The following is a 57671-nucleotide window of genomic DNA, read 5'->3' on the forward strand; positions in this document are numbered from 1 at the left end:
GGGACATTAATTTCACGATCGTATCTTTAATGTCCCTTCTCCATTATGGCATCATATTTGATGGTTTCAAATTTTATGGTTACATATTGTCTTTGCATACATAATTTTTAGGCCCCGCCTTCCAAAGTTTGTCTTCAATGAACGATAATATGCTTCATATTTTTATTGCGACCGCAGAATTTTGATGACAGTTTATATGGTGAAGATAATTTCAAAATAGAAAATTCCTCTTGGCGGAGGAATTGCATATCATGATGCGCGTTGGCATCACGCGTTTGTCGGATCGAAGACGGGGATCGTCTTAATGTCGTGGAGATCTTGATCGGTAAAAATGTTCTTTTCCGCAAGTTTATGATCCGTGGAATCGATCCTTTTCTCAAGGCCATGGTCGCGGGCGATGGAACTGCCGGAGTATTGTGCGATGCTCTTATCAATAGAGTCTCTCGTTGTTTGTGATTCTTTCTTTATCTCTACTTTCAGATCGTCTGTTATCTCTTTTTTAAGCTCTTTCAGGTCATCTTTCGTCGCCATCGCTGGGGCAATGTTATCTTCCCAAATGGACCCGAAGTTTTTCGTGAACAGCGTATTAATATTGTCTAAATCATCTTTCGTAAGAGTAGCCATAGGTGGTCAACCTTAAATACTGAAAGCAGTATATCACATGATTTTATCACGTCAAATCGAATAGAATATAAACATTGTGTTCATGCCATGAAAATTCTTAACACCTGAAGCTATTGCTCCTCTTTTTTAAGGATATGATGTTTTTGGAGGTAGGTGAGTATTGGTTTACTGCATTCGCTACATAAAATAATGCGTTGCCATCCGATATAGAAGTCCAGATTCCATTCCCTTTCTTTAAATTGTTTTTGGCATTTATCGCAATAAGTCTTTGTCATATGTGATAGGTAAGTTGATAAGGGTATGGACGCCTAAGTTCCTTTGTGTCATGGCATATGCCGTCTAAGGTCTCTTCCGCCACCCTGCACCCTAACGATTATATCAATCTTTTGGCACAGAAGAAAATAATTTTAGCTTTCCATCCTTTCCGGACGGTTTGAAGTAATACTTACCTTTACGATACGTGAGGCGGCCTTTCTTGGTGTCTTCCTGGATCCATTTCTGTTCCTGTTTAGAGCGGTACTCTGAACGCTTGACGTAACAATATCCTACCATTTTAGTGTGTGTACCGAAATGTTCGAAATGAAGTTCGGCGAGACGATTATTGATGATGGCAAAACACCAGCCCATAGTTAGTGAGAGATTTTTTTGTGAATCTTCCCCCTTTGGTTATGCCAGCGTTCAGTATCGAGAACATCCTTCACAAAACCCGAAAGTAAATCATTAGTCAAATGCGCACGACAGACAACGCATTCCCACTCAAAGTCGGAACATTTTTTACCGAATTCGCGATTGATGAATTTCTGGAACCATTTTTGTGATGCGGTAAGTTTTCGCAATGCATTAGACATAGACGAATTCCTCACACTCTCAGGTCAAGGCGGGAAGAGATGTCAGCTCTCCTCCTTTCAAGACAGCTAAAAAGACGACTTCTCGCCTCTCCGCTTATCAAGTCCGTAAAGAGAACCTTCAGGGTCTTCCAATTGCTGGAGCCTCTGCAGTAGTACGGTTGCCCCACCGTTTCAAAATGAGCGTACTATGGCCCCGAAGCGCGCCTGTTTTGCCTCAACACTTGCCGTTGGCAGCCTACCTCATCGGCAGGTCAGACGCCGCTTTAGTCCTGCGTAGCGACTTATTCAGCCACACCTTGAATTGAGAAAATGAGATTGCATATAAGAAGACGAAGCAAGCAAGAATTTGTTACACTTGATGATATTTGTTTGCGAGCATAGATGAAGTCAGGGTATGGCACGTTTTGATCAGATTACTACAAACTTGGCGGTTTAATAGAAAGCACAAATTTTCGCTCGGGGAAACCTGGACGAAAGCGCAAATGAAAGGGCTCTGATACACTGTGTCAGAGCCCGAGCTTTTTATAAAGCCCAAAAATCTTTTCTCTCATAACCATAACATCAATTCGGTGCGATCGCACCAAAGTGATGTCAATAATAATCGCGGTGGTCTAACTATCATCATATTCCGATGGGACATTAATTTCACGATCGTATCTTTAATGTCCCTTCTCCATTATGGCATCATATTTGATGGTTTCAAATTTTATGGTTACATATTGTCTTTGCATACATAATTTTTAGGCCCCGCCTTCCAAAGCTTGTCTTCAATGAACGATAATATGCTTCATATTTTTATTTACCTTAACGTGTGAACCGTCCCATTGGAAAGGCATATGGCGGGTAGGCATGGTTATAAAATTACGTAGGGGATGTGACAACCGCGAGATACTGTCATCATTTTATTGCGACCGCAGAATTTTGATGACACTTCCCCACTATCTATTTATCCAATAAAAACCTTACCCCCATTAGTCACGATCGTGCTATATGGGGGTAAAGATAATAACTATTCTGGTGATAATTTTCAGCACTTGAAGTTCGCCGCGCAGCAATTCCTTCCAGCGGTAATATCACTCAAAGTCCTCCATCCTGACTTTATGAAGCGATAATTCAGGCTGGCTGCACATCGCCTGACCGGATTGCAACGAATTTAAAGGCCTACTGCGATTACATCAGCGCAGGCCTCAATTATTTGTATTTCATTATTCCTTACTGTCCGTGTTGTTTTTATCATTATTTTCCGATGGGACATTATTTTCACGATCGTGAATTTAATGTCACTCCTATTAGTTATTTAATGACATCAACTTGACGCGATTCAGCCGACGCAGCCACCGGCTACTATGGCGAAGTTGGCTCGTGGTATATAGGCATAGGTATCTTTTAGCATTACTCACTATTATTATCAGCTATTATCAGCTGTCATCATTTTTCAGCGACCGCAGAATTTTGATGACAGTTGGTATAAAGTAGCTGATGATTGAAGTTTATGAGTTATGTGATCCTGAAGTATTCTCTTAGTTCAGATTCGCGCGGACCGAGGTTAGTTGTTTCGATATAGAGATAATCCTTACTGGTGAAACCGAAAAAGTGCTTGAGGAGTTTTAATTCCTCCGTGCACTGATATGCATGTACCCACACACTCTTTTGGATAAGATAAAAACCCAGCTCCTTTAGTTTCCCTCGTAGTACTTCCCGCTTCACCCGTGTTTTTTCAGGAATGTCAAAAATCAACACTCGCCATTTACCATCCCATACCTTCGGCTGAGCAATTTCAAGGTCATTAATTTGAAAAACCCCCGCTCTTTTCCGTCCTTCATCGGTAAGACGAATAAATAGCTGTTGACCCCGCTTTTCGAAAATAATAAATCCTTGGCTGCGTAGTCGAGAGAAGGCATTGGAATATTTTTGGCGGGTGGGACGATCGTCCACCAATGATTTTATTCCCCGGCGTTTAATCTCTCTTAGGATATTACGGGAGAAATAGGGAGATTGGCCAGCAATAACAATGGCTCCAGCAAAGAGGAGTGTCTTTAGAATATACTTCGGGATGGATTTGAGAAGTTGTTTGCGTTTTATTTGTCGCACAGTAGGCATAGGGATGTGGATTACTTTCCTATTATTATTGTATTCTTTTTCCATACAACTGTCATCATTTTATTGCGACCGCAGAATTTTGATGACAGTTTGGATTGAACTTAATTATATTTCAAGATGGTTTTTCAATGAGGATGTTCCTTCCTCATGACATTATCATCGTTCCATGCTAGAATAGTAATGTTATGAAAAATTATTCGCGCAAAACTGCACAGGCGCGCACGCGGTATCGGACCCCCGCGCTGTTCCGCGTGCGGAAGGCGGAAATCGCGAAACGTTTAAAATATACTGCCCCAGTTGTCGGAGGACGGAAATATTGATAGGCTATTCCTGCATGATATTATTCAAAATAATCTTCATTAATATATGGCTATGAAAAAATCGACACGATATATCATCGCCGCCGCAGTGGTGGCATGCGTGGTGATTGCGGTATTTGTGGTGGGGAAAAAGCCTGCCAATGGCCCGAGTCCGGTGCCCACAGATGCGCTCGCGCAGTGTTTGACTGCGAAGGGAGTGAAAATGTACGGCGCGTACTGGTGCAGCCACTGCCAGAACCAGAAAAAAGAGTTCGGCAGCTCGTGGCAATACGCAAGTTATGTGGAATGCTCTCTGCCGGGAAACCAAGGGCAGACGAAAGAGTGCGAGGATGCAGGCATCAAGGGGTATCCCACCTGGGTATTCCCCGGCGGGAAACAACTGCCGGGCGAGCAGTCATTTGAGACTTTGGCCCAGGAGAGCGGATGCCCGTATCAGAGCACTCCGTGATTGCGTTTAATTACCTTATATTTACCTGTGATGTTTCTGCAAAAATACCGCTTCATGCTCATCGCGTTACTGGCGGGGATAGGGGCTGCCCTCTCCGCTCTTCTGATTTATTTGCATTACCAGCCGCAAGAAGGATGGTGCACGGTGGGCAATGGGTTTAGCTGTGATATCGTGAATCGAGGCGTATATGGCGAGATCGCGGGTGTTCCTGTTTCGTTCATAGGCATCATTGGCTATGTGAGCTTGTGCGCGATGGCGCTCTGGATCAATGCATATCAGGAAAAAAGAGTAGGCTTTTTACCGCTGATCCGGATAATGGTCGCGGGTGCGTTTCTCTTTTCGCTGTACCTGACTTACCTGGAGGCGTTTGTGTTGTATACCTTCTGCCTCTTTTGCATAGGGTCATTTATTCTCGTGTTGCTGCTCAATGGTGTGGCGTTTTATCCGGTACGCCAAAATGCGGCAGTTGAGCGTGAACCATAACAGTATGCCCCGCAATACAACATCCAAGAGGGAGGCAGGAGTCTTAAGAGTGTGTAGGTAGTAATAGTATGCGATGTGACGAGAAATAAAGTAGAAAAGATTTATTGCGAGCCTCCCTCACCGATCGCCACATATCTATCCTCAACCTTATTATGCATCATTCCACCTTAGTCGCATTCATTTACCATAAATCACCGACGCACTCCGTGTGTGGCGTTGGATGTTGATATACGGGGTATGTCCTATCTTGTGCTCGATCTCGAAACACAGAAAGAATTTTCGGAAATTGGCGGGAGGAACAAAGTGCATTTATTGGGAGTGTCAGTCGTGGGGACTTATGATTCAGATAACGATACCTATCGCGCGTACCGCGAAGGGGAGCTCGCGTTCCTTGAAGAGCGATTCGCGCAAAGGCCTGTACTTATAGGCTTTAATATCAAAGCATTCGATATTCCCGTACTGCAGCCCCTTCTGAAATTTTCGCTTTCAAGCCTTCCTGTGATTGATATTATGGAAGACCTGGCGCTTGCACTTGGGTACCGGGTGTCGCTGGAGAATGTCTCGCAAGGCACCTTGAACCAAGGGAAAACTGGGCACGGGTTGGAAGCAATACGGCTGTATCGGGAAGGGAAATGGGATGAGCTTATCAAGTACTGCCTGCAGGACGTGCGCCTTACGAAAGAGGTGTATGAGTATGGTCGAGCGAATGGTCACGTGAAGTTTTTTGCGGGATGGGAGACGTATGAAGTGCCGGTAAAGTGGAAGTGACGTTCGGGAAGGTCGTTGGCAGACACGCATCAACCGCGCCAGCGCGCGGTTGTGCTCCACCTCGCCCGAACGATTCTGACTTCATCAGAAACCATGCTCGTTCGGGCTGCGGAGGGTCTACTCAGCTACCTTCCCTCGCTTAAGAGATAGGAGAAGGGATAGGGGTGGTTGAGGTTTTTGCAAGCTCAAGAGTCGCCTGCATGAGATAAGCGACGGTCAATGGGCCGATGCCGCCGGGCACGGCGGAGCGGAATCCTTGCATTGCATCGAGGCTTGAGGGGTCTGCATCGCCGATGGTGCCGCCGTCGGGGAGCACGGTCGTGCCAATGTCAATAATGATCACATTCTGTTTAACATAGTCAGCAGTGAGGTACCGAGCTTTTCCCACCGCGGTTACCACAATATCTGCTGATTTTGTTTTTTGTATGAAGAAAGGGTCATCGGGCTTTACTGTCTCTACTACGCATCCCTCGCGTGAGAGCACGAAGGTTAGGGGAATGGAGAAAATGTCGCTCTTTACCGCGAGCATGGCGCGTTTTTCCCGCAGGGGTTGGCGGGTGGCCTGGAGGAGCGCTAAGGTGGCGCGCGCGACCACGGGAAGATGGCGTGGACGCCCCTCTCGGATGCGTTGGAGGTTCACCGGATGAAATCCGTCTACGTCTTTTTCGGGCGCCATCGCGCGTATCAGCGCATTCGTATCAAGATGGGGAGGAAGGGGGAGTTGGATGAGAATCGCGTGTGCGTCCTCGCGCGCGTTTAGCTCGCCAATGAGATGTATGATTTCATTCTGAGCCGTGCGGGCGGGTAAAAAATGGCGTTCAAACTGGATGCCAACCTCTGCGGCGGCTTCTTGTTTGAGTGCCACATAGGTATGCGACGGCGGGTCGTCTCCTACGAGTATGACAGCAAGGCCGGGCGTGAGTCTTGATTGCGCGATCTCCGCCTTCACTTGCGCGCGGACTGCGGCTGCGAGCGTTTTGCCTTCGAGAATATGCATGTTAAAATGGCAAAAGTTAAAAAATTTGTTCTGTGTGGTTCAGTGTATTTTTTTAGTGTCATTCTGTGTAAAAATCCTCTCTTACGGAAATACCTGAATAGTACGCGGAAATACACTGAATTATTCTGTACTCTTATTTTATTGATGTTGGCTCTTCGCCATGGTGAGCGTGGCGGTGACGAGCGTTTTCAATTGCCCTGACAACTTTTCGTCTTTCAACGTTCCGTCGGGAGCAAACGCTTCTTCCGCAGACCGGATCATCACCTGCGGCTGTGGTAACACTATGACATTCAGACACGCGAGCACCTGGCGCAGGTGCGGCTGCATGCGCACGGTGCCGTATGGTCCAGTCGACGCGCCAAAGATTGCGGCGTATTTTCCCTTCAGGGAATTTCCTCCCCGCGAGAGCCAGTCAATGGCATTCTTCAGTCCGCCGGGAATAGAGTGATTATATTCAGGCGAGGCAACGAGCAGCACGTGCGCCGTTTCGACCGCGGCTTTCAGTTGCAGGACAGTTTCAGGGAAACCTTCAGCTTCAACGTCGCTGTCGTAGAGGGGAAGATCAAGTGCGCGCAAGTCAGTTTCTTCCACCTGCGCGCCCCATTCTTCTGCTATTTTTTTTGCAAGTTGGAGCACTTTGCGGTTATACGAACCGCTCCGCAGGCTGCCGGAGATTGCGAGCACAGAAAGTGGCTGGATATTATGTAACATTATGGCAATGATTAGATGGTTAGATAATCTCAACTATTTTTTTTCGGCTGGTGTGGCCGGAGAGGAGAGTAATGCGCGATTTGGGGATGTTGAAATATTGGGCGAGGAGTCTTATTGCCGCAGTATTTGCTTTGCCATCAGTAGGAGGTGCGTTCACCTTTACGGTGTAGTGATATTCATCTTTTTGTGCCACTGATTCAGTGCGCGCGTTTGGCGTCACGGTAATACAAAATTTCATCAGTATTGTGCTAATAGTTTTATAAGGAGCTTCACGGGTTCTCCGGTGGCGCCTTTGGCGAGGTATTCGCTGTCTGTGGCGGTCATGCGGGGGGCTATGTCAATGTGGATCCACGGATAACTGCGTGTAAAGCGGGAAAGGAATGCGGCTGCGGCGCACGCACCTCCAAATTTCACGCGTCCCGCCGTCAGGTCGGCATGCGCGCTCTTGATATCTTGTTCATATTCTTCCCATAAAGGGAGCGGCCATACATAATCTCCACTCTCTTCTCCCAATTGTTGTACAAGCTGCTGTGATTTCGCATCGCGGGTAAATACGGCAGACGCTTTTTGCCCTAATGCCGCAATTGCCGCGCTGGTTAGCGTTGCGACATCTACCACCAGTTTGGGTTTGTAGCGTTTTGCGAAGGTAAGCGCATCTGCGAGAACAATTCTTCCTTCCGCGTCTGTGTTAGTCACCTCCACCGTGATGCCTGCCATAGTCTTTATAATATCGCCCGGTTTCAGGCTAGAGCCGGAGGGCATATTTTCCATTGCGGGAATAAGTCCCACCACATTCTTCTTGAGTTTCAGCCGCGCGGCAAGCGCGAGGGTGTGGATTACCGCAGCGCCGCCTGCCATATCAAGGTGCATGATTTCTTGGAATGCATCGCCGGTTTTCAGGTTTAGGCCGCCGCTGTCATACGTTACTCCCTTGCCCACTAGCACGATGGGTTTATCCATATCGTTCCCGCCGCGATATTCCATGATGATAAATTTTGGCTCTTCGGTTGATCCCTTTGCTACTTGCAGTACCCCCGCCATAGAAAGATCTGCCATTTCTTTTTTCCCAAGCACGGTTACTTTAACATTCAATCCTTGTACCGCATCTATTGCGGCCTGAGCAAGTCCGGCAGGCGTCAAATCAGCTGCGCGGGTATTGGCAAGCGAACGGCATGCGTTCACTTCGTTGGCAATGAGCTGTCCTTCTCTTGCGCCATTTTTAAATTTGTCCGATGGGGCGCCTACCAGTATCACCTCTTTGATGCCGTGCGCGCCTTCTTTCGTCTTCGTTTTATAGCGCACGAATTCATAATCGGCCATCTTGAGATTGACGGCGAGCATTTCGGCGAGCTCCTCTTCACTCAGGCGCAGATGAGGAAATTGAATATCGGCACTGCGTAGGGCGAGGCGCGGGATGTGATGCGCCTTTGCTAAAATAATCACCTGCCGGATAGTATGCAGAAGTTTGCGATGCGTCATGGGTTCTCTTGCGCTCATCCCCATTTCAATGGTCTTAGCTCCCTTTGGCCGCTGTATGACTTGATCATAAGCACTTTTAACAAAAGAGACCCTTGCGACATCATGTGCGGTTGGCTGGCTGGCACTGAAGGTAAATTTCATACCCAGAATATCAACATCCAACGCCACACACGGATGGCGTTAAATGATTGTAAGGAATAAATACGACTATGGCGGAATGTTGCATATGAAAGTTCAGTGAATATGTGTGGCGATCGGTGAGGGAGGCGACGAAAATATCTCTATAATGCGTTTACCTAGATTCCCTCGTATTAATCTATTCTCCACTCAAAGGTATCTGCCTCCCTCTTGGATGTTGTATTACTGGGTCATACGCTAATATAGTAGCATACCGTCTCCGAAAGAGAAAAAAGCATACCTCTTGCGGATGGCGCGGCGATAGAGCGAAAATAATTTATCCCTGCCCACAAACGCAGCCACGAGCATGAGGAGGCTTGAGTGCGGGACGTGGAAATTTGTGATAATGCCGTCAATGAATCTAAACCGGTATCTTGGACGAATAAAAAGGTTTGTGGCGCCATGCAGCGATACGAGTGTCGTTCTTGCGCGGGTTGAGACCCTCTCTCCGGCTCCCTCCCGTGATAAACACGGGACAGGCTCTTGGTAAGGGGGAGACAGTTGAGGTGTTTTTGTTGCAGATTCTAAGGCCCGGACGACGGTGGTGCCGACGGCAATAATGGGGCGACCTCGGTGCTTTGCGCGGTTAAGGCAATCTGCGGTGCGGCGGTCAATTGAGTACCATTCTTGATGGAGCGCACCTTTCCTCGTTTGTGCTTCGGTGAGCGGCGCAAATGTGCCTAAGGAGACGTGCAAGGTGATATATTTCACCGTATGGCCAAGAGCTTTAAGTTTTTTAATAAGCCGCGGGGTAAAGTGAAGCGAGGCGGTAGGGGCGGCAATGGAGCCGGGCACGCGGGCGAACATGGTCTGGTATTTCTGGCGCAGTGCGGATTCTGTCAGCGGGGTATGGCGGAGGTAAAAAGGAATGGGCGTGACCCCATATCGGTTCAGAAAGGGCGCAAGTTTTTTAAGGGGGAATAGCGGCTTTAAAAAATAGACAGAGCCGCGTTGGCGCTCTACGAGGAATTCGTAGCGCGCAGGCGCCACGAGTTTCGTGCCGACCGACAGCTTTTTTTCTGAAAGGACTTTGATTTCATTTCCGCTCATCTCTACATAGAGCAAATTTGCTTTCCCGCCCGTGGGCTTGGTAACCATGAATCTCGCGGGAATCACCTTGGTTTGATTAAGGACGAGTACGGAGCGCGGGGGAAGATAACGAGTGAGGTGGGTAAACCGGTCATCGTTTATTTCCTTCTTTCCCTTGTTATAGATTAACAATCGTGCAGAATCACGCGGGCTTGCAGGAGCAAGGGCTATACGCTCGCGCGGCAAAGTGTAATTATAATTCCTTAGAAGTTGAATAAATTTAGTGTTCACAAATATCCTCGCTTGATATTACTTCTCATTTTTTCAATTAAAGTATTAAAGAAGAATAGATTGTGGAATGTGAGGAGCTTTAAGCCGGTCATCTCCCTCGCGCGCAGAAGATGGGTGAGGTAATTCCGCCCGTAGCAGCGGCATACGAAGCAGGCGCATTTTTTGTCGAGCGGATTTTTGTCCTTGTACCAAAGTGATTTTGCCATATCGAGCCTGCCTTGCGAGGTGAACGCGATGCCGTGCCGCGCGTAGTGGGTGGGAACCGTGCAGTCGAACGTATCAATGCCTGCTTTGATAATGTAGGGAATATCTTCAAGGTGTCCCACGCCAAGGAGGTGGCGCGGTTTGTGGGCGGGAAGTTCGGCAATCACCGTTTCGAGCGTCTTTTTCATTTGTGATTTATTGTGGCCGAATTCACCGCCGATGCCAATGCCGTCGAAGGGGAGCGCGCTGATGAATTTCGCGCTTTCCCTGCGCAGTGACGTGTCGCTGCCGCCCTGCACGATGCCGTAGAGTATTTGGCGAGGAGGGCGATATTGCAGGCACTCGCGGGCCCAGCGGTGGGTGCGCGCGAGGGATTCCTTGAGGTACTCGCGATCCGCGTGGGGCGGCGGGCACTCATCAAAGGCGAAGATGATGTCAGCGCCCAACGCCTTCTGAATCTGCATGGATTCTTTTGGTCCAATGAACAGCCTCGCGCCGTCGCGGAATGAGGTAAAGTGTACGCCTTTGTCGGTGATCGCGATGAGCTTCGGCTGCTGGCCTGATTTCACGCGGAAGGAAAGTTCTTTATTGAGTATTTTGTTCACACCCAGGTCTTTCCCAAACCCCAGGCTGAACACTTGGAACCCTCCGGAATCTGTCATTAAGGGGCGGTCCCAGTGCATGAATTGGTGCAATCCGCCCGCGCGTTTTATCACCTCTTCTCCGGGCTGTTGGTGGAGGTGATAGGTATTCGCAATAAGCGCCTGACACTTCGCGGCAACCGCTTCCTCGCTTGTCAATGTTTTTACCACTGCCTGCGTCGCCACTGGAATCAAGCATGGTGTTTCAATTTCGCCATGAGGCGTCTTAAGAATACCAAGTCGTGCCTGACTCCAACGTGATTTTTTTACCTGATAAAATTTAACCATAGGCAGTAACATAAAAATATCCCATAGCATCGAATCCTAGGGCATGATCGGATATGATAATTTTCAGTTTATTGCAGATTGATGTCACCTTGCGAGGAAAGGTCGATGAGAGAATTTGCCTTGATTTTAAGATTAGAAATGGTATAGAGAGTATCGCCAATGTAGATACTGCGGCGTACGTTTAGATCTCCTCCGTAGAAGCGATCGCCGCTTTTACGGAAGACGTCATCGGAGTCATAGTGCGTGATTTTGCCGCGTTCTTTGAAGCCTTCCTCAAGACTTACATCAAACACGAATGCCCCTTGGAAGACATATTGTCCATAAGTGTTCGAACGGAAGTTTATATCCTGTTTCTGCGCGTTGTCAATTTCGGCGAGCGTGACGGGGACCACTAAGAGATTTTTCTCTTTTGAAAATAAGAAGGCTTTATGATCGCGCAATGCCTCGGAATCAGTACCGCGGTCGCCAATGATCACGCGATGAAGCTCTCGAGGATTCGCAAAATCAGACACGTCGAAGATTGCCATTTTAATGCCCTGGTACCATGCGAAATTTCCTTCTTCCGCCTCGACAGTTTCTTTCCCCACGCCGATAATGTGATTCTCGTCAAAGGGGTGGAGGTAATCAGAAAATCCCGGGATTTTGAGTTTCCCCACTACCTTGGGTTGACGAGGATCGGCCAGATCAAGAGTAAAGAATGGGTCAACTTTTTTGAACGTTACGAGATAACCGCGTTTCCCCATAAATCGTGCGGAATAGATTTGCTCACCCGGAGCGATTCCTGTTTCAGAACCTATTTCCTTAAGCGCAGAGTCAAGCACATAGACGCGATTATCTGTCAGCGCGCCTTGCTGACTCACGTGTCCAATGGTTGTCGCCAAGCGCAGATTGCCTTCATACTCATCCATGGAAAATTGATTAAGGAGCCTGCCTTCCACCTCCCCGGTTGCTAGATGGCTAATTTTACCCTCAGAAAGGACGAATTTATTGATCTCAGTCTTCTCATTACTGTTTTCGAGAGAACGCTCAAGGAGCGGTAGGATGCGGTAGTCTCCATATGTGGTTTTTGCCACATAGAGATTTTCAAGCGAAGCGTACACATTATCGCCGGCTCCCAACACAATTTCTTTTTCGATTTCGTCATTCGGAGAATCGAGCGGCACTGAGGCGATGATTAAGTACTGGGATTCTAATATAGGTGGAATGTACGAAATATCGGTGCATTTCGCCACAGGCACAGCACTGTCGCCGTAAACGCCTGTGTCTTTATACATAGGCAGGCTTGTTTCTTCTTGTATATTTTCTTGGCTAACCACATCAGCATTTTTGTTCATGACGAGATAAGCATGGTCTGCAATCAGGCGCGAGGTAACGTATTGAGATTCAAATTCCAGGGAGCGAATGCGGCGCGGGTGCGATGGCGAAGAAGTGTCATAGAGATGGACGAAAGTAAGCCGACCATAGTAATGGCGGGGAGGGAGAATAGTGCGTGCTGGAGCAGAAGGCATGCCAGACGGTTGCGTCTTGTATAAGGTTTCTTCCCAATCAGCCGCATTGCCAATCACGAGGAGTCGATTCGGAGCGATGAACATCTCCTTGGGCTGGTCTCCGTCAGTAAACGCGATCGAGCTTGTCAAATTTAAATTTCCATCTGCTTTCACGATCGAAAGCTTATTGTTCGATAAGGAATAAATATAGGAACCGTCGGTTTTTACAATATCAGCTTCATCGACACCTGCAACTTGGACGTTGGTGGTAGAATAATTGGCGCTTGTTTCCGATGCGGTCGCTTGTAGTCCTAAATCGGCACTGATACCGAATGATCCGAATTTATCAGAAGATCTGCTTTTACTGCGTTGTTCCGCGGCAGCCGCCGTCAGTGTCGAATTAAGATCAGCACAAGAGGAAAATTTCGGGAGTTTTGATTCGGGGAGAACAATTGGGCGGTTTATTGGCGGTTGGGAGGAATGCGGTGGTATCTGTGAAGTGATAAGATAGGTAAGCGATATAATGCCGATGGCCGCGAATCCAACGATCAGTCCTGTGGCGAAAAAATTTTTAGGCAATGTCATACGCTAGTTGGTTACATTATCATCTCCTTCATTGTGATATTTTTTTACAAGAAATTGTCCCCAATAAAACAGGGCGATGATAAGTTCCGCCGCCACGACGTAGAGGATCATAGTTGCGAGGGTGGAAAATTCTATGGTAAAGATAGCGGTTTGGCGGGGGAGGGAGACGAAGCGCGAAAATGGCGTGAACAGTGGATTAGTGATTGCGAGCCACCAAGCGACAAATTCACTCTGTCCGGGGAAGAGGGCCACAACAAAACGAACCAAGAGGAATGCTTCCACAAACCCGACATATCCGCGGATGAACTTTGGTACGAGATGTGATGTGCGCATAGGCTTAATAAAAATAAATTAATAATAAACGCATTAAGTATACACTTCACCGTAGATTGTGACCATGGCAGGGGCGCAAGCACTCGTGGGCCAGTTAATCTATATTATTGGTTAAGTCATGTCGCGTGTAGTGGGCAGGAACGGTGCAGTCGAACGTGTTGATGCTCGTCTTAATAAGGTTATGTCTCCCGGGTGGCCGATACCGAGGAGATGCCGGGATTTGTCCTCGAGTAGCTCGTTCGTTACCTATTGTAATATTTGTGTCGGATGGAGATGTAAGGTATTGGCGATAAGCGCTTGGCATTTCGCGGCAATCGCTTCTTCGCTCGTCAGCGTTTTTACCACCGCGCTCGTCGCCACTGGAATCAAGCATGGTGTTTCAATTTCGCCATGGGGAGTTTTCAGGACGCCAATCCGCGCCCTGCTTCGATTTGATTGTTTTAGGACTTTAAATATGGTGGACATATAGCATAGTCGTACGCACTCATTGAGGGGTATCGCCATCCTCGCGGTTTAAGCCCCCCTCTTGATCTCCCCCCTGATAAGGGGAGACAACGCGCCTTGTCCTCCCCCCATAAAGGGGGAGGTGTGGTGGGGGTGTCAATGACCAATGAGCGGATACACATTTATAGTCGTTTGACAGAGAGCGAGAGTAGTGGTACATCTATCAAGTCAAAATAATCCAAAATAGATCGGAGGTGATGAAAATGGGATCGTTATTTGGAAAGGCAGACACCGAGCCCGGACCTCCACCCTCTTATCAGAATATAAAATATAGATCAAGCCATCTCACAGTAAAGGAGGGGCAAAAGGACAATAACCCAACCTTTACTGCTGATGCTACGAAATTACCTAGTGGAGATTGGGTTACTCGTGGTGGTGGAAGGATTCCCAAAGGTAAGATTGTGGAGGAATGAGGAAGATGTGAGGTGTAAAGGGCAAGACTTGTGAGCTTTTATTGGTTCTAGAGTTTTGCCCTTTTAGTGTACCTTTTTTTGTGAGGTGCGGGGAGGGTATAGTATATAATGGATGTTGTATTACACACCCCCTCTCTATCTCCCCCTTTTTATCATCAAGATATGGCGAAGCCATAGGGGGAGAATTAAGGGGACATTTTGAATGGTCGTGGGCGCGGGAGGGGCAGAACTCGCGGCCGTAGGCGATGAGACGATAGGAGAGTAGTACCCATTCTTTTTTCGGAAGCAGGCGTATGAGGTCTTGCTCGATTTTGTCGGGGTCGGTATTGCGAGTGAGCCCCAAGAGGCGAGACAGGCGCCGTACATGAGTGTCTACGGGAATGCCGACCACAATGCCGAATGCGTTTTGCAGGACAATATTGGCGGTCTTGCGCCCGACGCCTGGTAGTGTGAGTAATTCATCCATAGTGTGCGGAACGCGCCCATGGAATTTGGTTTGAATGAGATGTGCCGCGGCAAGGATATGCTTTGTTTTTTGGCGGTAAAAACCAGTAGAGTGGATGTCTTGCGCAAATTGTTTCTGGTCTGCCTTGAGATAGCCATTGAATGTTCTGTATTTCTTAAATAATTTTTTCGTGACTTTGTTTACCATTGCATCAGTGCACTGCGCCGAGAGTATGGTGGCAACCAGCAGCTCCCAAGGATTTCTATGGGAGAGAAATACCTTCGCTTGCGGATAGAGCTTCGCAAGCGCGCGGACAGCTATAAGCGTTTTCTGTTTTTTACGTTGAAACTCCAATGATTGCATTTGATTTATGGGTGTGCAACAGAATGGCATCATTTTTTCGCGATCGCGAAATTTTGATTCCTTTCATGATGATGTGAATGGGAATTTGGCAAGGATTTCGTAATCCGCGCCAGAGGGGAGAAGGTGAGATTCCATGAGGACAAAAGTGGAAGCTGTGTCCTGCCAATCCACGGTTTCATTGAACGTTTTAACCGGTAGTGAATGAAATTGTTCAGGCCGAAATCGTGCCAGAGTGAGATGAAGAAGGAATACTCGTTCCTTCGCGGACATACGCGGACTGGTCGCGGACGTACGCTGACTTTGTGGTAATGCGAGGGTTTGTTCAAGTTGTGCTTTCAGCTTGACTATAAGCGGAGGTGTAGATCCTTCAGCCCAGATGAGGCGCGGTTCCCTTAGGTTTGGTCCAAACGTCACCCGATCGAATATTAATTCAATCCGTCCACCGGCATTATTTAAACAATTTAACAATGTAGTGATTTTATCAGTGTCATCCGTCTCCCACGGCGGAACTAAGGTGATGTGCAGATTTTTCCCCTTCAGCCAGCGCACGGGAAGACCCGGAAACTGCTGCTCCCAGGCAATGATTTCGCTTTGGAGCGCGGGAGAAATGGGGAGCGCAACAAAAACTCGATGGCTCATATTAAAAAAACTTTTTCTCTTTCAACGGTATCAATGATCCTTTTCGCCATTTCAACCGATCTCCCTGGTGTATGCGAGATGCCGGTTTCTTTGGCAAGCATAATGCCGTCCGCGCCATCAAAGACAATGTTCGTGAGATCAAGAATATCTGACCGTTTTGGAATATACCAGTCCATGAGACTGTCAAGGATTTGCGTGGATACAACAACCCGTTTCCCCGCTGCTTTGGCGGCTTTTATTATTTTTTTCTGATTGATCCCCAATTCTTCGATAGGGCACAAGAGCCCGAGGTCGCCGCGGGCCACGAGGATAATATCAGCCTCTTGTGCGATCTCATTGATATTTTCCACTCCCTTAGGTGTTTCGATTTTCGCCACGATCTGCGGCTGCCACAAATCGTGAAGGTACGGCTGTAGCAATTGTTTCGCCCGTTTGAGGTATTGCACACCATTGACGAACGAAAAAGCAATCCAGTCTGGCTTGATCATATTGAGATTATGGAGGTGCGCAAGTGTGGCTTCGGTGAAGTGATCAAGCTCATCAATACCGCGTGTGAGGTTTACTCCTTTGAGCGCAGGAATATGCCATGTATTCTGTGCGCGGGCGCGGAATGAATCGGGACTAATGATTTCTACTACCTCGAACGCAATCTCGCCGTCACCCAAGGTAATCATCTGGTTTATTTCAACGAGTGTTCCTATGTCTGGGAAATTTATGGGAACAAATTCGGCGGGGTTAGGAGATTCGGAAGCCGATTTAAAAATAAAATACTCTCCTTCCTGCACCGGGTGCTCTCTGCGCGGAAAGTCGCCAAGCCTTATTTTGGCGCCAGGCAGATCAGCGAGAAGTTTAACCTTCTTATCTAACCCTAGCTTGCCTATCACCTCACGGGCACCACGAAATCTCTCAACCATGGCGGCCGGATCACCGTGGGAAAAGTTGTAGCGCAAGACATCCGCGCCTGCGAGGAGTATCTCTTCGATTTTCTCCGGTGCGTAGGAATTTTTGGAGATGGTGGCAACGATATACACGTTATTATTTGAGAAGCGAAATGAATTCTTCAACTGCAATATTGAGGTCATCGATAATTCCTTTGAGGATTTTTCGGTTCATATCATTTCCCGTATGGATGGGCACCGTCACGCGCCTTCCATCCGGGTGTTTGAACTGCGCGTGACTGCCGACTTGGTGGTGAAGAAAAAATCCGAGTTTCTGCAGGACTCGGATCAATTCTCTTACCTTGATGATAGGAAGCTTCGGTATATTTAGGCAAGCGCAAGCTCGCGTTCTGAAATCGTCTGAACGGTTTCTAATACTTCCTCTTCCCGCGGCACTGTCTCCCCGTCTTTCACTAATCCCTGTATATGGCAAATAATGGCCTCTTTGAGATTTTGCCGCACGTCCTCGATTGTATCGCCGTGCGTATGCACGCCAGATAAGAGCGGCACAAAACCGTGGTAGCCGCTCGGGTCATCAGGTTCGATAATGGTGCGAAAAGTGTAAGGGTTCATGAGACAATCCTATCTATTTTTTTCACCGTTGTCAAGCTTATGTATTCAGTATGAAAGGCCTCTTTCACTGAAATACCTGAATTTTACACATCGGAAATACACTGAGTTGTTCCGCGATTCATTATTTGATATTATTTGCAATCTTGGGGGCAGGTGGAGGGTGTTTCCGGGCAAGGGCAGCCGATGGCCATGCACACGATCTCTTCGCACGTGCCGTTGCCGCAAAGGTTTTTGCAGGTCCCTGAATCCTCATATCCTTGTGCAGGCTCTTCTGCTGGGATTTCAACTGTGGCAGGTTCGCTCGTGAGAGAATATTTTTGATACGCATACGCCGCGGCCACTATTGCCGCACATACCAGGAGGATTATGAGGGGGAATGGGATAGTTTTTTTGGCGTTTGGTTGAGGTTGAGGCTGGGTTTGTTCAGGCATAGGCTAAAGTGTGAGTTGATAATTTGATAAAGGAAATAAAGTAAATGGCGAAAATAATTATTCAAGCGTGAAACAATGAGGATATTCCATGTTAATTACATACAAACAATTCCTTTATTTTTGTTTAATTTCTTTTTTCGCAAAGAATAAAATAAGTCCAATAAGACTGAATAGGCCCGCAGCGGAGATTATATCCGCTAATGTTTTTTGATGATGTTTTATATCATCCCGCCACTTGCCTTTTCTGTGCATATTGATGCCGGAATGCGGCATCCAAAAAACGTTCTTTTTAAGTCGGTGCATATACCTATTGATCGCCACTTCAAGCTGCCAACCTTTTATCGAACTCTGCAGGATTTCTTGAAGATCTATTTTCTTCAGAATCCTTTCGCCCGTCACAATAACGTCTCCACGTGTGAGTTTGACAAAAAACGGAGCCTTTACTCTGCGAAGAATCAGCATATCTATGTCGTTGGATTGCCGTACCGCATCAATTGCTTTTTCGATTTCTTCGCGTGCGAGGTTACGCAGGTCGGCGTCAAGCAATAACACGTATTCACCTGTCGCATATCTCAAACCTTCGCGAATTGCGCCAGTTTTGCCTAAATTCGTTTCTAGCCGCACGAGAGTGATTTTCGGATAAAGTTGCTTGATCTCCGCAGATTTGTCTGTCGCCGATGCGTCGTCAACGCAAATGATCTCTGACAGGTTCCTGATTTGCGTGACCACGTTAAGAACATTGTTAACACGTTGTCCCTCGTTGTAGAAGGGAATTATACATGAAATTTTTGGATGTATAGGCATAACTTAATATCACTTGTGTTTGATTATTCCTTGGTTTAGTAATAATGTAAAATTTCTGATAAGAGATACGATTATACGACGTTCAAGATTTATTTTACATATAAAGTTTCTTTTTTTGCCCAAACGTAAAGCCAGGGTGGTGCACAGGAAATATAGTGATCCCATGTTCCCGGAGAACTATTATAATGGGTACCCTTATGTTCATCGAATTTTAGAATTTTAAATCCTCTTTGAATTAATCCATTTAATATTGTTGACAAAGTATGTTTGAATTCTTGGGGGCTTTTTATTTTTACTTTTTTTCCTTTATTGTCGAAAAAATTCCAATTTGGATCGCTAGTTTTAACTGCATATCTGTCCTTATATGGCTGCCATAGAGGGTATCCTTTACCCTTCCATAGCTCTTTTTTGTTCCATTTGCCACCCCAACATCCATCCTTCCATAATCCATGTACAAATGGGTTATGAAACATTAAATAATAAATGCCATTCGGTTTTATAATTCTTGCCACTTCATCAAATACTTTATTAATTTCAGAAATATAGTTAATTGAATATGGCTGGTATATAACGTCGAATTCCGCATCTTCAAACATGGAAAGATCACGCATGTCAGCTTTGATGGTTCTTATCGGTAAAGTAAACTTTTTCGATACTATTTTATCTTTTTCTAGTTGTTCACTGCTAAAATCAACCACGGTAACCTTGGCGCCTAATAATGTAAACCCTATACTTTGTTGACCTCCTCCAGAGGCAAGGCATAATACCTTTTTATTCCTCAGGTCCCCGAGAATTCTAGCTTTATTTAAATTATTTTTTGCCATCTTTGGTGTTAATTTTAAATTTGGTCGTGAACATGGGACATCTGAACGAACCAACTCATCCCACTTTTTTTCATTGTTCCTTGTTGTTTTGTCCATATGTTTAAGTAATAAATTCGGATGAAAAAGATAAAATATTTCATCTACTTGGTATAAGAATTTTTAGGAGATACTATGTAATGAATCGTTGATATACAGACTAAATGTATACTGCGCGGTTATCCTTTTGCCATCATGGTGCGGAAGAGGACGACGAGGGGGTCGCCCTTTTTGCGTTGGAGGAGCGAGGGCGTGATCTCAAGCGTGGGAGTGTCGAGGATAAGGCGGGGGTATTCCTTGGTGAGGTTGAGCGCGTTTTCAAACACATAGGCGAGCGGCATAAGGCTTTCCTCATTTTTGTAGAATATATTTTTACCCTCTACTTTTTTAAAATACTTCCGGTAAAAAGCGCGCAAGGTCTCCACCGAGCCGGTGAACGGAGTTTCCGGGGGCACGATGTGATGGGCGCAGATGACTATTTTGGGATCCAATAGCTCAATGTTCTTTTTTGTCTTGTCTAATACGCCCGAGACCTCGGAATCAGACTTTGGCATCGGAAGGAATATGATGTCAGGATGCCCGATTTCCGCGCACTGCTCTTCGGTGAGCTCGTGGGCATTGTCGGCAAAATGCGCGAGGCGTACGCCATCGACCGTATAGTGCCACGCGATATTGATATCGCCTGCCCATTCATAGATCACCGTCCCGCGCAGGTCGAGATTAGGAAAGGGATTGCTGTGGGTTTTGGTAGGAGGCGCATGATAGAGCCAGCTGCCGGGCGCATAGGAGTGGTCTGCGTCCGGCTCGGAAGAGAGCACGATATTGGCTCCCATAGGCTTCCCCTGAAATTCGTCAGGGAATTGGGGGCCGAGAGAATACTGCGGATCATTGCTGAAGGGGTCAATAAGAATGCGGAATCCTTGATTATTTTCTATGAGAAAGCAGGAGAGGCCGATGAAGTGGATGGTCATAGGTCATGGAACATGGAACATATATCATAGAACATATAACATGGATCATGGAATTGGCGGTGAATCGGGGGGCCTTTTTTGCTTTCTTTTACGCGCAATATATAGTAAGAGGGAGAGGAGGGAGAGTGAAGCGTAGTTGAGTATCATAAACCATGACGTAGCCCATGCGATGCCGTTGAATTTCCATTCAGAGAAAGGCCAGAGGAAGGGAGTTGGGTAAAAGGCAAAAGAGTGGGTAGGAATGTCGGAAAGGATATGGAGAAACCAACCGCCTATTTCCCAAGGGATGCGTTTGTAGATTATCCAAATAAATGCCAGACATAGAAAAAATACGAAAAGACTGTGGCTGTAATTATAAAGGAGGGTGGCAAGTTGTACGGTCCAGTGTGTTGCGGCAGGTGATGGTGCATGTGGCGCGGGCGGGCCTATGCGGGGAACTGAATCGCCGAACAAGGGACCGAGAATGAGCCACGCGAAAGGAATGCTGAACGCGAAGAGATCAGGAAAAAATCCCCAGAATGCGGCGAGCCAAGGGCTCACCGCCGCGGATTTACGCAGATCGTCTCGCGAGCCCATAACGCGGATCAACGCGGAATTGTTTGATTGATGTTTTGTGAGATTGTAGGATTTGGCAGCAGCGGCTGCCCAAAGACCGTGGGCGAGGGTGTCCATAAGATCATGGAACACGTATCATGGAACATGGAACATATATCATAGAACACATAACATGGATTATGGAACATGGAGCATGGAGCATGTAGCACATAACATTGTTCATGAGACAGGTTTGGCATGAGAAGTGTTTTTAATTCCCTCAATAGTGGTCCATAACATAGCACCAATTTCATCTGCGAGTTTCATTGACGTTTGAAAATCTCCTTCAGTCATATAGTTCTCTTTCTTAGAAAATTCAAGTAGATATCTCGATTCTTGAAGGGAACCATATGACATTTCTAAGAAGTTTCTATATACGGTATCACGGTTCCGTGCGAATCCTTCGACATAGTTGAGGATTACTGAGAGAGCAGCGCGCCGCAATTGTGAGGTGACGCCGTAAAGCTCCTCATGAGGAAATTTTTTTGTAAGTGCATATACAAAATGAACATATTCGTCCATCTTTTGTCGGAGTTTCTGATGGAACATTTCATTATTGTATGGCATAGTGGTTTTAATTAATCAATGAGCCATGTTCTATGTTTCATGTTACGTGTTACATGCTTTATGTTATATATTCATTCCGGTATAGAGGGGATGCGCGTCGGTGAGGTCAGTAACTTTTTTGCGCACGCGATCCTTCTCTTCTTCGTTATCCCTGTTCTTCAAGGTGCGGACAATCAGTTCCGCGATGGCCTGCATTTCCGGTTCAGTGAATCCCCGCGTGGTGAGCGCGGCAGTACCGATCCGTAAGCCAGACGGATCCATAGGTTTGCGCGGGTCGAAAGGAATCATGTTTTTATTGGTATAGATTCCCACGCTATCGAGCGTTTTTTCCGCTTCTTTTCCTGTAATTCCAAGCGTAGTAAGGTCGAGAAGCAAGAGGTGATTGTCGGTGCCGCCGGAGACGAGCCGTATGCCGTAGGAGGCGAGTGCAGCGCCCAAGGCCTGGCAATTTCTCACGATTTGCGCGGCGTAACTTTTGAATTCCCCGGTCATCGCTTCACGGAAGCAGACCGCTTTTGCGGCGATCACATGCTCCAGCGGCCCTCCTTGCATACCCGGCATAACCGCCTTGTCTATTTTTTCCGCATATTCCTTTTTTGAAAGAATAAATGCGCCGCGCGGGCCGCGCAAGGTCTTATGAGTGGTTGAGCTCACCACATGCGCATAGGGGACCGGAGAAGGATGCACCCCGCCGGCCACGAGCCCAGCAATGTGCGCCATGTCTACCATGAAGAGTGCGCCCACTTCATCCGCAATTGCGCGAAATGCGGTGAAGTCGATAGTGCGCGGATAGGCAGTGTATCCCGCAAGGATCAGTTTCGGCCGTTCGCGCAAGGCAATGGCGCGCACCTCATCCATGTCAAGCGTTTCTGTGTCGCGGCGCACGCCATAGGGGATGAAGCGGTAGAATTTGCCGGAAAAATTTACTGGGCTTCCGTGCGTGAGATGTCCGCCCGATGCGAGGTCCATGGCGAGGACCGTATCGCCCAGCTCAAGCAGCGCAAAGTATGCTTCCATGTTCGCGCTCGAGCCGGAGTGCGGCTGCACGTTTGCGTGTTCCGCGCCGAACAATTGTTTAGCGCGCTCGCGCGCAAGGTTTTCTACCACGTCAATCCATTCATTGCCGCCATAGTAGCGCTTGCCCGGATAACCCTCGGAATATTTATTCGTGAGGCAGGAGCCCATTGCTTCCAGCACGGCGGGCGAGGTGTAATTTTCAGACGCGATCATCTCTAAGCCCTGGCGCTGGCGTTTCAGCTCTCCTTGCATGGCATTGCTTAATTCTTCGTCTTGTTGGGTGAGGGTGGTAAAGGAAGGCATAATCAAATAAGTTCAAAGTTCAAAACTCAAATGTCAAAACTGTATGCGATCGGTGGGTAGTGTCTTGTTGTATCGGAATTTTCCGCCGAAGGCGGATCTGCCTCTGGCACGACAATCTTTTCGCGTACGTCAGCGTAAGGTCGGCGTAAGCCTGCCCGCCATAGCCTTGATGAAAATACGCTGCGTCAACTGAGAACAAACGATACGCTGTGTTACTCTCATTGATTGTTAGCAGGTTTGGCAGGCGGGTCCGCGATTAATGCCGAAGGCTTAATTTAATTACAACATAGTTTAATATATCGTTAAAATCTGCTAGAATTTACTGTATCACGTATTACCTATATTACCATATTTGTTTATGCGTACGCGACTCATATTCAATATCGCTATCATGGGAATAGCAGCATTATTGCCTTTTTTTGTATATGCGAGGGGAGACGCGGTGGTGATCTCTGCGGATGAGAACGTGCGGGGCGATGTCGTGCGCATGGGGAGCACGGTGCGGATCCTCGCGCCCGTGGACGGTGATGTGATAGTCGCGGGCGGCACTGTAGAGATCGCGGGGCCGGTCACCGGTGACGTGATTGCCATAGGGGGCGAAGTGCGCATCACGTCTGATGTCGGCGGGAGCGTGCGTGTGGCAGGCGGCACCGTGGAAATTTCAGGCAGCGTCGGCAGGGGCGTGTCCGTGGTGGGCGGAAGGGTGCAGCTTTCTGATGCATCGGAAGTGGGGTGGAGTATGACCGCGTTCAGCGCAGATGTGGCAATCAATGGGCGCGTGGGGCGCGATGTCCGTGTGTATGGGGGATCGGTGGCGGTTGCCGGAGAGATAGGAAGGGATCTAACGGTCTACGGCAGGAGCGGCGATCGCGTGACGCTTGAGCCGACCGCAATCGTGCATGGAGCAATGGATTATACTTCCCAAGAGCCTGCCGCTATCCGCGACGGCGCCGTCGTGGAAGGGGAGATGCGGTTCCACCAGATTTCAAGAGAGAGCGCCAAGGCCGCATTCGCGGCCCATGCCATTGCCAGCCTTATCCGATTGTTCGGTTTGATTGTGGTGGGACTCGTGCTCATTACGCTTGCCCCGAAGGCCATCGAGGTATTAGGTGAAAGGAAAAATGTGTGGACATTGAAAGGAGCGGGGTGGGGGCTGGTATGGCTCGTGCTCCCTCCTTTAGTCGCCCTCGCACTCCTGTTTACGCTCATCGGCGTGCCGCTCGCGCTTATCCTTGCGGCGCTATGGGCGGTAGGTTTGTATTGCGCGCAGGTCATCGTGGCGTTTACCCTTGGGAAACTACTTTTGGTGGATGTATTGAAATCAGAAGCCTCCCACAGGTTTTTCTGCCTCGCGGCTGGCGCCGCGGTATGGATTGCGCTTGTCTCCATCCCGATGATAGGATTGATGATCGGACTGGTGGGTACTATTCTAGGGCTCGGAAGCATGGTGGGGTATTTTAGAAAAGGTACTGCATAATAAGAGCGTAATGCAATTCAGTGTATTTCCGTGTAGGATTCAGTTTTTTCAGTGAGAAAAGTTTTTCACACTGAATGCACACGGAAGCATGCACTGAAACGACACAAAAATCGAACTACTACTGTTTACTATACTCAATTGCTATTCAAATTCCGATTCCATCGTCATTCCCGCCCCGTATCACGGTACGGGGCAAACCATGGCCTCGCGCAGGCGGGGCTCCGGCGGGAATCCAGACGCCGTCCTCGACCGAGATCGGGGAACACCAAAAGAAAATCGATGTTTTGTTTGTTTTTTATGTCTGGATTCCAGATCTCGGTCTGGAATGACAATCGGAATTAGGTTAGCAAGTTAGTATAATATGATTTCTCGCACATTGCAGGTCGCGCAATTAAGGAAAGAATTTGAAGATGCGGTGGAGAGCGCCACGCCCGAAGAAGTGAAGAGGGGGCGTTTGTTTGATTTGGATCAGGAGGGTGAAATCCGCGTGACACTGACCAAGGACCTGGTTGAGCGACTAGGCTTGAAAGCGTGGCTCGCGAATTACCGCGAGGAAGCATCGCACTCCACCGGCGGCATCCGCGGCCCGCAAAATATCAAATATTGGTGGGATTGGCGCTTCCCGCTCAATGGGCTGGGGGTGGCGCTTGCCACCATAGCAAAAGCGCAGGTTGTGCGGCAGGATGTGGGCGCGCGCAAGATCAGGAAAATCCTCGGGGGAGAGGTGCGCTATAACACCGCCGCCTATATGGATCTGATTGCGCGAATTGAAGCGGCGCTCGACATCGAAGTGCATTGTGTCCCGGGCAGGAAGACCTTGCCCATTTGGCTCGCGTCATTCCTCACGTTTATGCTAGATTATGACGGAGGAGAGTATGTGACTTCCTCGCACGGCATTTCCAGCAAGATTGCGACCAAGGATTTGAACAATGAAGGAGGGCAATTCATGCCCGAGATATCCCTCCGGTTTGTGGATGAAATAGAACGCATCATTCATGAAGCTGAAACTGACCCTAAGGGCCTTACCATTACCTTGGCGCCGCGCAAAGACTCTCGCATTATTGAGGATGTGGAAGGGATTCCCGCGTACCTTGCATATTTGCGCACAAGCGTTGCCACTCCTGAAAATATTGCACTTATTACGCAAGCGACCGGACAAGGATTTACCGCCCTGTTTGATTTTATCGGAGGTTGCATGCAGCGGACCATGGAGCCGCTCCTTGAGCAGCTTGGGGTGGCGGGCGCGTTCCGCTGGCATCATGGGGAGGAGGACCCTTTTTTCCATGGGGTGGGCAAAACACACAGGCTGAATCCGCAGACAGGTAAAGAGGAGTATTATGATTACTCATGCGATACGACCCTCATGGACGTAGTGAAGACCTTGGGGTACGAAGAAACGCTCCGCGGCAAGCCTGTGGGATTTCCCGTATTCATCACTGATCCGGACGGCGATCGGCTGGTGCTTGCAGAAGTGCAGGATGCGCAGAGGGTATCGGAATTGGATGAGCTCGGCATTGATTATATTCCTTTAGATGCGGGGAAAGTCCTCGTCATCTTTATGCCCAACCAGTCTTTTTTCATGACGTTTGATTTCCATGCGCGAAGCTTAAAAGCTTCAGGGTGTTGGGGCGACCACGACCGATTTATGATAAAGACTACGCTTTCCGCGGCGTTCTGGGATGAATGGGCTGCAGTAAGCCGCGTGGCGGTGGTGAACGTCCCGGTGGGTTTCAAGGAAATATCCCATGTCATGAAAAAGGTGGAAGCGCAGTTACACACAAGCGCAGACCGACGCAGACTGAATACGCAGACCGACGCAGACGATATTCTAGTGCGCGATATATATGGGAAAACTATTAATCTTGGCAAAAATCCACGGCTGCTTTTTGGCGGCGAGGAAAGCGGCGGCATGATTATCGGCCCGGAAGAGCTGGTGGCAAGCCGTGCGGGCAGGCGGGCGATCGCCATGCGGGAGAAGAGCGCGGGAGAAGCGTCCATTATTACCGCAGCGCTCGCTACTCATTTGTTTTTAGCGAAGAAGACTTTCTTGGATTATTATGTGAGCATTTTGGAAGAGTATCACATACGTTATCGCTATAATGTCCGCGGCCAAGTCGCTTATTACAATGAGAGCGAACCTGATCCGGTGAAGCTCATGAAGGCAAAACAGGGAGGCGAGCGGGTTCGGGACAAGAATGACACTTACTTTTTAACGCTAGCCGTAGCCAGAAAAGAAGGGCTCATCACCGTGGCGCACGCGCGTGAAATATTGAGTGAAGCCTTTCCGCATCTGCAGTTCCACAATTTGGTTGATGTGCGTTTTGTCGGGGACGGCACCATGATGGTGTTTGAAGACAAATCAATTGAGGTGCGCAAATCAGGCACGGATGCGAAAACGCGCGCCGCGGCATTTGGGGTTCATAGGGAAGAGTGCCAGCGCTACATGGACGCGTTCTTGCATTATCTCGGCGACATCACGCCCGCCTATGCGCGACTGATACCGGACGCGTATCGCGCGCAGGTTCCCCAAAAGGCAAAAGAATTGTATATGCAGTACTTGCGGGAGGATTAACAATATTTTCTGGTGTGTTGTTATGGCATTAAGTGCATATTTGGAGCATATCTTGAAAGACGCGGAGGAACTCCCACCCGCACGGCCTTATATAAATCACGCGGTGGCATTTAAACAGCCAGTGACGCCGCGCGAGAGGGCAGAGGCGCTTGAGAAGGCGGGCCTTAATGTCTTTTTTTATCCCGCAGCATTGATAAACGGCTGCGACCTCCTGTCCGATTCCGGGACCGGTGCCATGACGAATGAGCAGTGGGCGTCGCTCCACTACGGAGATGAAGCGTACGGCTCCAACCAAGGGTATTTTCTTTTGCGGGAACAAGTGCGCCATACGTTTGGAGATTTATTTTTCAATAATCTCACTGGCAGTTTCAACGCGTTCCTCTTCCATCAGGACCGGGCGGCCGAGTGCGCGCTGTTCACCCAAATAGGGAAACTTGGCACGGGGTTGATTATTCCCAGCAACGGCCATTTTGACACGACGCACGCGAACATCGAGGCGAATGGCATGCGCGCGCTTAATTTATTTTCTCCCGCACTGAAGCGCAAAGAGGATTCGTCCGCGTTTAAGGGCGACATGGACACGGAGAGGTTCATACAGTTGCTGGAGGAGTCGCGCGCGAAGGTGCCGCTCGTGTACCTTACCATTACGAACAATACCGGCGGCGGACAGCCGGTATCGCTTGGCAACATTGCGGAAGTGGCCCGCATCGCCCATGCGCAGGGAATTCCCCTCTTTTTGGATGCGTGCCGTTTTGCGGAAAATGCCTGGTTTATACAGCAGCGCGAGCCAGGATACCGCGAGAAAGCCATTCCTGATATTGTCAGAGAAATATTTTCATACGCGGACGGCTTTACCATCAGTTTCAAGAAAGACGGGCTGGCAAACATGGGTGGGGGATTATTTTTAAAAGAAAATGGGCTTTTTGTCCGAAAATATCCCCGTATGTCCGACGCGCTCACCAATCATCAGATTCTCACGGAAGGGAATCCCACATATGGCGGGCTTTCGGGGCGCGATATCATGACGATCGTCGAAGGATTGAAGACGGTGGTGCGGCAAGAGTATCTTGATTACCGGACATCGCAGGTGCAGGCGTTCGGGGAACATATGAAAGAGTTGGGTCTTCCCGTGCTCACCCCCGCCGGCGGGCATGCGGTGTATATGGACATGACGGAATTTTTTTCTGATACCCGGATGCGACACGAGGATTTCGGCGGTATCTCGTGTACCGCGCTGCTGCTTGCCGCCTATGGACACCGCGCGTGCGAGCTTGGCGATTTCGCGTTTGGGTCGTATGATACGGTAGCGGGGAAAGACAATTTCCCGGAAGTAAATTTCGTGCGCTTCGCAGTGCCGCGCTTGCGCTATGAGCGGGAGGATTTGGAAGCGGTTGCGGGCGCGGTGAAGGCGCTCTATGACCGCCGCGACGAGATGCCTCCCGTGCGGGTCACCTATGGCCGCGATCTCCCTTTAAGGCATTTCAAAGCGCGGTTTGAGTTTATTGATTAAGAATATGAACAACTAAGACTAGAATTGTATGGTGACCCGGAGAGAATTTCTAAGTGGATTATTCAGCCCGCATGGTGAAGAAGAGAAATCAGCTCCTTCATTTGAGAAACCTGTGGAACCAGAAATGGCGGAGCAAAGATTATTCGAGCGTGATACGTTTACCATCAATGATAAGAGAGTGGAATTTTACGGCATTGTGCATGATATTAAATTACCAGAAAGGTACTGGAAAGTTTTGGAGGACGCGATACAACGTGCATCTATAGTGGTACTAGAGTATGCGCCTCAAGCGTCAGGGTTATATGACCGTTCGTTCATAGCTAAACACAGAGAGTCTCTCAAGAAGTATTTTCCGGACTTCGCTGAGCTTGAGGATATAAGCGACCAGGAGATTTTTGAAGCCTTGATCCGAGAACCATCTCTTCACTTTTATCGTGAAATGGAAAATCTTGCCGCACGGCACAAGAAGCGCATCGTCACGATCGATCCGCACCTGTTAGCGCATGAGAAGATCCATGAACTGTATAAAACCGATCAGAAGGCGGATCTTATTAAGTCGCTTGGCATGGTTGGCGGTGCTACGGGAGTGCTTCTTTCCGCGATATTGCGAAAAAAATTGATAGGAGAGCACGTACGCGGCGAAAATGGTGAGAATAAAAAAGAAGAGGACTCCTCTTCAACTTACACACGGAGGCGCTTCCTTGACACCACGCTTAAGGCTGGTATTGGTATCTCTGCTACGGTAGGAGCATTGAGCACCCTTTCAAAAGGGGCGCAGATACTTGGCCATCCTGAGTACGGCAAGAAATTGGGATATGACGATCAGTTTGTCGGACGCGAGGAGAATCCATTGGGAGCTTTCTTGTATGATGAAGTTGATTTTAAAGATGTCATGATTGCGAAAGGGATGGATGAAGTGACTCAACATATGCACGCGGAAGACGAAGAGGCGGCCATGATTTATGGTTTCTTTCACAAAACTGGAATCGGCCATTATTTACGTTCGCCTCGCGAGCGAGCGGCACGAGAGCAGTTGTACGCACCCTATAAGGGCGCCGTTGGGCCGCATAAATTGCGGATGTATGAATACGATGGTACAAAAGAGGAATGGAGGAAAATAGAAGAGAGGAATATCACATAAATGAAATGCCCCTCCGGGGGATACCCGAAGGGCGTGATTGAGGGAAGTATAGCATTGGGAGCTGAACGTATGCAAAAACGACTGAACAACTACGCATTCATCGACAGCCAGAATGTAAACCGTGCGGTAGAGGAGATGGGGTGGCAGCTTGACTTTAAGCGATTTCGTGTCTATCTGCGAGAGAAGTATGGCGTAACACGAGCATACTTATTCTTGGGGTATCTTCCTCATCAAGAGAATATGTATCGTTCCTTGCAAGCATACGGTTATGTGTTAGTATTCAAGCCAGTACTCCCGCGCCGCGATGGAGATGTAAAGGGGAGCGTGGATGCGGAGCTCGTGCTCCAGGCGATGATTGACTATCAGGAATATGAACAAGCGGTGATCGCGACGAGCGACGGCGATTTCTATTGTCTCGTGAAATACCTCTATGAACGACACAAGCTCATGCGGCTCCTGGTACCCAATCGGTATAAGTATTCTGCGTTATTGCGGCGTGCGGCGCCCTCGGGGCACGCGATCGCCTTCATGAATGATCTGCGGCATCGCGTTGAATATACAAAACACCTCCGGCAATTACCGGAGGTGAGAATCGGGGGGTCTACATAAAGACGAAACTTCATGCGTGCCCTACCCGTGGTGATTCTCGCTATCAGTATATATTAACATTATCCTTTGTCAAGATGTTAGGTATTCTTTCATCAGGTTTGGGAGGGTTGCTATTTGCCCGCGAGCTCGCACAGCATGCCGCGGATGCCGGCTTTCTCTATTGGGGCGATACGGCGCACGGGCCGTATGGGTCGCGTTCGGTGGAGCAAGTAAGCATATGGGTGCGGGAGGGTTTAAAATTTTTGGAAAAAAAGGGAGCAGAGGTTATTGTGGTGGCTTCGGGAGACGCATCAGTCGCGTCGCGATTTGCAGATCCGCGGAAATCAACGACGCAGATGTATCCGGAGGTGAATGTCCCTGTGATTGACTATTGGGATGCGCAAATCAAGGCGGCGCTTGCTGCCACAAAGAAAAAAAGAGTGGGGTTTTTCGGGTCGCGATTGGTGACGGAGCGCACAGGAATGTTGGGACTGGAACTGCAGGGAGTGGCGGTATTGAAAAAAGCAGTGGCGGCGCTCGCGCCTTTAATTCTTGAAGGCGAGGAAGCGCGCGGAGAAACGCGCCGTTTAGTGCGCGCGCATTTGCAGTGGTTCAAGACCCAGAATATTGATGTGCTGATTCTGGGGTCAATGCATTATGTCCGCGTGTTCGATGATATTCAGGCAAAGATGGGGAAGAGGGTTACGGTCATTAATCCGGTACGGGCGCTCCTCGATTTATTCGTCGCAATGGGGGTTTCTTCCAAGGGGGGAACGCGTCAATTTTTCCTTACTGATATCACGCCGCGGGACCTTGATATTGCCGGTGCGTGGTTTGGCAGAGGGGTGCACTGTGAGAAGGTATAAGAACACTGTCATCATTTTTCTGCGTACGTCCCAGTCATTCGACCACAGTTATGCAACGTGGCAGGCGGGGCAGGCAATATTTGATGACAGTTTGGATTAATATTATTATTGAGATGATATGAAAAAAAGAGATTGTAGTATCGGTTTTATCGGTTTCGGGAGGATGGGGTCGATTTTGGGCAGCGCGTTGGTGGAAAGCGGCTGCGCGCGTCCGGGGGAGATCGTGGTATTTGAAAAAGACCGGAGAAAGAGGCGGATATTGAAGCAGTTTGCGTTGGCGGATTCTGCGCAAGAGGTAGTGGATCGCGCGAAGGTGATATTCGTGTGCGTGCGGCCTTTGGAGGTGCGAGAGGTGGCGAAGAGCATTGTGATAAAGAAAAACACAATTATTATTTCGATCGCGGCGGGCGTCAATCTTGCGATGCTGCAGCGGATGTTTGGCAGGTCTGTAATGAGGGTTATTCCCAGCTATACGCAGAAAGCACTATCTGGAGTATTGCTCTATTGCCATGCGAAAGGCTTGAGCCGGCAGAGTGTGGGGGAAATCCTGAAACTTTTAAAGTGCATTGGAGAACCGATTCAAGTGCCAGAAAAGCTGTTAGAGATAGCCACTGACCTTTCAAGCTGCAGCCCTGCATTCTGGGCTTTTATGGCAGACACGTTCGTGAGAGAAGCAACACGGCTGGGATTATCGAATGTGCTTGCCCAGCGCATAACCACTATGGCCATGCTTGGGACTTCAAAAATACTTGTGCAAGAATCACACTTGGAACGCGTTATTGACCATGTTGCCACGCCCGGCGGCATCACGCGGGAGGGCATCGAGGCGCTCGAGAAAGAGTTTCCGCATACGGTGAAGGAGATTTTTCGTGTTACGGGGAAGAAGTATGCGTTATTGCGGAAGAGGATTGAACGTCTGTAGCGTCGGAGCTCGTCTCCGACCTCATGGGTGGCAGACAAGCTGCCACGCTACAATTATTGTCTTAATTTAGGCGGGTATGAAAATTTCCGTGAACGGAAACATAGTCCTCCAAAAAGACGCGTTCATCACCATCGCCGATAAGGCAGTGTGGTACGATTTCGGCGTGTATGAAAATATCAAGGTGCTGCAAGGGACGCTCATGTGGCCGGAAATGCACATGAAACGGCTGTTCACCTCGGCAGAGGTAATAGGGCTTGAGCTTGGCGAGACGGAAGAGACGCTTCTGCGGTGGGTGTGTGAGTATGCGGAGGCATTGAAGCTGAAAGACCATATAATTAAAGTGTGCGCCTACGGCGATGCCGACAAAAATACCCGCGCGACCGTGTATCTGTTTGCCATAGGATTAACATTTTATCCCGACCAGTTCTATGCCAAGGGCGTTGCGGCCATTACATTTGCAGGGGAGCGCAATTTGCCGAATGCTAAGTCAATGGATACGCTATTGAATTTTCTTGCATTCAGGGAGGCGAAAGCAAGGGAAGCGTTTGAAGCGCTTCTGGTAGACCATGAAGGCGACATACGCGAAGGATCGCGGTCAAACCTCTATATCGTTGAAAAAGGAATAGTCATTACGCCGCCGTTATCAGACGTTTTGGAAGGTGTCACGAGGATTTTGGTACTTAAATTGCTTAAAGAGAATGACATTGCCCTTAAGGAAGAACGAATATCAAAAAGCCGCCTGATGGCGGCAGATGAAGTGTTTGTGACGGCAACAAGCTCCAACGTGATGTCGGTGGTGGAAATTGACGGTAAAAAAATCGGTGCGGGGACGCCGGGAGAAGTCACGAAAAGAATAATAAAGCTCTATCGCGAGATGCAGAAAGAATATCTTAGGAGTAAGAGTTCCTAAACATCCGTGCCATACTTTCATACGTAACGATCTCAATCAATGAGATTTTTTTGTTTTAGGTCATCAAAGAGGAGAAGGCTCGCGGGGGTCGTTTTTGATTTTTGGGCGTAGTTGAAGTAGTCACATTGAGCAACTTCATTACTTGGGGTGGGGATGCCATTAAAGTCCGCAGTATAGCAGGTGAGGCGAACAAAGGTGTCGATAGGTTTGCCGTACGCTTGCGCCTGAAAGGTGCCATAGTAACGGATACTTGAAGGAACGAGGTCGAGATTCAACTCTTCTCTCACCTCACGTATAAGCGTTTGTTCATCTGATTCTCCCGCAAAGCGTTTACCTCCCGGCATGAACCATGCGTCCTTACCTTTACTCAAGGTGACAAGGATTTTTTTGTCCTTGAGATGAATCCAAGCGAGTTTGTCTATTATCATACAATAGGTTTTAAACCCTTCTTTATTTCCATGATTGGTTTACTGTCCGCCGAGGATGAGGGGAAGGCCTTCGTTGCCTGCGCCGATGACGATTACTTTTGCATTCGGCGAGCTGGCGAGTTTTTCCGTCGCCTCAATGCCTTTCCATTTCAAGAGCTCGGCGCTTATTCCTTTCGCCACGATGTTCTGGAAATCAGAAATGCCTTGCGCTTCGATGCGTTTGCGCTCAGCTTCCTGCTTTTCTTTTGTCAACACAAATTCCATCCGCTGACTGTCCTGCTCGGCGCGGAGCTTTTCCTCGATTGATTCAGTAAGGCGGGCGGGTAAGCCCACGCGCCGGAGCGGCGTGGATTCGACGGTGATACCGCGCGGCGCGACAATATCCTGAAGTTGTTGGGTGATATGCACCGCGAGCTCTTCCCGCACAGAGGTGTAGAGCGCTTTAGCATCATACGCGGCGGTCACCCCGCGGCTTACGGAACGGAATTGCGGTTCAAGGATAATGGCAGCATAGTTCGACCCAACGCTTTTATACACTTCCGTCGCTTTCTCGGGATTAAGGTGGTACAAGGCGCTGATCTCCAATTGGACCGTGAGGCCTTCTTTTGACGGTACGTCCAGCAACTCTTTGATTTCTTGGGTCTTTACGGACATTTTTATTATTTTCGCCATGGGATTTACGGGGAAATTAATTCCCGCCTGCAGGATGCGTCCTGATACATTTCCGAAAAAATCAATAACTCCCACGTTTCCCGCAGGGATAAGGGCAAAGCACGACAATACGAGCAAGAGGCCGCCTACTACGAACGCGTTAATCTTCAGCGCGTTGGTAAATTTTATCACAGGAAGAGGATAAGGGGACACCGTGCCTTTTGGCATTTTATTAAGAAATGTAACGAGTATTCCTGCGCCGAGTAATATAAGTGCGATCCAAAACATATATGGTAAGTTAGTAATGAATAAATAAATTCGACGTTAGAAATTATCCGAAATAATCTATTTTCATTTTTTCACGGACAAGCGCCATTGTCATTTTTGCCTCTTGCAGGGCGCGCGCGGTTCCTGTGCGAAGAATATCATCGACAAGCGCGGGATCCTTTTCATACTTCGCGCGCCTTTCTTGGATGGGCGAGAGGAACGCGCTGATCTCCTTAGCCAGTTGTTCCTTGAAGGCGGCGTAGCTCTGAAGGTGCGCGAATTCCTGTTCAATGGTTTTTATGTCCTTGCCCGTGACGAGCTTATAATACGTCATAAGGTTTGCTATTTCCGGTTTTTTCTCGGGGTCATATTTGATTTCCGAACCGCTGTCGGTCTTCGCGGTTTTTATTTTATCTTTCACGATTGTGGCGTCGTCAGAGAGGTATATCGCGTTATTCAGTGATTTGCTCATTTTCCTGCCGTCGAGCCCTGCGAGCCGCCCGAGCAAGGAAATTTTTGCTTCCGGGAGGGGGAAGACATCGCCGTAGATGGCATTGAATTTTTCTGCAATTTCCCGTGTCTGTTCAATCATGGGCAGCTGGTCTTCGCCTACGGGTACGAGATGGGCGCGGCAGAAGAGAATGTCGGCTGCCTGGCTGATGGGGTAGCCCAAAAATCCATAGGTTACCTTGCCTCCCTTGAAGAGGTGCCCTTTCTCTTGGATTTCCGTTTTCACTGTAGGGTTTCTCTGGAGCCTCTGCAGCGTGACAAGATTGGAAAAGAAAACGGTGAGCTCGGCGATTTCCGGTATGAGCGACTGGATGAAGAGCGTCGCGCGCGAGGGATCTATGCCCACGGCAAGATTGTCCATTACCACTTCCCGGACATGCTGGCGCACGTATTCAGGATGGTTGAAGTTGTCGGTGAGGGCCTGCACGTCCGCGACCATGATAAACGTGTCGTAAGCATCCTGGAGACTGACGCGATTGGCAAGCGATCCGGCATAATGTCCAAGATGCAGTTTGCCGGTCGGCCGGTCGCCGGTGAGGATCCTCTTCTTAGGAGTAGGCATAGGTCAATTAAGACGGATAAGTCTGATAGGTCCGATAAGACGGATAAGTTGAATAGGGCGGATAAGTATGATGAGCCTGATAAGTCGGATAGGTCTGATAGGACTTATACTTCGATGATCACGGGGAGGATCATCGGCCGGCGCTCGGTGCGCTGGAAGAGGAACTGTCCGATTTCATTCCGCACCTTGTCTTTCAGGTAGACTTCGTTGGCCGGCTGACGGGGATCGCGGTCTTTGAGGATTTGTTTCACCTTCATCCTCACGTCTTCGATCAGCGCTTTTGATTCTTTTAGGTAGACAAATCCGCGGGAAATAATGTCAGGATTATGGACCAAGTTTCCGGTGCGCGAATCAATGGTCGCGATGAGCACCAGCATGCCGTCCTCCGACATGATTTGCCGGTCTCTAAGCACCACTTCCGACACGTCGCCCACCCCCAAGCCGTCCACAAACACGTAATCAGTAACGACTTTTTCGTTGAGGATGCGTCCGCCGCGCGCGGTGAATTCTACGACGGAGCCGTTATCAGGTATGAAAATGTGGTCTGCGGGGATCCCCACTTGCTGCGCGAGCTTTGCATTCATTTTTAGGAATGAATGGTTTCCGTAAATGGGGATGAAGTTCCGCGGTTTCACCATGGTATAGAATGCTTTCAGGTCTTCCTGCCGGGCGTGCCCTCCCGCATGGATATCCATCATTTGGTAATGGATGACTTCGGCGCCTTCGCGGTAGAGGCCGTCAATCAGGCGTTGTACCGAGCGTTCGTTTCCCGGAATGACCGAGGAAGAGAACACGACGGTATCTCCGGGTTCGATGTGCAGATAGCGGTGTTCGCGGTTTGCGATGCGCATGAGCACGGCGTTATCCTCGCCCTGTGCGCCGGTGCAGAGGATGACGATCTTGTTTGGGGCGTAATTTTTCATCTCTTTGGGAGTGATGAGCGTGCCCCGTTTTATCTTCATATAGCCGAGCTCTTTCGCAATCTCAAGGTTGCTCTTCATGCTGAAGCCTTCCACGATGATATGCTTGCCCGATTTCTCCGCCGCAAAAATGATTTGCTGGATGCGGGAAAGGAGCGAGGCAAAGGTGCCCACGATCATTCTGCCCGGGGCTTTCGCCACGATGTCTTCGATGTTGGATTGGATCTCTCCCTCGGTGAGCTGTTTGCCGGGCTGGGAGGCGTTGGTAGAATCGGCGAGCACGCAGAGGACATTTCTGTGCCCGAGCGCCATAATTTTATCCATATCCGTAGGGGTGAGGCTGTTGGGATCCGGATCAATTTTGAAATCGCCAGTGTGTACGACTGGCCCTAGGCCCATGTCGAGCACCACGCCCAAAGATCCCGGCACATTGTGGGATACCGCGAAGAAGTCTATGTGGAACGCGCCAAGTGTTAAGCGGCTGTCGTGCGTGATCGTTTGCAGCCTTAAAGGGGCGGTATGGAAGTCATCCTGGCGTTTGCGGATTATGCCGAGCGTCAGGTCTGAGCCGAAAATGACAGGGTTGCCCAGCTTATGGATAAGGTGAGGGATGGCGCCGATATGGTCATAGTGGCCGTGGGTGATGATCACGCCGCGTATTTTCTTTTCTTTTCCCTTGAAATAGGAAATGTTGGGGATGATGTAATCAATGCCCGGCATGTCTTCTTCGGGGAATTGGAGGCCCATGTCGACGATGACAATATCGTTTTTCGTTTCAAAAGCGACCATGTTGCGGCCTACTTCTTCGCAGCCCCCTATGGGGATAATGCGCAGGCTTTCAGGGCCTGCGCGGCGTGCAGCGCCCATGGTCATGGGGCGAAGCGGCGCAAGTGCAGGACGCCGCAATGGTTCTCTCACGGGAGCGGTCGGTGGCGGAAGTGCGGTTCTGCGCGCGTTGGCAAAAGCGAGCCTGGGAACAGGACGCCGGCCGCGCACGAAACGCCGCCTTGCGGGAGACGCACTTTTTGATGGCGCATGTGCGGGCGTTCCCCGGCGTGAGCCAAGGGGAGCGCGTGCATCTGATGCAATGCGCGATTGGTTTGTTGTTGGTTGCATGGATTCGTTGGTTATAAGTAAATAAGAAAGATGATTAAATGGATTAAGGTTATAGAAATGAACCATTAGTAATATGGTATTGCTTCGCCGCGGTTGCCGCCTTTCTTGCTGCGGAACTCGTCCCGCTTCGCGGGACTCAAACAGTCCTCACGGCGAAATGCGGCAACCCGCGGCTGGTCTATATTTAAAAGGGTTTATCCCCCTGGCATCCCGGGGTGAACCCAAGATTATTAATTCATGCCCAGAGGGAGAGTCGAACTCCCATGACCTTGCGGTCACATGGCCCTGAACCATGCGTGTCTGCCAGTTTCACCATCTGGGCTTGGATATTTGGAAAAAATATCTGCGTAAATCCGCGTGAAGGCCAAGCGTGACGATCGGCGTTTATCCGCGGTTAGCGCCGACCGAGGGGAGGCCTAACTTATCTCAATTTCCACTGCGTCTCCACATACCATTCGTTGATATGGGAGAAGCGGTCTGAAGGAGTGGTGAGTCCTTGCAGGGAAATTCCCTGCACTTTTCTATCGACGAGATAGGAATAATAGGGAGTGAGGAGGAAGATCGCAGGGCGTTCCTGGATAAGGAGCTGCTGAAATGCCGCGTAGCTCTCGTCCCTCATTTTGAGATCTGTGGTTTTGCGCGCCTCCTCGAGTAGCTTATCGGCATCGCGGTTGGAAAAGTCTGAAAGGTTCAAGCCCCTCTCGCCGATCCCGGAGGAGTGCCAGAAGGGATAAGGATCAGGATCAATGCCGGTGGTCTCTCCGATGAGTAGCGCCTGATAGGCGCGCGGCCGGATAATATCCTGCGTGAGCCGCGCGGGATCGACGATCTCAAGATTAGTGCCTACGCCGATGCCTTGCCACTGCTTTTGGATTATTTCCGCCATGCGATACAACTCCGGTACGTTGAGAGTGGTGAGTCTGATTTGGAGATCTTGTTTTAGGGTCGCATGGTGCCGTATACTCCCTCCTTCTGGCAGGGTCCAGCCATTCGCTTCGAGCGCCGCGATTGCGCGCGGGGCATCAAAGGGCGTGGAGGTTGCATTCGCGCGGTAGCCAATGGCGCCGGGAAGCAGGGGGCCGTTGATTAACTCGCCTTGGCCTTGCAGCGCGTCAGCGAGAAGTTGTGAGCGGTCTATGGCAAGAGAGAGCGCTTCTCGCACCGCGCGAGTCGCGAGGATGTCGTTTTCTTTGGTGTTAAAGAATATAGCGGTATATTGAGGGATTTGCAGGCGATGTTGCGCGAGGCTGCTTCTTACAGTGTGCATGTTCTCAAGCGATTCCCGCGAGATGAGTGCGAGCCCGTCGATGATTTTATTTTTTAATGCATTCACCGCGTCTGTGGTTTCTGAATAAAATTTTATGGTCAAGGAAGTAATATACGGTGTATGCGGCACTCCTTGCGTGCGCGGGAGGAAAGTATATGAGCGTATCGCGCCGCCGGGGTCTTTGCTCAGCGATTGGAACTGGTAAGGGCCCACGCTTATCGGTTTGGTATTGAGCTCGGTGAGGAGCGCATGCTTTGGTTCGATATTTGCCCACAGGTGGGAGGGGAGCAGCCCGAGGGTGAGATTTTCAATGAAAGGGGCGGAAGGGTCTTTGAGCGTGAGACGCGCGGTGTGGCTGCCTATAGTTTCGACCGTGACTTCCTTAAAATTCTGCTGCAGAGGGCTGTGGTACTCGGGATTCTGGATCGCCTCGAGGGTAAATTTAATATCTTCGCTCGTGACCGGCTCCCCGTCTGACCACGTGAGGTGTTCGCGTAGGGTAATGGTGTAGGTCTTCGCGTCCTCGGATACCTCTACTTTTTCTGCGAGATCCGGCTCCGGGATCCCGTGAGCGCCGAAACGGACAATCCCTGCAAAGAGCAGTTTAGTGAGGTCGCGATCCACTTCATTCGACCCTGCATAGAGGGGATTGAGGTACTGGGGCGAACCTACGATCCCTTCGGTGTAGGCGCCGCCCACCGCGGGGATGCGGGTAAATACTCTCTGCCAGAGCTGGACTGACATCCACGCGCCCGAGGCAAGGGCGATGAGGAAGAGCATCGCAAATTGCTTCCGTTCTTGGGCGTTAAGGACGCGAAAAAAATAAGTGAATTGCTTGAGGGAAGGAACACGGCGTCCGGAGAGCTGCTGGATAAGCATGTGATCAATCGTCGCGCTGGTATGCTGGCGCAACGACCCCAAGACTCGGCGCACGCCAGAGGCAAGAGCAGTTCCTACCCGTCGTAGGTAATTGCGTTTCATTCTTAGAGAATTGATTATTGGAGAGAGACTTAGACGTTGGCTTCGATGAGGATCCTGACAATCCCCACTATGAAGAAGAGGACCGCGGTCACCACGGTGGCGATGAAGATGAATTTTTCCGCGCCGCGCCGTACGCCGTACACCTCGCCTGATCCGCCAAACGCCATGCCCATGCCGCTTCCGCGCTGCTGGAGCAATACCTCAATGATAAGGAGGACCGCCAATATGGCCTGCACAATACTGAGCGTATTGTTCATAACAACAAGAGGAGTATAACACGCACACGTTTAGGCGCCGTAAAAAAATAACATATCCAACCTATTGACATTATAGTTCCGGAAAACAAGGCCAAACCTTGTAGTTAAAAGAAATGTTATTTTTTAAGCGCCCTTAAGGAAGTGCGTGAATATCACACTAAATAGAAGATTCTGAATAACGAGAGAATTGTGACATATCTACCCTATCACAAAACACCCCAATGCGTCAAATGCTTGATGAGGATGAACGCCTTGCGGCTGCCGATTAGGGCGCTTAATTCTTCGCGGGAAACGCGCCGCAGGGCTTCCACCGATCCATAGGTGGTAAGGAGCAGTTGTCTGGTTTTGGGGCCGATGCTTGGGAGCGCGTCAAGGCGCGAGAGAGTGAGCTGTTTCGCATGGCGGCTGCGGTAGTGAGTGATAGCGAAACGGTGCGCTTCATCGCGCACGCGGTCAAGGAGGAGGAGCGCGGGGCTGGAGGGAGGTAGTTTAATGATCGTTCGGATTTCTCGTTGCAAAACACGCCAGTCGTTCGGACTGCCCGCAGAAAAAGACGCGGTTGACTTCCCCAGCGAGGAAGTCACCGCTCGGCTCTCGGCTTCGCTCGCCCCGCCCGGCGGGGCGCCATGCCCGCGAAGCCTCCGAGACGCTTTTTCTTTCGGGCGATCCTCACTGAAGGAGTTGAGTGTGGATGGTTTTGTAACGGTAATCCTCTCTCTCGTGAGTGTAAAAATTGTCTCACCCGCGCGCGGTTTTCTTCCTCGCCCCTTTGCAAGGGAGAGGAGAGGGATGTCGAGCGCATATTCGGCAAGCACCGCGTGCGTTGCATTGAGTTGGGGCACGCCGCCGTCAATGACAATAAGGTCGGGCAACGGCCATTGGTCAGTTTGTCGGTTTGTCGGTTTGTCAGTTGCCAGTTTGTGAGTGGATGAGTGTCTGCGTAAATCCGCACTTGATCCGCGTTGACTTGCCTGCGCAGGCGGGTCTGCGACACTATGGGAGAGGCGGCGGCGGAGGACTTCGGCAAGCATCGCAGGATCATTGCTTCCTGTGACTGTTTTGATGACGAACCGCCGGTAGGCGGAAGGGTGGAGGACGCCCTGCGCGAGCACGGTCATGGCGCCGACCGCATACGATCCTTGGATATTGGAAATGTCATAGGCTTCAATGCGCGCGGGGGGGAGAGGAAGATGCAGAAGATTTTGGAGCGTCTCAAGGCTCTCGCGCGCCTGCGCAGACGCGCGCGCTTCGATGCCGCCGCGGCGCATCAGTTCTTGGCGCGCATTTTCCTGACCCATCAAGATAAGCTTTTTCTTTTTGCCGCGTTTGGGGACTGCCACCATAATGCGCCCGGGGAGCGGCGAGAGAAGAGGAAGCGCGGTGTATACTTGCGGCGGAATGTCGCCAGTGCGGGCATAGTAGAGGCTGATAAACGCTTCGAGCGCTTCCTGTTCATTGGCGCCTTCTGCGTGGGCAAGGGGGAATAGGAGCCGTTCAGTGAGCGCGCCGTCACGGATTTTAAAAAGGTTTACCATGAAATGCGCGCCCTCGCGCGCCGCGCTCATGATGTCATAGGATTCCCTTTTTACGCTCACGATGGATTGGCGGGCGGTGATGGCACGCAGCGCGGCGATTTGGTCCCGCAGTTTTGCCGCAGATTCATATCGTCGCTCATCCGACTCCCTCTGCATCTGACTTTTGAGTTGCGCAATAAGCGTGCCGTAATGCCCGCGGAAGAAGGGGAGCATGCGGCGGATGATGCGCGTGTAGTGGGCAGGGCTCACGATGCCGACGCAGGCGCCGGGGCAGCGGCCGAGGTGGTAATTGAAACAAGGGCGAGAAGGGGGATGTGGTGAAGGCAGAGCACGATCGTTCGCGGCCACACGATTTTCTTGCTGCGGAACTCGATAGTCCGCTCGGGCTATTCTTGGTGAAACACGCCAGTCGTTCGGACTGCCCGCAGAAAAAGACGCGGTTGACTTCCCCAGCAAGGAAGTCACCGCTCGGCTCTCGGCTTCGCTCGCCCCGCCCGGCGGGGCGCCATGCCCGCGAAGCCTCCGAGACGCTTTTTCTTTCGGGCGATCCTCACTGAAGGAGTTGAGTGTGGAGGGTTTCATGAGAATATCCCTAGCTGAGGGAAAAGTATTTCGTCCGCCTATGCGAGAAGGGGAAGAGAAGGAAGAGGGTGGTTCGGTGCAGTACGGGAAGATGCGTTTGGCGAGGCGGAGCGCGGTGTAGGCGTGGCGCGCGGAAGTGTAGGGGCCGAAGAGAATGGAGTGCGAGCGCTTGGGGAGCAAGGGGCGGCGCACGGTAGAGACGTCAGCCCACGCGCGGTCGAAATCGAATTTTATATAGACGTAGGATTTATCGTCCGCGAGTATGATGTTATAGGGCGGATGGTGGCGTTTGATGAGTTCTGCTTCAAGAAGCAGCGCTTCGGTTTCATTGGACACGAGTATCGTTTCGAGAGAGGCGATGCTGTTCACCATGAGCTGCTTTTGGGGAGAAAGTTTAAGCGAGGGGGCGACGGTCTTTTTTGTCACGCGGAAATAGGAGCGGACGCGGCTGAGTAACCGTTTCGCCTTGCCGATATAGAGAATATTCCCCTTCCCATCTCGGAAAAGATATACCCCCGGGCGAGGGGGTAGGGTGCGCAATTGGTCAAGGAGGCTCTTTGGTGGCATACTTACCTTATAACGCGTTTCAATCTTCCGCGTGCTTCTGCGTAATAATCAGCGTTCTTCCGCTTCTAATCTTCATAGAAGCAGACCCACCTGCCAGCGCCTTTGATTATGAGCACACTGTAGTATGATTATAGGTTTAGCGTCACGGTCGCATCTCATATCAGGGGATAGGCCATGGCGGGCAGGTATACGCAGAAAGTTAGGCAGATTTACGCAGATATTGAATTACGAATCATAGTGTAACCATTTAACTTTAACGCCTTATGGACATTAAAACAATCATGACCAAAAATGTAATTTCCTGTAATCTCGAAACCACGGTGGCGGAGATTGCGCGCTTGCTTTTTGACCACAACCTCACGGGGATGCCAGTGGTGGATAAGGCCGGGAAAGTGGTCGGTATTGTGACAGAGTATGACCTCATGAGCAAGAATATGGGGGTGCATATCCCCACCTATATGAGGCTTCTTGAATCGTTGGGGCAGAGCGAGGTGGGCACGAGGATTCGGGACGAGCTTGAAGCGATCTTGCGCACGACTGCGCGGGAGATTATGACTGACAAGGCAGTCACGGTGCGTCCTGACAGCACGGTCGAGAGCGCGGCGCTTATTTTCAGTGAACAGCGGATCAATCCATTGCCGGTGGTGGATAAGGCAGGCACGCTCGTGGGTATTGTCTCGCGTGCGGATATCGTAAAATTATTTAAGAAGAAGTGATCGGACTCTAGGGTATTGTAATCTCTAGGCAGGCGGTGTATACTGCCTGCCGTTTGTTATCCCTTCATTTATTCATGGGCCAGGAGTTACTATAGTTGAAACACACAACACATAACCCTCGTAAGTGCTCATGTAAAAATTTTCAATTCTCAATTTCTCCCCCTACGGGGGATCTCCCGAAGGGGGACAATTTTCAATCAATATCTCAATGTCATAATTTTCAAACATTGAAACATTGATGCATTGTAAATTATTTGAAAATTGATGCTTGAAAATTAAAAATTATCAATTTGTTATGGACGCTATTGTCATAAAAGGCGCGCGGGTGCACAATCTCAAAAACATGGACGTGGAGATTCCGCGCGACAAGTTCGTGGTGCTCACCGGCATCTCCGGTTCGGGCAAATCTTCACTTGCGTTCGACACCATTTACGCGGAAGGGCAGCGCCGGTACGTGGAGTCGCTCTCTGCGTACGCGCGCCAGTTCCTTGGACTCATGGACAAACCTGACGTGGACGACATCAGGGGCTTATCACCTGCCATTTCCATTGACCAGAAATCCGTGTCCCATAATCCGCGCTCGACCGTGGGCACGGTCACGGAAATTTATGATTATCTCCGGCTCCTCTGGGCGCGCGTGGGGCACCCGCATTGCCCGCAATGCGGCAGGGAGGTGGTGCGCCAATCCGTGGATCAGATCATCAGCCAGCTCCTGAAAAGCCCGGAAGGCGCGGCGTGCGCCATATTCGGCCCGGTGGTGCGCGACAAAAAAGGCGAGCACAAAAACGTGCTCAGAGAAATCGCGCGGGCGGGATTCGCGCGCGTGCGCATGGACGGCGCCCTTATGACCTCTGAAGAAGCGCTGGACGCGGCGATCGACAAGCAGCGCAAACATACGCTCGAGGCGCTCGTGGATGAGATACCAGTCACGCGGACCCTGCGGGAAGAGCAGGAGCGCGGCGCGCAGACACAAAGCGCGCGTGCGCGCAACGCTGCCGCGTCATTCACCGCGAAGATCAACCTCTACCAGAAGCAGAAAAAGGACATAGCCTCGATGAGCGAGGGGGGAGAGCGCTCGCGCCTTGCCCAGTCTCTGGAAACGGCGCTTGATCTCGGGGACGGTTTCGTGACCGTGGAGGTGCGTCGCGGCGAGACATCGGAATCGCTGGTATTCTCCGAGCATTTTGCCTGCCCTGTCTGCGGCGTGAGCCTGCCTGACCTTGAGCCAAGGCTTTTTTCATTCAATTCTCCGCATGGCGCGTGCCCCGGGTGCACGGGCTTGGGCACCAAGCTTGAGGTTGATGCAGAGCTCGTCATTCCCAATCCAGGGCTTACCATCGCGCAGGGCGCGATCCGCCCATGGTCGCGCACAGGCACCAACGCCCCGTGGTACATGAGGATCGTGGAAGGGGTGGCCCATGTGCACGGTTTTTCCGTCCACACGCCCATTAAAAATCTCACGAAGAATCAATACGACCTCTTGCTCCTCGGCACAGGCGACCGCACGTACAAAATCGATTATGAGAGTGATTCGTTTACCGGAGATTACCAGACTCATTTTGAAGGAGTGATTCCCAACCTTGAGCGCCGCTACCGCGAGACTGAATCCGACTATATCCGCGCCGAGATCGAGCGCTATATGCGGGTGCTGCCCTGCCCCGTCTGCGCGGGCAAGCGGCTGAAATCTGCCGCGCTCGCCGTTACGGTGCGCGGAAAATCAATTTATGATGTCACCTCCCTGACTATCGAACAGGCGCTTGCCTTTTTCTCAAGCCTCAAAGGTGAGGCTGCGCCTGCCGCACACAGTGCGCGCCGCGCGGCCGTCTTAGATTCTCACAACGACATTCCAAATTTTCCGCGCCCATCAGCGTCCGGTCAGCGTGAGTCCGCGACAGACGCCGCGTTAACGGAGCGGGAGCGCACGATCAGCAGCCAGATCCTGAAAGAGATTTTAGAGCGGCTGAAATTCCTCCTCAATGTGGGGCTCACCTATCTCACGCTCGACCGGTCCGCGTCCACGTTATCGGGCGGCGAGTCGCAGCGGATTCGCCTTGCCACGCAGATCGGCTCCCAGCTCTCGGGCGTCATCTACATTTTGGACGAGCCGTCGATAGGCCTCCACCAGCGCGATAACGCAAAGCTCATCAAGACGCTCAAAAGCTTACGCGATTTAGGGAATACGGTTCTCGTGGTGGAGCACGATGAGGAAACCATCAGGTCCGCGGACTATGTGATCGACATCGGGCCTGGCGCAGGCGCCCATGGCGGCCACGTCGTGGCTCAGGGCACCCCTCTTCAGGTCGCGCGCCATTCCACTTCGCTCACCGGCGCTTACCTTTCGGGGAAGAAGATGATTGATCTGCCTCATGAGTACCGCCGCGGCAACGGCAAGTACCTGGTCGTGAAAGGCGCGCGCGCGTTTAATTTAAAAAATATCAATGTCACCGTGCCTTTGGGGAAACTGGTGTGCATTACCGGCGTGTCCGGCTCCGGCAAATCCACGCTCATGACGGAAATCCTGGCGAAATCCCTGCTGCAGCAGTTTTGGGGCGCGCGCGAACAGCCTGCGGCGCATGACGCGGTGCTGGGCACGGAATTTCTGGACAAAGTGATTGTCATCGACCAGTCTCCCATCGGCCGGACGCCGCGTTCGAATCCCGCGACCTACACCGGCGTCTTTACACCCATCCGCGAGCTGTTTACGCAGGTGCCGGAAGCGCGCATGCGCGGCTACCGGCCGGGCAGGTTCAGCTTTAATGTGCGCGGCGGGCGGTGCGAAGCGTGCCAGGGCGACGGGCTCGTGCGGATTGAGATGCATTTTTTGCCGGACGTGTACGTGGAGTGCGAAGAGTGCGGGGGCAAGCGCTACAACCGCGAGGCGCTCGAGATCCATTACCGCGGCAGGACCATCGCGGACGTGCTTGCCATGACCGTGGAGGAAGCCGAGAATTTTTTCCACGACATTCCGCCCATCCGCGAGAAGCTCACCACACTCACGAGCGTGGGCCTCGGCTACATTACGCTCGGCCAGTCGGCGACGACCTTGTCAGGCGGCGAGGCGCAGCGCATCAAGCTGTCCTCCGAGCTTTCACGGCGCTCCACGGGCAAGACCCTCTATATCCTTGATGAGCCGACGACAGGTTTGCATTTTGAAGACGTGAAAAGGCTCTTAGGTGTTTTGCAGAAGCTCGTGGATCGCGGCAATACGGTCCTCGTGATTGAGCACAATCTCGATGTCATCAAGAGCGCGGATTGGATTATTGATCTGGGGCCGGAAGGCGGGGATGCAGGCGGCCGCATCGTGGCGGAAGGAACGCCCAAAGAAGTGGCAAAGATCAAGACAAGCTTTACGGGCCAGTATTTGAAGAAAATGTTCATGAAGGAGTAAAAAGCGACGTTTTTCATTTTTTCTGCGTAAGTCAGCGGTGACGTCTCCGCCAGAGGCGGATCCGCCTATGGCGTGAAGCGTAAGTCAGCGGTTAGTGCTAGAGGATGACTTGTCAGTTTTTTTAGGCGGGTTTACACTTACCACCAGATGGCCCGTCCTCTCCACAATTTAGGTAATAGGTTATCGCAGATCATTTCCCCTGCGCCGGCTTTTGAGTCTTTCCTCGTCCGCCGGTTTTTGTTGCTTTAAGCATTCTCCTGCTTTTCTGGTTTTTCTCAGCTCACTCAACAGATTTTTGAGAAAGTCGTCCAGAGCATGCATTATCCATCAAAGATAGAGAAAAGTATTACCATTCCGATCAATGCGGCCATCAAACTCCTAGAGCGGGGGCAGGTGAGCTTAGCTGGCACCGTTCTTAAGACGCTCGTTGCATACCTTAACGTCCTCGCCGATAAGCATCTTATTCCTCAACAAGATGCCATTAATTTTATCCAAACCATCGAGCAGATAAGGAGCTCGTTGTAATTCCAAATTATGAATAAAAATTTTATAAAAATATTATTAGGGCTTTCTCTGTGCGGTTGTGTTGCGGGTTATATTTTGTGGTTTCCAGAGAAATTCGGAGTTTGTGCTCCTCAGGATCGATTTAGTTGTATTTATCCTCTGAGCGAACGTATTGGACAACCTCTCTTAATACTTATGTCAGGTTTGAGTATCGTTTCCTTCATATTATTATTTCTTCCAATTGTAATTTATCCCGTCTGGAAGAAATTTGTTTTTATCATTTCTCCTTTGGTATTATTATGGGTTATTTTTACCCCAGTGCAATGTAGCGGATTATTGGGAGCGTGTTTTGATAAAAAGCTTACGTCACTGGTGTCTACCGTAATATTCATAATTGGTAGCCTAACTGTATTTATAATTAAGTACATCTCTATCATCCGTGAGAAAAGAAGGGACATGGATGTATAAATAGAAGACATAATTTAAAAATACTGCCCTATTAAAAAGGCAGTGGAGCAAATACCCCCGCTTCCCACCCCACCGCAGCCATTGCCGCTAAGGTCAAATAAGCATTCATCGCCACCATCAATAGTATAATAAGCCAATGACAACATTAACAAAGAATAGTCTATATTCAATAATAGTTATTTTACTTGCACTAGACATGCTGTTTTGGTATGGAGCTAAAAGAGATATTGAATTTATTACCGATCTAAAAGTTATAATTTTCTTCATCGCGTTTATAGGATTTGCTTTTTCGTACTACCTCTTATATAAAACGGACATCAAACACAAGGCAGTTTTGAACATTGTCATCACTATCGGCGTGCTCATCAATTTAAGATTCATTTTCCTCTGGTATATGCTTAAAGATTTTGGATTTTAATAGTAGTTATTTTCAAAGATATCTCCGGAATAATTTGTGTAATATGAAATATATATCATTGTATTTTTTGATCATCATCTTTTTTGCTTTGCATGGAGTCTTTAATGTGGTAAACAAAAACAATATCTCTGAAACACGCCCTTTGTCTTGGTTGTTGATATTTTTAAGTTTTCTGGGATTTATCTGGGTAGTATACTACACTAAAAAGAATACCCTTCGGTTTAAATATATACCCTATATACTTTCTACTGTTGGTATCTTGCTCGCATTTGCACAAGTTATTTTCTGGTACCTATTTAAAGACTTTGGGTTTTAAATACAGCGAGGTTGATACTATGGTGATTAAAAGGAAACAGTTATATTTCATATTAATCGTCTTACCTGTTTTAGATGTAATTTATTGGTATGGGGATTTTCAGAATATCGAATTTATTACTGATTTATCAATTTTTTGGTTCCTCACTGCGTTCATAGGTTTTGCTTTTTCGTACTATCTATTATATAAGACGGACATCAAACATAAGGCGATTTTAAACATCGTGATTACCATCGGTTTGGTAATCAATTTCAGTCTCATTTCCCTCTGGTACATGTTTAAAGATTTTGGGTTTTAATGGGTAGTGCATTTATTTAAATAAAAATCATATGGGAGTTTTTCTTTTTATCTGTGGAATGATTGTGTTGATCGTACTGCTCGACTTACGTAGACGGGTAAGGAAGCTGGAGGCGCTGACTCGGCAGTGGGGTGCATCGCCTATTGCCTCACAGCCGCCGACTGCGGTTACAACGCAGGTAAGTCCTATGTCACCGACCACCGGTGCGCCTAGCCCTGCAGTGCGGCCGGCGCTGTCCGCAGAACCGTCTTCTGATTTGCTGCACAAATTTGCGGTTTGGCTCAAAGACGACTGGCTGCTAAAACTGGGCGCGTTCCTTATTCTCATCGGTTTCGGATGGCTCGTGACGTACGCATTCCTCCATGATTGGATAGGGCCGATGGGACGCATCACTCTCGGCATGGTTGCAGGGACCCTGATTCTTATGTTTGGCTGGTGGCGCATCCGTACATTTCTCCACCAAGGCAGTGTGTTTCTGGTGCTGGGATCCACGACGATATTGGTCACCCTCTTTGCCGCGCGCGAGGTCTACGATTTTTTCACACCCTTCACCGTCCTTGCGGTCATGTTTTTAAGCACTGCATTCGTGGCAATGGCTAGCGTGCGGTTCCGCACACCCGCGCTTTCGCTCTTAAGCCTTGCGCTCGCCGGCGTCGCGCCTCTCCTTACCCGCATGCCGAAGCCGGACTATCCCGCGCTTTTCCTCTATCTCCTCGTGGTCGTGCTGGGAGCGCTCTGGATTGTGGTACTCACCCGTCGGCGCGAGCTCACGACAGCGGCACTCGTCCTTATCACTTTTTATAGCATGCCGCACTTTCTCGCGTCAGCGTCCTTGCCTGATCAGGACGTGCTGTTGATTTTTGCATACGCCTTTGCCGCCGTATTTTTCATTGCCAATACGCTCGGCGTTCTCAAGTCGCAGGAGCAGGGCATCGAGGTCGACCTAGTGACTGCCGCGGGCAGCGGCATGCTCCTGCTTGCTTGGATTGTGCATGCCGCGCAGGACGAGTGGAAGAGCCTTATCATTGCCGCGTGGATGATCGTGTATACTGTGGGGGCATTCGCCATATTCAGGATTACCCGGCGGCGACAGCCGATGTATGTCTATGCGTGCGTGGCGATTGTTATGCTTGCCGCCGCGACTGCGGTAGAGCTCGAGGGCGCTGCGCTGATGATTACCTATACGGTAGAGTGCAGTATTATTTCATTGCTCGCCTACCTAATTCTCCGCGATCTTTCCATTGCGGAGCGTTTAAGCTGCCTCCTCATTGGACCTGCTCTTTTCTCCTACAAGAACATTTTTTCGCGCGCGTGGAAGACCGGCGTGATCCATGAGGATTTTTTTGTGCTTCTTGTGCTCGCCATGGCGCTTTCGTTCCTCGGCAGTTTTTTCTGGTTGAAGGGGCGAGAAAGAGGCGCAGGCCATATTTCGGATTATAATCTTATTCTGCTCGTGGCAGGATCCGCCTACGCCTACCTTCTCATGTGGCGTTCCTTCCATGCCGTGCTCGCTGATGGAGATGTGGCCTCGATGATTGCGCTGGTTGGCTATACGATTATCGGCTTGTCCGTTTATATTTACGGGCGCACGCATGAGGTGAAGATACCGCGCATCTACGGCGCCGTGCTATTGGGAATCGTGGTGGGTAGATTGCTCATCGTAGAGGTATGGAGCATGGAGCTAACGGGAAGGATCATCACCTTCTTTCTCGTGGGCGCCTTGCTCGTTAGCACCGCGTTTTTAGGGAGAAAGAAAGCTTCTCCTACCACTTAACCACTATGCGTATGCGTAAATTTTTAAATGTCACCATTTTCCTTATAAGCCTCTGTGCCGTCGGCGTATCTGCGCAACAGGCTTCCAACCGTGCGCGCACGGAGCTCATGAACGCGTATCGCCAATATAAGGAGGTCAATAATCTCGTGTTGTCTGTGCCCACGGTCGTGGAAGTGTCATTTGCTGATCAGTACCTTGAACGCGATAATTTTGCGGTGCTTGACCAATTCGCCGGCTCATATGAGCCCTCCTACGTCAGGCAGGAGACGATTGTTGCCGAAAATTCCTTCAGCATTGCCACGGATAAAATCATTGGAGGAGCATCGCGCATGATTGACGGAGATACGCGGACCTATGCGGAATTCGCACTACCCGAGAATGCACAGGGAAGCGCGCGGATAATGCTCAAATCCTCGCAGCCGGTGGTTTCATCGGGTCTTACTCTTTTTCTTGACGATCATGTGGCTTTGCCGACTTCAGTAGGAATTCGTGCGGTCGTGAATGGCAGCGAGCGTATTGTGGTGGCGGAGCGCAGCATCAATCAGCCTACCATTGGGTTCCCGCGTACGGAGGCGCGGGACTGGATCGTCACATTTACCTTTGCGCAGCCTCTGCGTATCACGGAACTGCGTCTCATACCGGAAAATGCCGCTTCCACGAAAATATATAACCTGCGTTTTCTCGCGCAGCCTCAGCGTACATATCGTATCTACTTCGATCCCGACAGAAACGTGAATGTTCCCGTCGGCGAGACCGGAAATCTCGCGCTAAATAAGGACGTGCTTGTACTCCCCCTGTTGAGCGCGAATGCGAACCCTCTTTATCGTGCGGCAGACGTTGATGCCGATGGTGTTATTGATACGCAGGACAATTGCGTTGAGATAAGCAATCGGGACCAGCGCGACATCAACCATAACGGAAGGGGAGATGTATGTGATGACTACGACCGTGATGGGCTGATCAACAGCAAAGATAATTGTCCGGAAAACGCCAACCGCAGCCAAGCAGATACTGACGGTGATGGGAAAGGAGATGCGTGCGATGCCGAAGAGAGCAGGATTACGGAACGAAATCCATGGCTGCCATGGGCAGGGATTGTATTTGCGGCGCTTGTGGTGGCGGTCCTTCTATTCATAACGGTGCGCATGCCGACAGACGACAAGAAACCTCTTCAGAGAAAGTAGTACAGGAATTTAACAGGTGGTGCGATTCTCGAAACGGCTATTTATCTCATGAATAGCCTTTTTGGTTTGGCGTGGCGCGTGCGGGAGCCCCATGTCCATGTGGCAAAAATGCTGTAAATTTGCCACCTTTTTGCTTGATACCAGCTGCCTTTTGTGGGATCATGAAGGCAAATGAAAAATATAACATGAGCTAAAATGAGAATCTCCCATAGATCCACCAGTTGGCGGAGCAAGTATAATCTTCTATAGTTTATGATATGGTGTTAAAGGAAAATAATTTTGCCTACATTGACGCGGCAAACCTTCACAAAGGAGTTGCGAGCTTGGGCTGGCAGCTTGATTACGCAAAATTCAGGAGATGGCTATTCGAGAAATATGGCGTGCGCGCCGCGTACTTGTTTATCGGTTTAATAGCAAAATATAAAGAGCTTTATAAATCTCTGCAAGAGGCGGGGTTTACGCTGGTGTTCAAAGAAGTGGTATATGACGGAGAAGGCAAGCCCAAAGGGAATTGCGACGCTGATTTAGTATTGCAGGCGACGCGTGACGCCTTTGAAAATAAATTTGATACGGCAGTTATTGTCGCAAGCGATGGCGATTATGCGGGACTGGTTAAATTCTTGCAGGAGAAACACAAGCTGTCAGTCATACTGTCTCCCAGCAATGAGAAAAAATGCTCGATTCTTCTTAAACGGACTGGAGCAAAAATTGCCTATATTAACGATCAGCGCTCCCATTTAGAATTGGCTTAAAAAGAAAAAGCCCCCGATAGGGACGGCACCCCATAAGGGTCTTTTTCGTGGTGATGGTTGCAGTATAGCAGGCGTTTACTGAAAGTCAATAGTCCATAAGAGCCCTCTCGCCCATGTGGCCCATTTGCTGCAAATGTGCCACCTTTTTACTTGTTACTAGTTGGTTTTTATGGGATCATGAAGGTATGAAAATTAAGGCTTAATTATGCAAAAGGAAGCTAATGCACGATTAAAAATAAACGCCTTACTCCAAGAGTCCGGCTGGAGATTTTTTGATGATAAAAAAGGCAAAGCCAATATTGTCTTGGAAAATAACGCCAAAATCACAAAACAAGCCATAGATGAATTTGGCAACGATTTTGAAAAAACTAACAAAGGTTTTATTGATTTTTTACTGCTCGATGAAAAGGGTTTTCCGTTTGTCGTTTTAGAAGCAAAATCGGAAGACAAAGACCCTCTCGACGGCAAAGAACAGGCGCGCCGTTATGCCCAATCACAAAACGCCCGCTTTATTATTCTTTCAAACGGCAACCTTCATTATTTATGGGATGTAGAGCGCGGCAACCCGACAGTTATCATCACTTTCCCGACTTATGAATCCTTGAAGCATTTTGAATCTTTCAAGCCAAGTTTTGCCGCTCTTTCAGAGGAAAAAGTTGAAAGCGATTATATTGTCCAAACTCAAAATCCAAATTATCAAAAAGACCCGCGCTGGATTGATGAAACTCAAAGGCCGGATTTTATCAAAGATCAGGATTTAAAATTTTTACGGCCTTATCAGCTTTCCGCAATTTACTCCTTGCAGAGTTCGGCGAAAAAAGGCAATGATCGCTATCTTTTTGAAATGGCAACCGGCACAGGCAAAACTCTTATTGCGGGCGGAATAATCAAGCTGTTTTTGAAAAGCGGAAACGCCAAAAGAATTTTGTTTTTAGTTGATCGCTTGGAATTGGAAGATCAAGCGTGGAAAAATTTTGTTCGTTTTCTCAAAAGCGATTTTACCTGCGTAATTTACAAAGAAAACAAAGACGACTGGAGAAAAGCGGAAATTATCGTTTCCACAGTTCAAAGTTTGTCATTCAACAATAAATACAAAGAGCTTTTTTCACCGACAGATTTTGATTTGTTAATATCTGATGAAGCGCACCGTTCAATCGGCGGAAATAGCCGGGCAGTTTTTGAGTATTTTGTCGGGTATAAATTAGGGCTTACCGCCACGCCGAAAGATTATCTCAAAAATATTGACCCGCAAAAAGTCAGCGAGAAAGACCCGCGCGCTTGGGAACGCCGTCAGCTTTTGGATACTTACACGACTTTTGGCTGTCCTTCCGGCGAGCCGACTTTCCGATACAGCTTGCTTGACGGCGTAAAAGACGGCTATCTTGTTAATCCGATTGTCGCCGACGCGAGGACAGAAATCACCACCGAACTTTTATCAGAAAAAGGTTATTCCTTAATGGTAGAAAACGAGGAAGGAATTGAGGAAGAACAAACCTTTTTCCAAAAAGATTTTGAGCGGAAATTTTTCTCCGATAAAACAAATCAGATTTTTTGCAAAACATTTTTAGAAAATGCGATCAAAGACCCGATTAGCGGGGAAATTGGAAAGAGTATTATTTTCTGCGTGAGTCAAAATCACGCTTCAAAAATAACGCAAACTTTAAATCAATTTGCTACGGCTCTTTGGCCCGACAAATATAATTCCGACTTTGCCGTGCAGGTTACTTCCAATATTCCCGACTCTCAACAATTTCCTATCAATTACGCAAACAATTATCTAAACGGACAAACAAAATGGCTGGCGGGCTATAAATCAAGCAAGACAAGAGTTTGCGTAACCGTCGGCATGATGACAACTGGCTACGATTGCCAAGATGTGATGAATCTTTGCCTTATGCGACCAATTTTTTCTCCGACTGATTTTATTCAAATCAAAGGACGCGGAACGAGAAAATATACTTTCAGCTACAAAGACGCAGACAATGAGCTGATAAAAATAGAAAAAGACACTTTCAAACTTTTTGATTTCTTCGCTAACTGCGAATATTTTGAGGAAAAATACAATTACGATCAAGTTTTGAAGCTCCCGATTAAAACCGGAACGGGAACAGGCGGCGGCGAGGGCGTAGATATTGATGAAGTAAATATTTTTAATCCCGACCCGCTCAAAACTTTTTCAGAAATTGCAGTCGGCCTTGCCGGTATGAAAGTTGACTGGAAGTTTTTTGATAAATTTGAATCGGTTGTAAAAAATGATCCGGTTGTTAAACAAAAATACGAGCAGGGCGATGTCAAAGGAGCGGAAGAATATGTTAAAACCGAAATTTTTGAAAAACCGGAAGATTATTTCAATTTGGATAAATTGCGAAAATCCGTCAAAGCAGATCGTCGCATTACGCTCAAAGAATTTATTGAAAAAATCTTTGGTGGTATAAACAAATTCAAATCAAAAGACGAATTGCTTGAAGATGAATTTGAAAAGTTTGTTTCTATCCACAAACCCGAAAATGATAATCTTTTACAAATTAAAAATTTTCTAAAATGTTATGTTGCAGATCAGGAATTTAGAACAATTATTGACAATAATCAAATCCAACGGTTATACACCTACCCAAGTTTTTCCGCTAATGAACTTAATGAATTGGGTAAGTATAAAAAGATTGTACCGGAATATGTCAAAGATTATGTTTCCTTAAATACTTTTATGTAATTATGAAAAAATTACAACCTCAATCACAAATAATTATCTATAAAGCAGAAACAGGCGAGACTAAAATCGATGTGCGTTTTGACGGTGAAACAGTGTGGTTAACGCAAAAACTTTTAGCTGAACTTTTTGGCGTTACTGTTCCTACTATCAATGAACATATTAAAAATGTTTACAAAGAAGGTGAATTAAAGGAAAGCTCAACTATTCGGAAATTCCTAATAGTTCAAAAAGAAGGCATTCGTGAAGTAGAAAGAGAGATTGATTTTTTTAATCTCGACATGATTATCTCTGTCGGTTACCGTATTAAAAGCTCTATCGCCACAGCTTTTCGTCAATGGGCAACTTTGCGACTACGCGAATATATTGTCAAGGGCTTTGTAATAGATGATGAACGATTAAAGAATCCCGATCTGCCATTTGATTATTTTGAAGAATTAACTCGTCGTATCTCAGAAATACGCGCCTCAGAAAAGAGATTTTATAGAAAAATTACCGACATCTATGCCACCAGTGTTGACTATGACCCGACAGATGAGAAGAGTACCCTCTTTTTTAAAACAGTTCAAAACAAAGTTCATTATGCGATTACGGGAAGCACTGCGGCAGAGATAATCGCGAGCAGGGTGGATAGTAAAAAAACAAATGTAGGCCTCACAAACTTCAGGGGCAGTAAGCCAACAAAAGAAGAAGTTTTGTTTGCCAAAAATTATTTGAGCGAGCAGGAACTTCTCGTTTTAAATAATCTTGTCGAGCAATATCTCGTATTTGCCGAAGGACAGGCGATGCAGAGAGTGCCAATGTATATGAAGGACTGGATAGATAAACTCCACGGATTTTTACAGATTAACAATAAAGATATTTTGAAAGATGCGGGCAAGGTCTCGCATGAGTTGGCAAAAGAGTTAGCTGAAAAAGAATATGATAAATATTACAAAAAAAGTTTAAAAGCGCCAAGCAAGGCGGACAGAGATTTTGAGGCATTCGCGAATAAAGCGATGAAACTTGTTAGCAAGGGTAAAAAGAAAAAATAATTATGAATTATCAAGAAATAAAACAAAAAATAAAAAATTGCCGCAACATTCTTGTTGGAATTGTTCCTAGTCCTGAAGCGCAAGTGCAACAAATCACTATTGCTTTGATGTATAAATTTATGGATGATATGGATAAAGAAGCGCAGGAAAAACACGACGCCCCGCCAATGTTTTTTGCCGGCGAATTTGCTAAATATTCCTGGACTAAACTTTTGTCGCCACAAGTAGGAAATCAAGAGAGATTAAATCTTTACGCGGAAGCGATTGAAAAAATGAATGAAAATAAAGACATTCCACAACTTTTTAGAGATATTTTCAAAGGAGCCTTTTTGCCATATCGCAGTCCCGAATCCCTTAGTTTATTTTTAAAAGAAATAAACGGTTTTACTTATGATAACAGTGAAAATTTAGGCAATGCCTTTGAACATTTGCTTTCAATTATGGGCAGTCAAGGCGACGCGGGGATGTTCAGAACCCCAAGACACATTATTGATTTTATTGTTGACGCGGTTGATCCGCAAAAAAATGAAAATATTTGCGATCCAGCTTGCGGATCTGCGGGTTTTCTTATTTCCGCCTACAAACACATAATAAACGCAAACACAAAAGAGAAAAAAGGCGATCTTTTATCGCCGGAAGAAAAGAAAAAACTTATTAAAAATTTTTCAGGTTATGATGTATCGCCGGATATGGTTCGTTTATCAAAAGTGAACATGTATTTTCATGGATTTCTTGACCCAACAATTTATGAATATGACACGCTTGGGCAAGAGGAAAAATGGGACGAAAGTTTTGATGTTATGCTTGCAAATCCGCCGTTTATGTCGCCAAAAGGCGGAATACGACCGCATAAAAGATTTTCCGTGCAAGCCAATCGCTCCGAAGTGCTTTTTGTGGATTATATTTTAGAGCATTTGCGTCCCAAAGGCCGCGCCGGCATTATCGTTCCGGAAGGAATTATTTTTCAATCCGCGACCGCTTATAAAGCGTTAAGAAAATTAATGATTGAAGACGGACTTTTGGCAGTTGTTTCGTTACCGGCTGGCGTTTTCAATCCATATGCCGGAGTAAAAACAAGCATTTTGTTTTTTGATAATGAAATTGCCAAGAAAACGAAAAATATTTTATTTCTGAAAATTCAAAATGACGGCTATGACCTTGGCGCGCAAAGACGAGAAATTGACAAAAACGATTTACCTTTGGCTTTGGAAATTATTAAGAAATACAAAGAGGTTCTTTCCTCCTGTC

General features: G+C 48.7%; 55 protein-coding genes and 1 tRNA gene (1 of these 56 running past the window's edge). 25 read left to right on the forward strand and 31 right to left on the reverse strand.

Going from position 1 to position 57671, the window contains the following annotated elements; all coding sequences use genetic code 11:
• Positions 1-267: 267 nt before the first annotated feature.
• From WC659_02525 to WC659_02535, 3 genes are all read right to left on the reverse strand, one after another.
• Positions 268-624: a hypothetical protein gene (locus tag WC659_02525; GenBank protein ID MFA4872786.1), complete on the reverse strand. Its 357-nt coding sequence runs from the start codon at positions 622-624 to the stop codon at positions 268-270.
• A gap of 378 nt (positions 625-1002) precedes the next feature.
• A complete protein-coding gene (locus WC659_02530; GenBank protein MFA4872787.1) occupies positions 1003-1251 on the reverse strand; it encodes a hypothetical protein in 249 nt (82 codons plus the stop codon).
• 1718 nt (positions 1252-2969) lie between these two features.
• Complete coding sequence (locus WC659_02535; protein ID MFA4872788.1) at positions 2970-3617, reverse strand: hypothetical protein; 648 nt, start codon at positions 3615-3617, stop codon at positions 2970-2972.
• Between the two features lie 140 nt (positions 3618-3757).
• Between WC659_02535 and WC659_02540 the strand changes: the two genes are divergently transcribed.
• From WC659_02540 to WC659_02555, 4 genes are all read left to right on the forward strand, one after another.
• Entirely contained in the window at positions 3758-3892 is a 135-nt protein-coding gene (locus WC659_02540; GenBank protein MFA4872789.1) for a hypothetical protein, read from the forward strand.
• Between the two features lie 52 nt (positions 3893-3944).
• The gene (locus WC659_02545) at positions 3945-4340 is read left to right on the forward strand and encodes a hypothetical protein (GenBank protein ID MFA4872790.1); all 396 of its coding nucleotides are present in this window, start codon (positions 3945-3947) and stop codon (positions 4338-4340) included.
• A 30-nt stretch (positions 4341-4370) separates the two neighbouring features.
• Complete coding sequence (locus WC659_02550) at positions 4371-4823, forward strand: vitamin K epoxide reductase family protein (GenBank protein ID MFA4872791.1); 453 nt, start codon at positions 4371-4373, stop codon at positions 4821-4823.
• Between the two features lie 237 nt (positions 4824-5060).
• On the forward strand, positions 5061-5591 hold the full coding sequence (locus tag WC659_02555; GenBank protein ID MFA4872792.1) for a ribonuclease H-like domain-containing protein: 531 nt from the start codon (positions 5061-5063) through the stop codon (positions 5589-5591).
• 139 nt (positions 5592-5730) lie between these two features.
• Here WC659_02555 and WC659_02560 read toward each other — a convergent pair whose 3' ends face one another.
• From WC659_02560 to WC659_02615, 12 genes are all read right to left on the reverse strand, one after another.
• Positions 5731-6588, reverse strand: coding sequence for a bifunctional 5,10-methylenetetrahydrofolate dehydrogenase/5,10-methenyltetrahydrofolate cyclohydrolase (locus WC659_02560; GenBank protein MFA4872793.1), 858 nt, complete (start codon positions 6586-6588; stop codon positions 5731-5733).
• A 138-nt stretch (positions 6589-6726) separates the two neighbouring features.
• Positions 6727-7272: an NAD(P)H-dependent oxidoreductase gene (locus WC659_02565; GenBank protein MFA4872794.1), complete on the reverse strand. Its 546-nt coding sequence runs from the start codon at positions 7270-7272 to the stop codon at positions 6727-6729.
• A gap of 46 nt (positions 7273-7318) precedes the next feature.
• A complete protein-coding gene (locus WC659_02570) occupies positions 7319-7537 on the reverse strand; it encodes a DUF167 domain-containing protein (protein ID MFA4872795.1) in 219 nt (72 codons plus the stop codon).
• The gene (locus WC659_02575; GenBank protein ID MFA4872796.1) at positions 7537-8919 is read right to left on the reverse strand and encodes a leucyl aminopeptidase family protein; all 1383 of its coding nucleotides are present in this window, start codon (positions 8917-8919) and stop codon (positions 7537-7539) included. Before WC659_02575 ends, WC659_02570 begins: the two co-directional genes overlap by 1 nt.
• A 234-nt stretch (positions 8920-9153) precedes the next feature.
• A complete protein-coding gene (locus tag WC659_02580) occupies positions 9154-10275 on the reverse strand; it encodes an S-adenosylmethionine:tRNA ribosyltransferase-isomerase (protein MFA4872797.1) in 1122 nt (373 codons plus the stop codon).
• On the reverse strand, positions 10272-11420 hold the full coding sequence (gene tgt, locus WC659_02585; protein ID MFA4872798.1) for a tRNA guanosine(34) transglycosylase Tgt: 1149 nt from the start codon (positions 11418-11420) through the stop codon (positions 10272-10274). The genes WC659_02580 and tgt overlap by 4 nt, the downstream gene beginning before the upstream one ends.
• 56 nt (positions 11421-11476) lie before the next feature.
• Positions 11477-13480, reverse strand: a complete 2004-nt coding sequence (locus WC659_02590) for a beta-propeller domain-containing protein (protein ID MFA4872799.1) — start codon at positions 13478-13480, stop codon at positions 11477-11479.
• Between the two features lie 3 nt (positions 13481-13483).
• Positions 13484-13813 carry a hypothetical protein gene (locus WC659_02595; GenBank protein MFA4872800.1) on the reverse strand — a complete coding sequence of 110 codons (330 nt, stop codon included), beginning with the start codon at positions 13811-13813 and terminating at the stop codon, positions 13484-13486.
• Positions 13814-14059: 246 nt separating this feature from the next.
• Entirely contained in the window at positions 14060-14278 is a 219-nt protein-coding gene (locus tag WC659_02600; protein MFA4872801.1) for a tRNA-guanine transglycosylase, read from the reverse strand.
• Positions 14279-14680: 402 nt separating this feature from the next.
• A complete protein-coding gene (gene nth, locus WC659_02605; protein MFA4872802.1) occupies positions 14681-15538 on the reverse strand; it encodes an endonuclease III in 858 nt (285 codons plus the stop codon).
• 63 nt (positions 15539-15601) lie between these two features.
• Positions 15602-16177 carry a 2'-5' RNA ligase family protein gene (locus WC659_02610; protein ID MFA4872803.1) on the reverse strand — a complete coding sequence of 192 codons (576 nt, stop codon included), beginning with the start codon at positions 16175-16177 and terminating at the stop codon, positions 15602-15604.
• Positions 16174-17259: a pyruvate kinase gene (locus WC659_02615; GenBank protein ID MFA4872804.1), complete on the reverse strand. Its 1086-nt coding sequence runs from the start codon at positions 17257-17259 to the stop codon at positions 16174-16176. Before WC659_02615 ends, WC659_02610 begins: the two co-directional genes overlap by 4 nt.
• A 43-nt stretch (positions 17260-17302) precedes the next feature.
• Between WC659_02615 and WC659_02620 the strand changes: the two genes are divergently transcribed.
• Entirely contained in the window at positions 17303-17446 is a 144-nt protein-coding gene (locus WC659_02620) for a hypothetical protein (GenBank protein MFA4872805.1), read from the forward strand.
• On the opposite strand, the gene WC659_02625 is transcribed toward WC659_02620, so the two are convergent.
• The 8 genes from WC659_02625 to glyA form a co-directional block, all read right to left on the reverse strand.
• Positions 17443-17688, reverse strand: a complete 246-nt coding sequence (locus WC659_02625) for a type II toxin-antitoxin system HicB family antitoxin (GenBank protein MFA4872806.1) — start codon at positions 17686-17688, stop codon at positions 17443-17445. The two genes, WC659_02620 and WC659_02625, sit on opposite strands and share 4 nt — an antisense overlap.
• 131 nt (positions 17689-17819) lie before the next feature.
• Positions 17820-18119 (reverse strand): hypothetical protein, encoded by a 300-nt coding sequence (locus WC659_02630; protein MFA4872807.1) that lies wholly within the window; start codon positions 18117-18119, stop codon positions 17820-17822.
• Positions 18120-18233: 114 nt separating this feature from the next.
• Positions 18234-18923 (reverse strand): glycosyltransferase family 2 protein, encoded by a 690-nt coding sequence (locus WC659_02635; protein ID MFA4872808.1) that lies wholly within the window; start codon positions 18921-18923, stop codon positions 18234-18236.
• Positions 18924-19012: 89 nt separating this feature from the next.
• Positions 19013-19843, reverse strand: coding sequence for a class I SAM-dependent methyltransferase (locus WC659_02640; GenBank protein ID MFA4872809.1), 831 nt, complete (start codon positions 19841-19843; stop codon positions 19013-19015).
• Positions 19844-19962: 119 nt separating this feature from the next.
• Positions 19963-20754: an MBL fold metallo-hydrolase gene (locus WC659_02645; protein ID MFA4872810.1), complete on the reverse strand. Its 792-nt coding sequence runs from the start codon at positions 20752-20754 to the stop codon at positions 19963-19965.
• A gap of 45 nt (positions 20755-20799) precedes the next feature.
• A complete protein-coding gene (locus tag WC659_02650; GenBank protein MFA4872811.1) occupies positions 20800-21426 on the reverse strand; it encodes a hypothetical protein in 627 nt (208 codons plus the stop codon).
• Positions 21427-21528: 102 nt separating this feature from the next.
• Entirely contained in the window at positions 21529-21915 is a 387-nt protein-coding gene (locus WC659_02655; GenBank protein ID MFA4872812.1) for a four helix bundle protein, read from the reverse strand.
• Between the two features lie 63 nt (positions 21916-21978).
• Positions 21979-23235 carry a serine hydroxymethyltransferase gene (gene glyA, locus WC659_02660; protein ID MFA4872813.1) on the reverse strand — a complete coding sequence of 419 codons (1257 nt, stop codon included), beginning with the start codon at positions 23233-23235 and terminating at the stop codon, positions 21979-21981.
• Positions 23236-23593: 358 nt separating this feature from the next.
• On the opposite strand from glyA, the gene WC659_02665 reads away from it, so the two are divergent.
• The 8 genes from WC659_02665 to WC659_02700 all read left to right on the forward strand — a co-directional run bounded on the left by WC659_02665 (position 23594) and on the right by WC659_02700 (position 33221).
• A complete protein-coding gene (locus tag WC659_02665) occupies positions 23594-24712 on the forward strand; it encodes a hypothetical protein (protein ID MFA4872814.1) in 1119 nt (372 codons plus the stop codon).
• Between the two features lie 361 nt (positions 24713-25073).
• The gene (locus WC659_02670; GenBank protein MFA4872815.1) at positions 25074-27284 is read left to right on the forward strand and encodes a hypothetical protein; all 2211 of its coding nucleotides are present in this window, start codon (positions 25074-25076) and stop codon (positions 27282-27284) included.
• Positions 27285-27306: 22 nt separating this feature from the next.
• Positions 27307-28794, forward strand: a complete 1488-nt coding sequence (locus WC659_02675; GenBank protein MFA4872816.1) for a tryptophanase — start codon at positions 27307-27309, stop codon at positions 28792-28794.
• 28 nt (positions 28795-28822) lie between these two features.
• Positions 28823-29935, forward strand: coding sequence for a hypothetical protein (locus WC659_02680; protein MFA4872817.1), 1113 nt, complete (start codon positions 28823-28825; stop codon positions 29933-29935).
• A gap of 69 nt (positions 29936-30004) precedes the next feature.
• A complete protein-coding gene (locus tag WC659_02685; GenBank protein MFA4872818.1) occupies positions 30005-30544 on the forward strand; it encodes an NYN domain-containing protein in 540 nt (179 codons plus the stop codon).
• A gap of 98 nt (positions 30545-30642) precedes the next feature.
• Positions 30643-31389 (forward strand): aspartate/glutamate racemase family protein, encoded by a 747-nt coding sequence (locus tag WC659_02690; GenBank protein ID MFA4872819.1) that lies wholly within the window; start codon positions 30643-30645, stop codon positions 31387-31389.
• A 118-nt stretch (positions 31390-31507) separates the two neighbouring features.
• Positions 31508-32311, forward strand: a complete 804-nt coding sequence (locus tag WC659_02695; protein ID MFA4872820.1) for a pyrroline-5-carboxylate reductase dimerization domain-containing protein — start codon at positions 31508-31510, stop codon at positions 32309-32311.
• A 76-nt stretch (positions 32312-32387) separates the two neighbouring features.
• Complete coding sequence (locus WC659_02700; GenBank protein ID MFA4872821.1) at positions 32388-33221, forward strand: aminotransferase class IV; 834 nt, start codon at positions 32388-32390, stop codon at positions 33219-33221.
• A gap of 32 nt (positions 33222-33253) precedes the next feature.
• Here WC659_02700 and WC659_02705 read toward each other — a convergent pair whose 3' ends face one another.
• The 4 genes from WC659_02705 to WC659_02720 form a co-directional block, all read right to left on the reverse strand.
• Positions 33254-33649, reverse strand: coding sequence for an NUDIX domain-containing protein (locus WC659_02705; GenBank protein MFA4872822.1), 396 nt, complete (start codon positions 33647-33649; stop codon positions 33254-33256).
• A 39-nt stretch (positions 33650-33688) separates the two neighbouring features.
• The gene (locus WC659_02710) at positions 33689-34588 is read right to left on the reverse strand and encodes a prohibitin family protein (protein ID MFA4872823.1); all 900 of its coding nucleotides are present in this window, start codon (positions 34586-34588) and stop codon (positions 33689-33691) included.
• Positions 34589-34631: 43 nt separating this feature from the next.
• Positions 34632-35639 (reverse strand): tryptophan--tRNA ligase, encoded by a 1008-nt coding sequence (gene trpS, locus WC659_02715; GenBank protein MFA4872824.1) that lies wholly within the window; start codon positions 35637-35639, stop codon positions 34632-34634.
• Between the two features lie 104 nt (positions 35640-35743).
• Complete coding sequence (locus WC659_02720; protein MFA4872825.1) at positions 35744-37432, reverse strand: ribonuclease J; 1689 nt, start codon at positions 37430-37432, stop codon at positions 35744-35746.
• Between WC659_02720 and WC659_02725 the strand changes: the two genes are divergently transcribed.
• Positions 37414-37692, forward strand: coding sequence for a hypothetical protein (locus WC659_02725; GenBank protein MFA4872826.1), 279 nt, complete (start codon positions 37414-37416; stop codon positions 37690-37692). The genes WC659_02720 and WC659_02725 overlap by 19 nt on opposite strands.
• Before the next feature lie 221 nt (positions 37693-37913).
• Here the strand turns inward: WC659_02725 and WC659_02730 are convergent.
• The 4 genes from WC659_02730 to WC659_02745 form a co-directional block, all read right to left on the reverse strand.
• Positions 37914-37997 (reverse strand) — tRNA-Leu (locus WC659_02730).
• 99 nt (positions 37998-38096) lie between these two features.
• Positions 38097-39923, reverse strand: coding sequence for an ABC transporter substrate-binding protein (locus WC659_02735; protein ID MFA4872827.1), 1827 nt, complete (start codon positions 39921-39923; stop codon positions 38097-38099).
• Between the two features lie 29 nt (positions 39924-39952).
• Positions 39953-40180 carry a preprotein translocase subunit SecG gene (secG, locus tag WC659_02740; protein MFA4872828.1) on the reverse strand — a complete coding sequence of 76 codons (228 nt, stop codon included), beginning with the start codon at positions 40178-40180 and terminating at the stop codon, positions 39953-39955.
• A gap of 206 nt (positions 40181-40386) precedes the next feature.
• Positions 40387-42864, reverse strand: a complete 2478-nt coding sequence (locus WC659_02745; protein MFA4872829.1) for an excinuclease ABC subunit UvrC — start codon at positions 42862-42864, stop codon at positions 40387-40389.
• Between the two features lie 263 nt (positions 42865-43127).
• On the opposite strand from WC659_02745, the gene WC659_02750 reads away from it, so the two are divergent.
• From WC659_02750 to WC659_02800, 11 genes are all read left to right on the forward strand, one after another.
• Entirely contained in the window at positions 43128-43580 is a 453-nt protein-coding gene (locus tag WC659_02750) for a CBS domain-containing protein (GenBank protein MFA4872830.1), read from the forward strand.
• 295 nt (positions 43581-43875) lie between these two features.
• A complete protein-coding gene (uvrA, locus tag WC659_02755; protein MFA4872831.1) occupies positions 43876-46968 on the forward strand; it encodes an excinuclease ABC subunit UvrA in 3093 nt (1030 codons plus the stop codon).
• A gap of 315 nt (positions 46969-47283) precedes the next feature.
• Entirely contained in the window at positions 47284-47493 is a 210-nt protein-coding gene (locus WC659_02760) for a hypothetical protein (GenBank protein ID MFA4872832.1), read from the forward strand.
• Between the two features lie 9 nt (positions 47494-47502).
• On the forward strand, positions 47503-47940 hold the full coding sequence (locus WC659_02765; GenBank protein ID MFA4872833.1) for a hypothetical protein: 438 nt from the start codon (positions 47503-47505) through the stop codon (positions 47938-47940).
• 196 nt (positions 47941-48136) lie between these two features.
• Positions 48137-48358, forward strand: coding sequence for a hypothetical protein (locus WC659_02770; protein ID MFA4872834.1), 222 nt, complete (start codon positions 48137-48139; stop codon positions 48356-48358).
• Positions 48359-49003: 645 nt separating this feature from the next.
• Positions 49004-50746 carry a DUF2339 domain-containing protein gene (locus tag WC659_02775; GenBank protein ID MFA4872835.1) on the forward strand — a complete coding sequence of 581 codons (1743 nt, stop codon included), beginning with the start codon at positions 49004-49006 and terminating at the stop codon, positions 50744-50746.
• An 11-nt stretch (positions 50747-50757) separates the two neighbouring features.
• Positions 50758-51930 (forward strand): thrombospondin type 3 repeat-containing protein, encoded by a 1173-nt coding sequence (locus WC659_02780; protein MFA4872836.1) that lies wholly within the window; start codon positions 50758-50760, stop codon positions 51928-51930.
• A 257-nt stretch (positions 51931-52187) separates the two neighbouring features.
• Positions 52188-52682, forward strand: coding sequence for an NYN domain-containing protein (locus WC659_02785; GenBank protein ID MFA4872837.1), 495 nt, complete (start codon positions 52188-52190; stop codon positions 52680-52682).
• Between the two features lie 205 nt (positions 52683-52887).
• On the forward strand, positions 52888-55392 hold the full coding sequence (locus WC659_02790) for a DEAD/DEAH box helicase family protein (GenBank protein MFA4872838.1): 2505 nt from the start codon (positions 52888-52890) through the stop codon (positions 55390-55392).
• A 2-nt stretch (positions 55393-55394) separates the two neighbouring features.
• Positions 55395-56423 carry a virulence RhuM family protein gene (locus WC659_02795; GenBank protein MFA4872839.1) on the forward strand — a complete coding sequence of 343 codons (1029 nt, stop codon included), beginning with the start codon at positions 55395-55397 and terminating at the stop codon, positions 56421-56423.
• A gap of 2 nt (positions 56424-56425) precedes the next feature.
• A protein-coding gene (locus WC659_02800) for an N-6 DNA methylase (protein ID MFA4872840.1) crosses the window boundary here: on the forward strand, positions 56426-57671 show its beginning. 1268 nt of this gene lie beyond the right edge of the window; 1246 of the gene's 2514 nt are visible here — the first part of the coding sequence; the start codon lies at positions 56426-56428; its stop codon lies off the right edge, out of view.

The organism is Patescibacteria group bacterium (assembly GCA_041645165.1).
In the GTDB taxonomy this organism is placed as follows: domain Bacteria; phylum Patescibacteriota; class Patescibacteriia; order 2-02-FULL-49-11; family 2-02-FULL-49-11; genus 2-02-FULL-49-11.

Coding starts and splice junctions, on each gene's coding strand:
- WC659_02525 (MFA4872786.1), bottom strand. CDS start 624: ATGGCTACTCTTACGAAAGATGATTTAGACAATATTAATACGCTGTTC.
- WC659_02530 (MFA4872787.1), bottom strand. CDS start 1,251: ATGGGCTGGTGTTTTGCCATCATCAATAATCGTCTCGCCGAACTTCAT.
- WC659_02535 (MFA4872788.1), bottom strand. CDS start 3,617: ATGGAAAAAGAATACAATAATAATAGGAAAGTAATCCACATCCCTATG.
- WC659_02540 (MFA4872789.1), top strand. CDS start 3,758: ATGAAAAATTATTCGCGCAAAACTGCACAGGCGCGCACGCGGTATCGG.
- WC659_02545 (MFA4872790.1), top strand. CDS start 3,945: ATGAAAAAATCGACACGATATATCATCGCCGCCGCAGTGGTGGCATGC.
- WC659_02550 (MFA4872791.1), top strand. CDS start 4,371: ATGTTTCTGCAAAAATACCGCTTCATGCTCATCGCGTTACTGGCGGGG.
- WC659_02555 (MFA4872792.1), top strand. CDS start 5,061: ATGTCCTATCTTGTGCTCGATCTCGAAACACAGAAAGAATTTTCGGAA.
- WC659_02560 (MFA4872793.1), bottom strand. CDS start 6,588: ATGCATATTCTCGAAGGCAAAACGCTCGCAGCCGCAGTCCGCGCGCAA.
- WC659_02570 (MFA4872795.1), bottom strand. CDS start 7,537: ATGAAATTTTGTATTACCGTGACGCCAAACGCGCGCACTGAATCAGTG.
- WC659_02575 (MFA4872796.1), bottom strand. CDS start 8,919: ATGAAATTTACCTTCAGTGCCAGCCAGCCAACCGCACATGATGTCGCA.
- tgt (MFA4872798.1), bottom strand. CDS start 11,420: ATGTTACTGCCTATGGTTAAATTTTATCAGGTAAAAAAATCACGTTGG.
- WC659_02590 (MFA4872799.1), bottom strand. CDS start 13,480: ATGACATTGCCTAAAAATTTTTTCGCCACAGGACTGATCGTTGGATTC.
- WC659_02595 (MFA4872800.1), bottom strand. CDS start 13,813: ATGCGCACATCACATCTCGTACCAAAGTTCATCCGCGGATATGTCGGG.
- WC659_02600 (MFA4872801.1), bottom strand. CDS start 14,278: ATGTCCACCATATTTAAAGTCCTAAAACAATCAAATCGAAGCAGGGCG.
- nth (MFA4872802.1), bottom strand. CDS start 15,538: ATGCAATCATTGGAGTTTCAACGTAAAAAACAGAAAACGCTTATAGCT.
- WC659_02610 (MFA4872803.1), bottom strand. CDS start 16,177: ATGAGCCATCGAGTTTTTGTTGCGCTCCCCATTTCTCCCGCGCTCCAA.
- WC659_02615 (MFA4872804.1), bottom strand. CDS start 17,259: ATGACCTCAATATTGCAGTTGAAGAATTCATTTCGCTTCTCAAATAAT.
- WC659_02620 (MFA4872805.1), top strand. CDS start 17,303: ATGGATGGGCACCGTCACGCGCCTTCCATCCGGGTGTTTGAACTGCGC.
- WC659_02625 (MFA4872806.1), bottom strand. CDS start 17,688: ATGAACCCTTACACTTTTCGCACCATTATCGAACCTGATGACCCGAGC.
- WC659_02630 (MFA4872807.1), bottom strand. CDS start 18,119: ATGCCTGAACAAACCCAGCCTCAACCTCAACCAAACGCCAAAAAAACT.
- WC659_02635 (MFA4872808.1), bottom strand. CDS start 18,923: ATGCCTATACATCCAAAAATTTCATGTATAATTCCCTTCTACAACGAG.
- WC659_02640 (MFA4872809.1), bottom strand. CDS start 19,843: ATGGACAAAACAACAAGGAACAATGAAAAAAAGTGGGATGAGTTGGTT.
- WC659_02645 (MFA4872810.1), bottom strand. CDS start 20,754: ATGACCATCCACTTCATCGGCCTCTCCTGCTTTCTCATAGAAAATAAT.
- WC659_02650 (MFA4872811.1), bottom strand. CDS start 21,426: ATGGACACCCTCGCCCACGGTCTTTGGGCAGCCGCTGCTGCCAAATCC.
- WC659_02655 (MFA4872812.1), bottom strand. CDS start 21,915: ATGCCATACAATAATGAAATGTTCCATCAGAAACTCCGACAAAAGATG.
- glyA (MFA4872813.1), bottom strand. CDS start 23,235: ATGCCTTCCTTTACCACCCTCACCCAACAAGACGAAGAATTAAGCAAT.
- WC659_02665 (MFA4872814.1), top strand. CDS start 23,594: ATGCGTACGCGACTCATATTCAATATCGCTATCATGGGAATAGCAGCA.
- WC659_02670 (MFA4872815.1), top strand. CDS start 25,074: ATGATTTCTCGCACATTGCAGGTCGCGCAATTAAGGAAAGAATTTGAA.
- WC659_02675 (MFA4872816.1), top strand. CDS start 27,307: ATGGCATTAAGTGCATATTTGGAGCATATCTTGAAAGACGCGGAGGAA.
- WC659_02680 (MFA4872817.1), top strand. CDS start 28,823: ATGGTGACCCGGAGAGAATTTCTAAGTGGATTATTCAGCCCGCATGGT.
- WC659_02685 (MFA4872818.1), top strand. CDS start 30,005: ATGCAAAAACGACTGAACAACTACGCATTCATCGACAGCCAGAATGTA.
- WC659_02695 (MFA4872820.1), top strand. CDS start 31,508: ATGAAAAAAAGAGATTGTAGTATCGGTTTTATCGGTTTCGGGAGGATG.
- WC659_02700 (MFA4872821.1), top strand. CDS start 32,388: ATGAAAATTTCCGTGAACGGAAACATAGTCCTCCAAAAAGACGCGTTC.
- WC659_02705 (MFA4872822.1), bottom strand. CDS start 33,649: ATGATAATAGACAAACTCGCTTGGATTCATCTCAAGGACAAAAAAATC.
- WC659_02710 (MFA4872823.1), bottom strand. CDS start 34,588: ATGTTTTGGATCGCACTTATATTACTCGGCGCAGGAATACTCGTTACA.
- trpS (MFA4872824.1), bottom strand. CDS start 35,639: ATGCCTACTCCTAAGAAGAGGATCCTCACCGGCGACCGGCCGACCGGC.
- WC659_02720 (MFA4872825.1), bottom strand. CDS start 37,432: ATGACCATGGGCGCTGCACGCCGCGCAGGCCCTGAAAGCCTGCGCATT.
- WC659_02735 (MFA4872827.1), bottom strand. CDS start 39,923: ATGAAACGCAATTACCTACGACGGGTAGGAACTGCTCTTGCCTCTGGC.
- secG (MFA4872828.1), bottom strand. CDS start 40,180: ATGAACAATACGCTCAGTATTGTGCAGGCCATATTGGCGGTCCTCCTT.
- WC659_02745 (MFA4872829.1), bottom strand. CDS start 42,864: ATGCCACCAAAGAGCCTCCTTGACCAATTGCGCACCCTACCCCCTCGC.
- WC659_02750 (MFA4872830.1), top strand. CDS start 43,128: ATGGACATTAAAACAATCATGACCAAAAATGTAATTTCCTGTAATCTC.
- uvrA (MFA4872831.1), top strand. CDS start 43,876: ATGGACGCTATTGTCATAAAAGGCGCGCGGGTGCACAATCTCAAAAAC.
- WC659_02760 (MFA4872832.1), top strand. CDS start 47,284: ATGCATTATCCATCAAAGATAGAGAAAAGTATTACCATTCCGATCAAT.
- WC659_02765 (MFA4872833.1), top strand. CDS start 47,503: ATGAATAAAAATTTTATAAAAATATTATTAGGGCTTTCTCTGTGCGGT.
- WC659_02770 (MFA4872834.1), top strand. CDS start 48,137: ATGCTGTTTTGGTATGGAGCTAAAAGAGATATTGAATTTATTACCGAT.
- WC659_02775 (MFA4872835.1), top strand. CDS start 49,004: ATGGGAGTTTTTCTTTTTATCTGTGGAATGATTGTGTTGATCGTACTG.
- WC659_02780 (MFA4872836.1), top strand. CDS start 50,758: ATGCGTAAATTTTTAAATGTCACCATTTTCCTTATAAGCCTCTGTGCC.
- WC659_02785 (MFA4872837.1), top strand. CDS start 52,188: ATGGTGTTAAAGGAAAATAATTTTGCCTACATTGACGCGGCAAACCTT.
- WC659_02790 (MFA4872838.1), top strand. CDS start 52,888: ATGCAAAAGGAAGCTAATGCACGATTAAAAATAAACGCCTTACTCCAA.
- WC659_02795 (MFA4872839.1), top strand. CDS start 55,395: ATGAAAAAATTACAACCTCAATCACAAATAATTATCTATAAAGCAGAA.